Annotated in this window: 58 protein-coding genes, 1 tRNA gene and 1 pseudogene (1 of these 60 running past the window's edge); 33 read left to right on the forward strand and 27 right to left on the reverse strand. The window is 65.6% G+C overall.

Annotated elements, in window-relative coordinates:
- The 3 genes from C491_RS10535 to C491_RS10545 form a co-directional block, all read left to right on the forward strand.
- On the forward strand, window positions 1–1,550 hold a 1,550-nt coding region (locus tag C491_RS10535), incomplete at its 5' end, for an FAD-binding protein (protein WP_005556011.1).
- An 87-nt stretch (window positions 1,551–1,637) separates the two neighbouring features.
- A complete protein-coding gene (locus C491_RS10540) occupies window positions 1,638–2,231 on the forward strand; it encodes a DNA-3-methyladenine glycosylase family protein (RefSeq protein WP_049891754.1) in 594 nt (197 codons plus the stop codon).
- A 47-nt stretch (window positions 2,232–2,278) separates the two neighbouring features.
- Entirely contained in the window at window positions 2,279–3,460 is a 1,182-nt protein-coding gene (locus tag C491_RS10545) for a hypothetical protein (protein ID WP_005556015.1), read from the forward strand.
- Window positions 3,461–3,514: 54 nt separating this feature from the next.
- Here C491_RS10545 and katG read toward each other — a convergent pair whose 3' ends face one another.
- The 4 genes from katG to C491_RS10570 form a co-directional block, all read right to left on the reverse strand.
- Window positions 3,515–5,698 carry a catalase/peroxidase HPI gene (katG, locus tag C491_RS10550; RefSeq protein WP_005556017.1) on the reverse strand — a complete coding sequence of 728 codons (2,184 nt, stop codon included), beginning with the start codon at window positions 5,696–5,698 and terminating at the stop codon, window positions 3,515–3,517.
- 342 nt (window positions 5,699–6,040) lie between these two features.
- Window positions 6,041–7,384 (reverse strand): ATP-grasp domain-containing protein, encoded by a 1,344-nt coding sequence (locus tag C491_RS10560; protein WP_005556020.1) that lies wholly within the window; start codon window positions 7,382–7,384, stop codon window positions 6,041–6,043.
- A gap of 71 nt (window positions 7,385–7,455) precedes the next feature.
- Window positions 7,456–8,925, reverse strand: coding sequence for an oligosaccharide flippase family protein (locus C491_RS10565; RefSeq protein ID WP_005556022.1), 1,470 nt, complete (start codon window positions 8,923–8,925; stop codon window positions 7,456–7,458).
- Window positions 8,926–9,195: 270 nt separating this feature from the next.
- Complete coding sequence (locus C491_RS10570; RefSeq protein WP_005556023.1) at window positions 9,196–9,948, reverse strand: GNAT family N-acetyltransferase; 753 nt, start codon at window positions 9,946–9,948, stop codon at window positions 9,196–9,198.
- Between the two features lie 160 nt (window positions 9,949–10,108).
- Between C491_RS10570 and C491_RS10575 the strand changes: the two genes are divergently transcribed.
- The 7 genes from C491_RS10575 to C491_RS10605 all read left to right on the forward strand — a co-directional run bounded on the left by C491_RS10575 (window position 10,109) and on the right by C491_RS10605 (window position 16,461).
- Entirely contained in the window at window positions 10,109–11,206 is a 1,098-nt protein-coding gene (locus tag C491_RS10575) for a succinylglutamate desuccinylase/aspartoacylase family protein (protein WP_005556025.1), read from the forward strand.
- A 101-nt stretch (window positions 11,207–11,307) separates the two neighbouring features.
- Entirely contained in the window at window positions 11,308–11,736 is a 429-nt protein-coding gene (gene sdhC / locus C491_RS10580; protein WP_005556027.1) for a succinate dehydrogenase, cytochrome b556 subunit, read from the forward strand.
- Window positions 11,736–12,101: a succinate dehydrogenase subunit D gene (locus C491_RS10585; RefSeq protein ID WP_005556029.1), complete on the forward strand. Its 366-nt coding sequence runs from the start codon at window positions 11,736–11,738 to the stop codon at window positions 12,099–12,101. Before sdhC ends, C491_RS10585 begins: the two co-directional genes overlap by 1 nt.
- A gap of 1 nt (window position 12,102) precedes the next feature.
- Window positions 12,103–12,987: a succinate dehydrogenase/fumarate reductase iron-sulfur subunit gene (locus tag C491_RS10590; protein WP_049891755.1), complete on the forward strand. Its 885-nt coding sequence runs from the start codon at window positions 12,103–12,105 to the stop codon at window positions 12,985–12,987.
- A 1-nt stretch (window position 12,988) separates the two neighbouring features.
- A complete protein-coding gene (locus tag C491_RS10595) occupies window positions 12,989–14,824 on the forward strand; it encodes an FAD-binding protein (RefSeq protein ID WP_005556032.1) in 1,836 nt (611 codons plus the stop codon).
- An 85-nt stretch (window positions 14,825–14,909) separates the two neighbouring features.
- Window positions 14,910–15,095: a hypothetical protein gene (locus C491_RS10600; protein WP_005556033.1), complete on the forward strand. Its 186-nt coding sequence runs from the start codon at window positions 14,910–14,912 to the stop codon at window positions 15,093–15,095.
- Between the two features lie 61 nt (window positions 15,096–15,156).
- Entirely contained in the window at window positions 15,157–16,461 is a 1,305-nt protein-coding gene (locus tag C491_RS10605; protein WP_005556034.1) for a 5'-deoxyadenosine deaminase, read from the forward strand.
- Between the two features lie 14 nt (window positions 16,462–16,475).
- Here the strand turns inward: C491_RS10605 and C491_RS10610 are convergent, their stop codons facing one another.
- The gene (locus C491_RS10610) at window positions 16,476–16,670 is read right to left on the reverse strand and encodes a XapX domain-containing protein (protein WP_005556035.1); all 195 of its coding nucleotides are present in this window, start codon (window positions 16,668–16,670) and stop codon (window positions 16,476–16,478) included.
- A 131-nt stretch (window positions 16,671–16,801) separates the two neighbouring features.
- On the opposite strand from C491_RS10610, the gene C491_RS10615 reads away from it, so the two are divergent.
- Window positions 16,802–17,020, forward strand: a complete 219-nt coding sequence (locus C491_RS10615) for a hypothetical protein (protein ID WP_005556036.1) — start codon at window positions 16,802–16,804, stop codon at window positions 17,018–17,020.
- On the opposite strand, the gene C491_RS10620 is transcribed toward C491_RS10615, so the two are convergent.
- From C491_RS10620 to C491_RS10630, 3 genes are all read right to left on the reverse strand, one after another.
- A complete protein-coding gene (locus tag C491_RS10620; protein ID WP_005556037.1) occupies window positions 17,021–17,836 on the reverse strand; it encodes an HD domain-containing protein in 816 nt (271 codons plus the stop codon). It abuts the gene before it with no gap.
- 41 nt (window positions 17,837–17,877) lie between these two features.
- Window positions 17,878–18,357: a redoxin domain-containing protein gene (locus C491_RS10625; protein ID WP_005556038.1), complete on the reverse strand. Its 480-nt coding sequence runs from the start codon at window positions 18,355–18,357 to the stop codon at window positions 17,878–17,880.
- Between the two features lie 123 nt (window positions 18,358–18,480).
- The gene (locus tag C491_RS10630) at window positions 18,481–18,696 is read right to left on the reverse strand and encodes a hypothetical protein (protein ID WP_241431304.1); all 216 of its coding nucleotides are present in this window, start codon (window positions 18,694–18,696) and stop codon (window positions 18,481–18,483) included.
- Between the two features lie 528 nt (window positions 18,697–19,224).
- On the opposite strand from C491_RS10630, the gene tatA reads away from it, so the two are divergent.
- A complete protein-coding gene (tatA, locus tag C491_RS10635) occupies window positions 19,225–19,557 on the forward strand; it encodes a twin-arginine translocase TatA/TatE family subunit (RefSeq protein WP_049891756.1) in 333 nt (110 codons plus the stop codon).
- A gap of 13 nt (window positions 19,558–19,570) precedes the next feature.
- Window positions 19,571–19,643 (forward strand) — tRNA-Arg (locus tag C491_RS10640).
- Window positions 19,644–19,981: 338 nt separating this feature from the next.
- On the opposite strand, the gene C491_RS10645 is transcribed toward C491_RS10640, so the two are convergent.
- On the reverse strand, window positions 19,982–21,262 hold the full coding sequence (locus C491_RS10645; RefSeq protein WP_005556043.1) for an acyl-CoA dehydrogenase family protein: 1,281 nt from the start codon (window positions 21,260–21,262) through the stop codon (window positions 19,982–19,984).
- Between the two features lie 212 nt (window positions 21,263–21,474).
- Complete coding sequence (locus C491_RS10650) at window positions 21,475–22,239, reverse strand: SDR family NAD(P)-dependent oxidoreductase (RefSeq protein WP_005556044.1); 765 nt, start codon at window positions 22,237–22,239, stop codon at window positions 21,475–21,477.
- 89 nt (window positions 22,240–22,328) lie between these two features.
- On the opposite strand from C491_RS10650, the gene C491_RS10655 reads away from it, so the two are divergent.
- From C491_RS10655 to C491_RS10685, 7 genes are read left to right on the forward strand one after another with little or no spacing between them, the layout of a single operon-like run.
- Entirely contained in the window at window positions 22,329–24,386 is a 2,058-nt protein-coding gene (locus tag C491_RS10655; protein ID WP_005556046.1) for a type II/IV secretion system ATPase subunit, read from the forward strand.
- Window positions 24,383–26,401, forward strand: coding sequence for a type II secretion system F family protein (locus tag C491_RS10660; protein ID WP_005556047.1), 2,019 nt, complete (start codon window positions 24,383–24,385; stop codon window positions 26,399–26,401). Before C491_RS10655 ends, C491_RS10660 begins: the two co-directional genes overlap by 4 nt.
- 1 nt (window position 26,402) lies before the next feature.
- Complete coding sequence (locus tag C491_RS10665; protein ID WP_005556048.1) at window positions 26,403–26,894, forward strand: DUF7287 family protein; 492 nt, start codon at window positions 26,403–26,405, stop codon at window positions 26,892–26,894.
- Complete coding sequence (locus C491_RS10670) at window positions 26,891–27,538, forward strand: DUF7288 family protein (RefSeq protein WP_005556049.1); 648 nt, start codon at window positions 26,891–26,893, stop codon at window positions 27,536–27,538. Before C491_RS10665 ends, C491_RS10670 begins: the two co-directional genes overlap by 4 nt.
- Complete coding sequence (locus C491_RS10675) at window positions 27,532–28,011, forward strand: hypothetical protein (protein ID WP_049891759.1); 480 nt, start codon at window positions 27,532–27,534, stop codon at window positions 28,009–28,011. Before C491_RS10670 ends, C491_RS10675 begins: the two co-directional genes overlap by 7 nt.
- Window positions 28,008–28,478 (forward strand): DUF7266 family protein, encoded by a 471-nt coding sequence (locus tag C491_RS10680; RefSeq protein WP_005556052.1) that lies wholly within the window; start codon window positions 28,008–28,010, stop codon window positions 28,476–28,478. The genes C491_RS10675 and C491_RS10680 overlap by 4 nt, the downstream gene beginning before the upstream one ends.
- A complete protein-coding gene (locus C491_RS10685) occupies window positions 28,475–29,191 on the forward strand; it encodes a DUF7289 family protein (RefSeq protein WP_005556054.1) in 717 nt (238 codons plus the stop codon). The genes C491_RS10680 and C491_RS10685 overlap by 4 nt, the downstream gene beginning before the upstream one ends.
- A gap of 41 nt (window positions 29,192–29,232) precedes the next feature.
- Here the strand turns inward: C491_RS10685 and C491_RS10690 are convergent, their stop codons facing one another.
- From C491_RS10690 to C491_RS10700, 3 genes are read right to left on the reverse strand one after another with little or no spacing between them, the layout of a single operon-like run.
- On the reverse strand, window positions 29,233–30,006 hold the full coding sequence (locus C491_RS10690; protein WP_005556056.1) for a DUF5803 family protein: 774 nt from the start codon (window positions 30,004–30,006) through the stop codon (window positions 29,233–29,235).
- Window position 30,007: 1 nt separating this feature from the next.
- On the reverse strand, window positions 30,008–30,697 hold the full coding sequence (locus C491_RS10695; RefSeq protein WP_005556058.1) for a DUF2110 family protein: 690 nt from the start codon (window positions 30,695–30,697) through the stop codon (window positions 30,008–30,010).
- Entirely contained in the window at window positions 30,697–31,221 is a 525-nt protein-coding gene (locus C491_RS10700; protein WP_005556060.1) for a transcription factor TFIIE subunit alpha, read from the reverse strand. The genes C491_RS10695 and C491_RS10700 overlap by 1 nt, the downstream gene beginning before the upstream one ends.
- A 116-nt stretch (window positions 31,222–31,337) precedes the next feature.
- On the opposite strand from C491_RS10700, the gene C491_RS10705 reads away from it, so the two are divergent.
- Window positions 31,338–31,988: a hypothetical protein gene (locus C491_RS10705; RefSeq protein WP_152421303.1), complete on the forward strand. Its 651-nt coding sequence runs from the start codon at window positions 31,338–31,340 to the stop codon at window positions 31,986–31,988.
- Between the two features lie 266 nt (window positions 31,989–32,254).
- Here C491_RS10705 and C491_RS10710 read toward each other — a convergent pair whose 3' ends face one another.
- The gene (locus C491_RS10710; protein ID WP_005556063.1) at window positions 32,255–32,800 is read right to left on the reverse strand and encodes a tRNA (cytidine(56)-2'-O)-methyltransferase; all 546 of its coding nucleotides are present in this window, start codon (window positions 32,798–32,800) and stop codon (window positions 32,255–32,257) included.
- 102 nt (window positions 32,801–32,902) lie between these two features.
- On the opposite strand from C491_RS10710, the gene C491_RS10715 reads away from it, so the two are divergent.
- Window positions 32,903–33,118, forward strand: a complete 216-nt coding sequence (locus C491_RS10715; protein ID WP_005556065.1) for a hypothetical protein — start codon at window positions 32,903–32,905, stop codon at window positions 33,116–33,118.
- Window positions 33,119–33,154: 36 nt separating this feature from the next.
- Here the strand turns inward: C491_RS10715 and C491_RS10720 are convergent, their stop codons facing one another.
- The 10 genes from C491_RS10720 to C491_RS10765 form a co-directional block, all read right to left on the reverse strand.
- Window positions 33,155–33,610, reverse strand: a complete 456-nt coding sequence (locus C491_RS10720) for a universal stress protein (RefSeq protein WP_005556066.1) — start codon at window positions 33,608–33,610, stop codon at window positions 33,155–33,157.
- Window positions 33,611–33,612: 2 nt separating this feature from the next.
- Window positions 33,613–35,277, reverse strand: coding sequence for a solute symporter family protein (locus tag C491_RS10725; protein WP_005556069.1), 1,665 nt, complete (start codon window positions 35,275–35,277; stop codon window positions 33,613–33,615).
- Complete coding sequence (locus tag C491_RS10730; protein ID WP_005556071.1) at window positions 35,274–35,681, reverse strand: DUF4212 domain-containing protein; 408 nt, start codon at window positions 35,679–35,681, stop codon at window positions 35,274–35,276. The genes C491_RS10725 and C491_RS10730 overlap by 4 nt, the downstream gene beginning before the upstream one ends.
- A 56-nt stretch (window positions 35,682–35,737) precedes the next feature.
- Complete coding sequence (acs, locus tag C491_RS10735; protein ID WP_005556072.1) at window positions 35,738–37,708, reverse strand: acetate--CoA ligase; 1,971 nt, start codon at window positions 37,706–37,708, stop codon at window positions 35,738–35,740.
- A gap of 260 nt (window positions 37,709–37,968) precedes the next feature.
- Entirely contained in the window at window positions 37,969–40,227 is a 2,259-nt protein-coding gene (locus C491_RS10740) for a bacterio-opsin activator domain-containing protein (RefSeq protein WP_005556074.1), read from the reverse strand.
- A 129-nt stretch (window positions 40,228–40,356) separates the two neighbouring features.
- Window positions 40,357–42,333: an acetate--CoA ligase gene (gene acs / locus C491_RS10745; protein WP_005556075.1), complete on the reverse strand. Its 1,977-nt coding sequence runs from the start codon at window positions 42,331–42,333 to the stop codon at window positions 40,357–40,359.
- Window positions 42,334–42,431: 98 nt separating this feature from the next.
- Window positions 42,432–42,920, reverse strand: coding sequence for a universal stress protein (locus tag C491_RS10750; protein ID WP_005556077.1), 489 nt, complete (start codon window positions 42,918–42,920; stop codon window positions 42,432–42,434).
- 468 nt (window positions 42,921–43,388) lie between these two features.
- A complete protein-coding gene (locus tag C491_RS10755; RefSeq protein WP_005556078.1) occupies window positions 43,389–43,583 on the reverse strand; it encodes an FAS1-like dehydratase domain-containing protein in 195 nt (64 codons plus the stop codon).
- 26 nt (window positions 43,584–43,609) lie between these two features.
- A complete protein-coding gene (locus tag C491_RS10760; protein WP_005556079.1) occupies window positions 43,610–44,206 on the reverse strand; it encodes a GNAT family N-acetyltransferase in 597 nt (198 codons plus the stop codon).
- Window positions 44,207–44,290: 84 nt separating this feature from the next.
- A complete protein-coding gene (locus tag C491_RS10765; protein WP_005556080.1) occupies window positions 44,291–44,686 on the reverse strand; it encodes a universal stress protein in 396 nt (131 codons plus the stop codon).
- Window positions 44,687–44,938: 252 nt separating this feature from the next.
- Between C491_RS10765 and C491_RS10770 the strand changes: the two genes are divergently transcribed.
- The 4 genes from C491_RS10770 to C491_RS10785 are packed head-to-tail and all read left to right on the forward strand — an operon-like array spanning window position 44,939 to window position 49,756.
- Complete coding sequence (locus tag C491_RS10770) at window positions 44,939–46,195, forward strand: ABC transporter substrate-binding protein (RefSeq protein ID WP_049891762.1); 1,257 nt, start codon at window positions 44,939–44,941, stop codon at window positions 46,193–46,195.
- Window positions 46,196–46,248: 53 nt separating this feature from the next.
- Complete coding sequence (locus tag C491_RS10775; protein ID WP_005556082.1) at window positions 46,249–48,237, forward strand: ABC transporter permease; 1,989 nt, start codon at window positions 46,249–46,251, stop codon at window positions 48,235–48,237.
- Complete coding sequence (locus C491_RS10780) at window positions 48,237–49,037, forward strand: ABC transporter ATP-binding protein (RefSeq protein WP_005556083.1); 801 nt, start codon at window positions 48,237–48,239, stop codon at window positions 49,035–49,037. The genes C491_RS10775 and C491_RS10780 overlap by 1 nt, the downstream gene beginning before the upstream one ends.
- A complete protein-coding gene (locus tag C491_RS10785) occupies window positions 49,034–49,756 on the forward strand; it encodes an ABC transporter ATP-binding protein (RefSeq protein ID WP_005556084.1) in 723 nt (240 codons plus the stop codon). The genes C491_RS10780 and C491_RS10785 overlap by 4 nt, the downstream gene beginning before the upstream one ends.
- 97 nt (window positions 49,757–49,853) lie before the next feature.
- Here C491_RS10785 and C491_RS24185 read toward each other — a convergent pair.
- Window positions 49,854–49,991: pseudogene (locus C491_RS24185) on the reverse strand (DUF4442 domain-containing protein); the annotation flags it as partial.
- Between the two features lie 69 nt (window positions 49,992–50,060).
- Window positions 50,061–50,699 carry a helix-turn-helix domain-containing protein gene (locus C491_RS10790; RefSeq protein ID WP_005556088.1) on the reverse strand — a complete coding sequence of 213 codons (639 nt, stop codon included), beginning with the start codon at window positions 50,697–50,699 and terminating at the stop codon, window positions 50,061–50,063.
- A gap of 98 nt (window positions 50,700–50,797) precedes the next feature.
- On the opposite strand from C491_RS10790, the gene paaA reads away from it, so the two are divergent.
- From paaA to C491_RS10820, 7 genes are all read left to right on the forward strand, one after another.
- Window positions 50,798–51,739: a 1,2-phenylacetyl-CoA epoxidase subunit PaaA gene (gene paaA, locus C491_RS10795; RefSeq protein ID WP_005556090.1), complete on the forward strand. Its 942-nt coding sequence runs from the start codon at window positions 50,798–50,800 to the stop codon at window positions 51,737–51,739.
- Between the two features lie 2 nt (window positions 51,740–51,741).
- The gene (gene paaB / locus C491_RS10800) at window positions 51,742–52,059 is read left to right on the forward strand and encodes a 1,2-phenylacetyl-CoA epoxidase subunit PaaB (RefSeq protein WP_005556091.1); all 318 of its coding nucleotides are present in this window, start codon (window positions 51,742–51,744) and stop codon (window positions 52,057–52,059) included.
- Complete coding sequence (paaC, locus tag C491_RS10805; protein ID WP_005556092.1) at window positions 52,059–52,916, forward strand: 1,2-phenylacetyl-CoA epoxidase subunit PaaC; 858 nt, start codon at window positions 52,059–52,061, stop codon at window positions 52,914–52,916. Before paaB ends, paaC begins: the two co-directional genes overlap by 1 nt.
- Entirely contained in the window at window positions 52,913–53,332 is a 420-nt protein-coding gene (paaD, locus tag C491_RS10810; protein ID WP_005556093.1) for a 1,2-phenylacetyl-CoA epoxidase subunit PaaD, read from the forward strand. The genes paaC and paaD overlap by 4 nt, the downstream gene beginning before the upstream one ends.
- Window positions 53,329–53,499: a 1,2-phenylacetyl-CoA epoxidase subunit PaaE gene (paaE, locus tag C491_RS23240; protein WP_005556097.1), complete on the forward strand. Its 171-nt coding sequence runs from the start codon at window positions 53,329–53,331 to the stop codon at window positions 53,497–53,499. Before paaD ends, paaE begins: the two co-directional genes overlap by 4 nt.
- Window positions 53,500–53,603: 104 nt before the next feature.
- Window positions 53,604–54,887 (forward strand): phenylacetate--CoA ligase PaaK, encoded by a 1,284-nt coding sequence (gene paaK / locus C491_RS10815; RefSeq protein ID WP_005556099.1) that lies wholly within the window; start codon window positions 53,604–53,606, stop codon window positions 54,885–54,887.
- A gap of 68 nt (window positions 54,888–54,955) precedes the next feature.
- Complete coding sequence (locus tag C491_RS10820) at window positions 54,956–55,342, forward strand: PaaI family thioesterase (protein WP_005556101.1); 387 nt, start codon at window positions 54,956–54,958, stop codon at window positions 55,340–55,342.
- Window positions 55,343–55,355: 13 nt separating this feature from the next.
- On the opposite strand, the gene C491_RS10825 is transcribed toward C491_RS10820, so the two are convergent.
- A protein-coding gene (locus C491_RS10825) for a penicillin acylase family protein (RefSeq protein ID WP_241431305.1) crosses the window boundary here: on the reverse strand, window positions 55,356–55,835 show its 3' end. The gene runs 2,115 nt beyond the window's last position; 480 of the gene's 2,595 nt are visible here — the last part of the coding sequence; its start codon lies off the right edge, out of view — the gene reads right to left on this strand; the stop codon is at window positions 55,356–55,358.

Below are 55,835 nucleotides of genomic sequence, written 5' to 3' on the forward strand. Positions count from 1 at the left end.
AGATGTGTATAAGAGACAGGAACGAGGGCCATCACCTGAACGATCCCGAGGCCGTCGAACTCACCGCTCGAGAGATGCCCGATCGGATCCGCGAACTCGAGGAGTGGGGAATGCCGTTCGACCGCACCGACGACGGGGAGATCAACCAGCGCTACTTCGGCGCCCAGTCGTACCGGCGCACCTGTTTCGTCGGCGACCGCACCGGTGAGGCGATGCTCGGGACGCTGATCGACCGAGCACAGGAACTCGAGATACCCTACCGGGAGAACGTGATGATCACGCGGCTGCTCTCGGACGGCCGGCGGGTATCGGGAGCCGTCGGCTTCGATATGGAGACCGGTCGCGGTCTGCTCTTCCGGAGCGAGCACGTCGTGGTCGCCGCGGGCGGCTTTTCAGCCCTGTACAACCGTCACTCCTCGCGGGACGACGAGAACAACGGCGATGCCCAGGCGCTTGCGCTCGAGGCCGGCGCGCGGCTGCTCGATGCCGAGTTCGTCCAGTTCCACCCGACCGGGATGGTCGGCGAGCGCTACGGTGAGGAGTGGGACGGCCGCCTGGTGACCGAGGCGGTTCGCGGTGAGGGCGGTCGGCTCTACAATTCGAAGGGCGAGCGCTTTATGAAACGGTACTCGCCCGACCAGATGGAGCTCGACGCCCGCGACGTCGTCGCCAGGGCGATCGCTCGGGAGGTCCGTGAGGGACGGGGAACCGAGAACGGCGGCGTCTATCTCGACATCTCTCATCGAGACGACGACTACGTTCGCGACCGACTCCCGTCGATGGTCGAGCGCTTCGAGTCACTGGGCGTCGACATCACCGAGGAGCCGATGGAGGTCGCGCCGACGGCCCACTACACGATGGGCGGCGTCGACATCGACTTCCAGACCGGCGAGACCGGCGTCGGGGGGCTGTACGCCGTCGGCGAGGCCGTCGCGGGGGTCCACGGCGCGAACCGCCTCGGCGGAAACTCGCTGGCCGAAACCGTCGCGATCGGGAAGCTCGTCGGCGAACACGTCGCGAACGCGGTGACGCCGGACGACCGCGAGCCGACCGTCGAGGACGGACAGCGCGCACTCGCCGAGCGCGAGTTCCGCGCGCTCGAGACGCTCTCGGCCGCCGACGGCGAGCACACGCCGGAGGCGCTGCTCGAGGAACTCGGCGAGCTCCTGTGGGAGCACGCGGGGATCCTGCGCGACGAGGCGGGGCTCCGAGAGGGACTCGAACGGCTCGGCGAGCTGCGGGCGCGGACGGCCGACCTCCGGGTCGACGGCGACCGGACCTCGCGGTCGTTCGAGTACGCCGTCGACCTTTCAGTCAGTCTCACCGCCGCTGAGGTGTTGCTCCGGACGGCGCTCGAGCGAACCGAGTCCCGCGGTGCTCACTACCGAACCGACTACCCGGGGGCGGCGTCGGACTGGCAGGCGAACCTCGTCGTGTCGGTCGACGACGGCGGGTTCTCGATTGGTCGTCGCGGCGTCGGCGAGCCGAGCGAGTCGGTCCGGGAGGCACTCGAGGAGGGGTACGAACTCGACTACCACCACCTCGAGTGAGCCTCCGTTGCCGTGAGGCCCGTGTCGACCTCGCGCAAGCGCGATACATATCGGTTTAGGGTCCTGTACCTTCGCTGGACACACCACATGAGAGAAGAGGCTGAATCCGTCCTCCGTCAGGATCCCGTGATGGCGGAGATCGTCGAGCGACACGATCCCTACGAGGAGCCGGACTGGACCGAGTACGAGCGACTCTGCATCTCGATCATCAACCAGCAGGTGTCGACCGCCAGCGCGGCGGCGATCCGCGAACGCGTGTTCGACGTGCTCGGCGGCGAGGTGACACCGGAGACCGTCCTGGCCGCCGACGAGGACGCGCTGTACGAGGCCGGGCTCTCACGAAGCAAGATCGAGTACGTCCGCAACGCGGCCGAGGCCTTTCGGGCGAACGACTACACGCGATCCGGTCTGGCCGACCACACCAACGAGGAGGTGATCGACGTGCTCACCGAGATCAAGGGCATCGGCGACTGGACTGCTCGGATGTACCTCCTGTTCGTCCTCGAGCGCCCCGACATCCTCCCACTCGGCGATCTTGCGGTTCGCCGCGGGATCGAGAACCTGTACGCCGACGACGGCGAGGAACTCACCCGCGCGGAGATGCGCGAGATCGCCGAGACGTGGCGTCCACACCGTAGCGTCGCGACGCGGTACATCTGGGCGGAGTACGAGGCGGAGTAGCAGGCGCCGGCAACGGTCTGAAGCGGTAGCCGGTCGCGAACGTCGGTATGAGAGACGATACGCCCCCCAGCGAGTCCGATCGACGCCGAATAACGACCGACCCCGAGCGGATCCGGGAGTGGGCCGAGGCCCGCAACGCCGTTCCCGTAACGGTTCACGCCGACGAGGGGAGCGGCTACTCGTTCGCCCGTCGAGACGACCTCGGCGCGGACCGCGAAACCTACACCTGGGAGGAGTTCCTCGAGCGGTTCGGAGACGAGGATCTGGTCTTCGTCTACCGCGGCGACGAGCCGACGGGCGAGGGGCTGGGCGAGTTCGATCTCGTCGACCGCGAGACGGCGCTCGAGCGGGCCGCACGCGATCGGAGCGACCTCGAGGACGAACTTCGGCGAGAGGGGACGGTGACGACCGAAGTCCGCGCTCGCGAAGGTGCCGAGACGCGGAGCGTCGAGCGCGACGCGCTCGAGAGCGAGGTCGTCGACACCGAGATCGTCGACCGGGAGCTCGTCGGCTCCGAGCTGTTGGATCGAACGGTCGTCGACACCGAGTTCGTCGGCGACGACGTCGTCGAGGTGACGGCAGATGAATCCCGGCTCGAGACGATCGAGGAGGTCGAACGGTACACCGTCGAGAGCCGCGTGGCCGACGGTGACGGCGAGCGCGACGACGCACAGATTGACGGGACCGTCCTACTCGAGGCCGTCCGCCGAGCGATCCTCGACGGCGACGTCCTGAGTTCGGAGGCTAGCGTCGACGAGATCGTCGACCGAAAGCTTCTCCGAAGCGAGCACATGGCGGGTCCCCTCGTTCGGAGCGAGCTGTTCGAGCATCGAACTGCCGAGGAACGGGTCGACGAGCGGATCCGACGGCGCTTTGCGCTCGAGGACACCGAGCTACTCGACTCCGCAGTCGTCGACAGCGACGTCCTCGAGGGGGAGTTTGTCGACGCCGCAGAGTACGAGGCGACGGCTGCCGACGGCGTGGCCGAACTCTCCGAGGACGACCGGGGGAAGGATGTCGTCGACGAGCGCGGCGAGCAGGTCGGGATCGTCACCGACGTCGAAGGTGGGGTCGCGTACGTCGATCCCGAGCCAGGACTGACCGATCGGCTCAAGGCGAAACTGAACTGGCTCGAGCGCGACGACGACGACCGCCCGCTCGAGCGGGGGCAGCTCGACGAAATTACCGACGACGAACTGGTCGTTCGCCGCGGGCTCGAGAACGAGTAGTCGAGCGGTTCGTTGGGTCGGCAAAAAAGGCGAATCGAGTCGGTTGTCGGGTGACTACTCGAGGTCGAAGCGGTCGAGGTGCATGACCTTGCTCCACGTCTCGACGAAGTCCTGGACGAACTTCTCCTCGTTTTCGTCGGAAGCGTACACCTCCGCGATGGCGCGGAGCCGGGCGTTCGAACCGAAGACGAGGTCCGCACGGGTCGCCGTCCACTCGACCTCACCCGTCTCGCGGTCGCGCAGGTCGTAGATCTCCTGGGCGTTCGAGGAGGTTTCCTGTTCCATGATGTCCTTGGACTCCTCGGACGACTCCCACTCGTAGTCCATGTCGAGCAGGGTTACGAAGAAGTCGTTCGTTAGCGTCTCCGGCTCGTCGGTGAAGACGCCGAGATCGGTATCGTTGTAGTTGGCCTTCAGCGCGCGCATGCCGCCGACCAGCGCCGTCATCTCGTGGGCGGTCAGGTCCAGCAGATCGGCTTTGTCGACCAGCAGCTCCTCTACCGAACGGTCGTCGTCGCCGGTGTCTCCGAGGTAGTTACGGAAGCCGTCCGCCTGCGGCTTGAGCGCCTCGAAGGACTCGACATCGGTCTGTTCTTGCGAGGCGTCGGTTCGACCCGGCTCGAACGGTACCTCGACGTCGTAGCCGGCGTCGGCGGCGGCCTGCTCGACGGCCGCGTTGCCGCCCAGCACGATCAGGTCGGCCAGCGAGACCCGAACGTCGTCGGACCGCGAGCCGTTGAACTCTTCCTGAATCTCCTCGATGGTATCGAGGGCCGTCGACAGCTGGTCGGGCTCGTTGACCTCCCAGTCTCGCTGTGGCCGGAGACGGATGCGGGCGCCGTTCGCGCCCCCGCGCATGTCGCTGTCGCGGTACGTCGACGCAGCCGCCCAGGAGGTTTTGGCCAGCTGGGAGACGGACAGGTCGGAGTCGAGAAGCTCCTGCTTGAGCTCGTCGACCTCCGCCTCGCCGATCAGTTCGTAGTCGGCGTCGGGGATCGGATCCTGCCAGAGCATCTCCTCCTCGGGAACCTCCGGACCGACGAGCCGGGTCGGTGGGCCCATGTCGCGGTGGATCAGCTTGTACCAGGCCTTCGCGAACGCCTCCTGGAACTCCATCGGGTTCTCCCGGAAGCGCTCGATGATCTCCCGGTACTCGGGATCCTTCTTCAGGGCGACGTCCGTCGTCAGCATCATCACGTCCTCCTTCTCCGAGGAGTCCTCTGCACCCGGTGCGACGCCGTCGAGTTCGCCGTCAGTCGTTGTCCACTGCCACGCGCCGCCGGGACCCTTCTCGGCTTCCCACTCGTGGTCGAGCAGGTTGTCGAGGTAGCTCGTGTCCCACATCGTCGGCGTGGCGTTCCAGGGACCCTCGATCCCGCTGGTGATCGTGTCGGCACCCTTCCCGGAGCCGTGGCTGCTCTCCCAGCCCAGCCCCTGCTGTTCGATGGGGGCAGCTTCGGGTTCGGGACCCATGTGTTCGTCGGGGTCGTCGGCGCCGTGGACCTTCCCGAAGGTGTGCCCGCCCGCGATGAGCGCCGCCGTTTCCTCGTCGTTCATCGCCATCTGACCGAACGACTGGCGGATCCGCTCGGCGGACCACTCCGGATCCGGATTCCCTTCCGGACCCTCAGGGTTGACGTAGATGAGGCCCATCACGGTCGCCGCAAGCGGGTGCTCGAGGTCGTCGTCCTCGTCGAAGCGGTCGGCCGTTTCCCACTCGTCCTCTGGGCCCCAGTCGACGGCCTCGTCGGGCTCGAAGTCGTCCTCGCGGCCGCCGCCGAAGCCGAACGTCTCGAATCCCATCGACTCCAGAGCGACGTTACCCGCCAGGACGATTAGGTCAGCCCACGAGAGCTGGTCGCCGTACTTCTGTTTGACCGGCCAGAGCACGCGACGTGCCTTGTCGAGGTTCGCGTTGTCCGGCCAGCTGTTGAGCGGCGCGAAGCGCTGCGTGCCGCCGGTCGCGCCGCCGCGGCCGTCGCTGATGCGGTACGTCCCGGCACTGTGCCACGCCATTCGGATGAACAGCGGCCCGTAGTTGCCGTAGTCCGCCGGCCACCACTCCTGGGAGTCCGTCATTACGTCCTCGATGTCCGACTTCAGCTCGTCGAAATCGAGTTTCTGGAACTCCTCGGCGTAGTCGAACTCTTCGTCCATCGGACCAGCACGCCGAGCGTTCTGGTCGAGGATCTGCAGGTTCAACTGATTCGGCCACCAGTCTTGGTTGGACCTCGTCATGATTGAGCAGTTGCGGCTTTCGCGTATTAAGATTACCTACTTGGATAAGGAACTCTTCGCTACCGCCCAACCGATCTTTCGAATTTGCGAAGTTTTCTGGCCGATAGGATTACGCCACGTCCACCTTACGGTCACAGCGCCTGTCGCTGACGAGGGTTTCAGACGGGGCGAAGTCCTCCCCTCGAGGACGTGAGAGCGAGGGATCGGCAGCTGCTCGCGGTCGGATTCCTGGGGGAGGTAATTCGCCCCAACACGAACCCGAAGTTCGAAGAGGACACAACGGTGGCTGCGTTCCGCGACGAAAAGGGCCGAGTTTCACGAACTACCCGATCCCGCGGGAGCCTACTCCTCTTCTTCCGGCTTGTCGGCCGCGTCACGGTCGATCCGCCGGCTGACGTCGACCTGGTAGTTCTCGAGGATGTCCCGGCCCAGCAGGACGGGGTAGTCCATGTGGCTGCGGTCCTCGACGCTCGCGGTGACGGTGTGCTGATTGCCGCCGACGCCGACGACAACGTCGACGACGGGTCGGCTCTTGGACGTCTTGCTGCTACCGGACTTGACCCGTGTGATCGACTTGATCGGCCCGGCGCCGATGTCGGCCGCGAGCGAGGTGTCGATGCTGGTTCGGGTCGCGCCGGTGTCGGACTTCGCGAGCACCGTCTTCGAGCCGCTGGTTCCCGACAGGACGACCTCCTCGGTGTAGCCGATCACCGCGGACTCCCTGCCGAACGTCGACGCCTCGGGCGGCTTGGCCGAGGGCTGGGAGTCGTCGAGCACCGCCGAGAGCTCCCTGACCCGTCCGTCGTCGACCTCGCCGCCGGCGCGTTCGATCGCGAGCTTGGCGATGTAGGGTGCGGGACTGACCTGGGTCGCCTCGTACAGCCCCTTGAACCCGGCCGTCGGGTTGACCTCGAGGACGAACCAGCCCTCGTCGCCCTCGACGAGGTCGACGCCGGCGTAGTCGAGGCCGATAGCGTCGCTGGCACGTCTGGCCATGTCGCGGGCCTCCTCGGGGAGGTCGTCGGTCGCGTTCTCGACGGCGCCGCCGAGGGCGACGTTCGTACGCCAGTCGTTGTCGGGAGCGTAGCGGTACATCGCGCCGATGATCTCGCCGCCGACGACGTAGACCCGGACGTCGCGGTGGCGTTCGTCCTCGCGATCGATGAGTTCCTGCAGGAAGGCGTAGCGGTTGCCGACCTTCGCGTTGATCGGGTCGTCGCGGCCGACCTTCCAGGTCCCGCCGCCGTGGGTGCCGATCGCCGTCTTGTAGACGGCTTCCTCGCCGTACCGGGATCGGACCTCGTTGAGCTTTTCGTTGCCCAGCGCGAGGGTCACGTCCGGAACTCGGACGTCGTCGGCCGCGAGCGTCGTCGCGGTCGACATCTTGTGGATCGCCGTCAGCACCGACTGGGGACCGTTGAGCATCGGAACCAGTCCCGAGAGGGCGCTCGCCAACCCGAGTTCCTCGCAGGGCTGTTCGGTGTTCGACAGCAGCATCCGGTTGGCGATCACGTCGACCGACGGCTCGAGCGTGGCGCTCCCGTCGGCGACGCTGATCGCGGTGTTCTCCGTGCGAAGCCACTCGGTGTCGTGGCCCAGCTCCTCGGTCGCGTTGAGTATCGCTTTGGTCTCCTTGCTGGTGTGCAGGCTCAGTACGCCGACAGTGACGGGATCGGAAACGGTCATACAGTATAGAGACGAACGGTATTGATAAGCGTTCATGAGCGATGGCAAGCCATCGAACGATGCTCGTTCCGCTACGTGATAACCGATCGAACTTCCTGGACGTCGATCATCCCCGCCGTCACTGCGAGCACCCACCAGATGGCGACGCCGAGTCCGATCGCGACGAACAGCATGATGAGGTTCGAGATCAGCGGCGTCACGAGCAATACGGCAATGGCCATCACGCCCGTGATCGCACAGATCCGACCAAGGGTCCGTGCGAGGGACTCGAGCCGCAGTGAGAGCTCGCTGTGGACGATATAGAGGTTGACCGCGACGTAGACGGTGTGAGTCGCGACGGTCGCCGCGGCGGCGCCGACGACCCCGAAGGTGGGGATGAGGACGAGGTTGAGCCCAAAGTTCGCCACCGACGTCGTCCCCTTGGCAATCGCGCGCGAGCGGGCCCGGCCGAGGTAATCCAGGCTGTCGCTGGTCAGGTTCGTGATCGCCTGTAGGATGATGAAGCCCGCGAGGATCTGCAGGACCGGGACCGCACCGGCGTAGTCGGCGCCAAACACCATCGTCACGAACGGGTCCGCGACGATGACGAGCCCGACCGTCGCCGGAACGTACAACAGGAGGACGTTCGTCAGCGACGTCTCGTAGATCCGACGCGCGCTCTCGAGCTGGCCGGTCGCCTTCTGTTCGCCGAAGTTCGGCGAGATCGTGAACCCGAGCGACTCGGCCGGTGCGAGCAGGAAGTCGGCGATCTGCTTGCCCAGCTGGTAGAACGCGACGGCGGCGGGCGTCAGGAAGATCCCGACGAGGACGACGTCGATACGCTTGTCGATCACGTTCGCGCTCCGGGTCGCGGTCAGCGGAACGCTGTACTCGGCGAGGCGACGAGCGAGCCCGGGCTCGTACTCCTCGGCGGGCTCGTACCGGGTGTAGTACTCGAGGTACAGGATCGTCAGCCCGACCGCGGCCGAGAGCGCGTAGCCGACGATGTAGCCGAACAGCGCGCCGAGCGCGCCCATTCCGAGCACGACGAACGCGACCGCGAAGAGCAGTCGCGCGGCGCCGCTGATCGCCTGGATCGCGGCGCTGTAGCCGAGGCGGTTGAACCCCTGTAAGGCGATCTGGGAGCTGGTACTGAACGAGAAGGCGACGATGTACAGCGCTCCGGCGGCGAGGAAGGGGGCGGCACCGGGATCCCCGAGCGCGGCCGCGAGCCACTCGTGGCCGACCAGCAGGGCGGTCGTGACGACCGCGAGCAGACCGAGCTTCAGCGCCAGCGTCGTCCGGATCAGGTGCGGGATCTGCCCCGGATCACGCTCGCTGTACTCCGAGAAGTACCGCGCGGCCGACTTCCCGAGCCCGAGATCCGCGACCAGCTGGATCACTGCCAGCACGCCGATCGCCCAGTACAGCGCCCCGTAGCCGTCGGGGTCGAGGAGAAAGCGCGCCAGCACGAGCATCAGCAGCGCGCTCGAGATCATGTATATCGCCCGCGCGACCAGCGTCGCCTTGAACCCGCGAACGATGTGGTCCTGCCTGTTCATGCGTCGTGACCGTCGCGATCGCCGAACGCCGGGCTACGGCGTCGGGAGCGGAACCGCGACTCGTCGGATACGTCCAGCGAGGAAGGGATTGTAATGCAGGGACAACTTCCGGAAGGCGGCGACAACTTCGCGAGCGGAATCGACGCCGACAATCCATGACCGTGGCTCCGGCAGGTAGGGACGGCCTACTCGAGTGTATGTGGCTCTCTCGGTGTTCGAACGGATCGAAACCGGGTCGAATCGACGCTCCAAAAGAACCGCGTCGGTTCGTTACAGGTACGAGGAGTCCCAGCGAGTCGGCTTGCGACGGTTGCCACAGGCGTTACACTCGATGCGGCCCATCGTGTCCATCGCGTTGTCGATCGAATCGCAGTTGCCACAGAGCCAGCCGTATCGGTCGGACTGGTCCTCGCTCTCGTAGGCGCCGTAGAACGGCGCCTTCGAACCCCGATCGGCGTCGCCGTAGCTGACGTACACCGTCTTGTCGTCGACCTCGAGTTCGTCGATGGCGGTCCACTCGTCGCCGCTCTCGATCTCGTTTTCGACGTAGATGTTCTCGGTGAACGTCTCCTCGCCGATCTCGACCTCGCGCTGGTCGGCCTGTTCGAAGCCGTGGTCCGCGTAGAACGTGTTGCCGCCCTCGTTGTCTTCGAGGACGAAACACTGGACCTGGTCGGCGCCGTCATCGAGGAGCTTCTCGCGGGTGCGAACGAGCAGCCGAACGCCGATCCCGTCGCCGCGGGCGTCGGGGTCGATGTGGAGCCACAGTAGCTGACCGTTGCTGTACTGCTGGCCGACCAGTTCGCTGTGGGAGAAGCCGATGACCTCGCCGTCGCGTTCGATAACCAGGATCAGCGAGTGATCGTCGGCGATATCGTCGGCGAATCCCTCGCCGTACCACTGCTCGATGGCGCTGTCGATCGTCTCCTCTCCGAGAAAGTCCGTGTAGGTCGACGAGAGCGAGTCGTGGGCGATCGAACGGATCGTGTCGGCGTCGGCGTCGGTCGCTTCGCGAATCTCCATGCGCGTACCGTACAAGTCGGGGATACAAAATCTATGCCCTGAATTTCAACTGCCTTACGCTACCTGGACGGCCGGGCCGGACGAGTGACTCCGAGCACGCCGTGGCGCGGTCCCGGGACGGCAAACAAAGATTCAGGAGGGTTCCGGCCCAGGGGCAACTATGAGCGGTAACGACGCGGCCGACGACTCGAGCGGGTCGTCTGACTCGCCGCCGATCGACGACGACGTCTTCACCTACGACGGCGGTCGGGTCGATCCCGGCGAGTCGGCGAACATCCGGTACGGCATCAGCGAAACCTACCTCGGCGATCCCGTTCGGATCCCCGTCACGATCATCAACGGGGAGCGGTCGGGGCCGACGATGTTTCTCTCGGCGGCCGCACACGGGGACGAACTCAACGGGATCGAGGTCGTCCGCGAGGTGGCCCACGACTGGGACCACTCCGACCTCCACGGAACGCTGGTCTGTCTCCCCGTGATGAACGTGCCCGGATTCCTGGCCCAGGAGCGGTACCTGCCGATCTACGATCGGGACCTCAACCGATCGTTCCCCGGGCGGGAGGGGTCGACCAGCGCGAGGCGGATGGCCCACCGGATCTTCACGAACTTCATCGAACCCTGTGACCTGGGGATCGACTTTCACACCTCGACGCGGGGGCGGACGAACATGCTCCACGCCCGGGCGAACATGGGCGACTCCGGCGCCGCCCGGGTCGCGAGCGCGTTCAGCTCCCACGTCATCATCGCGGGTCAGGGGCCGTCCGGGACCCTGCGCCGCGAGGCGACCGACGCCGGCGTTCCGACCGTCACGATCGAGATGGGCGAGGCCCACCGGTTCCAGCGACGGTTGATCGACCGCGCGCTCACCGGCGTCGCCAGCGTGTTCGCGGAGTTCGGTCTCCATCCGGGTGCGGCCGTCCACTGGCCGGGCTGGCGCACCGTCATCGACAGCGACGACGAAAAGACCTGGCTCCGGGCCGACGCCGGCGGGATCGTCGACATGAAACACGGCCGGGGCTCGCTCGTCGAGGAGGGCGACGTGATCTGTACCATCACGAACCCGTTCAAGGAAAAAGAGGACATCGTCACCGTCGAGGCCCCGTTTACGGGGTTGATCGTCGGCGTCCTCGAGAACCCCGTCGTCTACCCGGGGAACCCGCTCTGTCACCTGGTCGGCCTCGAGTCCGACACCCGAACGGCCCTGGAGAACGACCGGACAGGATCCAGAACCGGCCCGCAGTCCCAGCTCCCGATGTGAGCCGTCGCTGACCACGGTTCGGGACCGGAGTATGGAACCCGGTAAACCAGCCGATAAAGGTAACTTCTATACGCACACGGTCAAACGGTCCACACGAGCGTATGAGTCAGTCTTACAATCGCGGTCTCATCGAGGACTTCGGTCGCTGGAAGGAGTTCTCGGCCGGAATGTGGGCGTGGATCTTCCACAAGTTCACCGGGTGGATGCTGATCGGCTACCTGTTTACCCACATCGCCGTGCTGAGTACGGCCATCGGTGCGGCGGCCGGCGACCCGGCGGCGATCCAACAGGAAACGGACGTGTACACGACGACGATTCAGGGTCTCGAGTCGCTGTTCATCATCCGCGTACTCGAGGTCGGACTGCTGGCGGTCGCCGTCTTTCACATCCTGAACGGGCTTCGGCTGTTGATGGTCGACCTCGGCGTCGGCCTCTCGGCCCAGGACAAGAGTTTCTACGCCTCGCTGGTGCTGACCGGTATCATCACCATCGCGAGCGTGCCGACGTTCATGGACGGGGTGACGATCTGATGGCGGAGCACTACTCCTCGTTCAGTCGTGGCGGCACCGGGTGGCTCCTCCAGCGCATCACCGCGGCGTTTCTGATCGTCGTGCTGGCGTTTCACTTCTTCCAGCTCCACTTCGTCAACCACGCTGCGGACGTAACATTTGCAGGGACGCAGGCCCGAATGGAGAACGTCGGGTACTTCCTGACGATGGTGCTGTTCCTGATCACGGGGACGTTCCACGGCGTCAACGGCGTCTACAACGCCCTGGTCAACCAGGGCCTCGAAGGCACGCAAAAGAAGGTCGTGCTCGCCGTGTTGTCGCTTGCCGGGATCGCACTCATCGCCCAGGGTATCTGGGTCGCAGTCGCTATGGCGGGGTGGACCTAACATGAGTACGCAACAAGAACAACCGCAAGAACCCGAATCGCAGGAAGCACCGGAAGACCCCGAGATGCGGGGCACCGAGTCGCCACAGCAGGAGCGACTCAAGGAGAAAGAGCAGGGACTCGCTCAGGAGGAAGCCGTCGACGAGTCCGACCTCGAGGGGGAGACGGTCCACCTCAAGGTGTTCCGATACGACCCCGAGGTCGAGGGCAAACAGGAGCCCCGCTTCGATGACTTCTACGTCCCCTTCGAGAAGGGGATGACCGTCCTCGACGCGGTGATGTACGCCCGCGACGAGTTCGACTCCTCGCTTACGTTCCGTCACTCCTGTCGGCAGGCCGTCTGTGGCTCCGACGCCTTCTTCGTCAACGGGAAACAGCAACTGGGCTGCAAGACCCAGATCTCGGAGCTCAAACAGCCGGTTCGAATCGAACCCCTCCCCCACCAGGAGGTCGTCAAGGACCTGGTCGTCGACATGGACCACTTCTACGACCAGATGCACGCCGTCGAGCCCTACTTCCAGCAGGAAGAGCTCCCGGACGGCGACCTAGAGGAGCAACGCCAGTCCCGCGAGAACCGCGAGAAGGTCAAGATGTCGACGCGGTGTATCTGGTGTGCGGCGTGTATGTCCTCGTGTAACATCGCGGCCGGCGACAACGAGTATCTGGGCCCCGCGGCGATCAACAAGGCCTACCGGTTCGCGATGGACGAACGCGAGGACGACGAGATCAAGGAGCATCGCCTCCGCATCGTCGAACAGGAACACGGCGTCTGGCGCTGCCAGACCCAGTTCTCCTGTACCGACGTGTGTCCGAAGGACATCCCCCTGACCGAGCACATTCAGGAGCTCAAACGGGAAGCGGTGAAGAAAAACCTGAAGTTCTGGTAACATGTACGAACACGACGTTATCGTGGTCGGCGCCGGCGGCGCCGGCCTCCGGGCCGCAATCGCAGCGCACGAGGCGGGCGCCGACACGGCGATCGTCTCGAAACTCCACCCGGTCCGCAGCCACACCGGCGCGGCCGAGGGCGGAATCAACGCCGCCCTCCGTGAGGGCGACGACTGGGAGCTCCACGCCTACGACACGATGAAGGGGTCGGACTACCTGGCCGACGCCCCCGCGGCCGAGACACTGGCCCAGGACGCCCCCGAGGAGACGATCCAGCTCGAGCACTGGGGGATGCCGTTCTCGCGCGAGGAGGACGGTCGGGTCTCCCAGCGGCCGTTCGGCGGCCTCTCGTTCCCGCGAACGACCTACGCCGGCGCGGAGACCGGCCACCACCTGCTGCACGTGATGTACGAGCAGGTCGTCAAACGAGGCATCCAGGTGTACGACGAGTGGTACGTGATGAACCTCGCCACCGACGACGCGGCCGACCCGAACGATCGGGAGTGTCACGGCGTCGTCGCCTACGACGTTCAGTCGGGCAACGTCGAGGGGTTCAAGGCTAACGGCGGGGTCATCCTCGCGACCGGCGGTCCGGGGCAGGCGTTCGACCACACGACCAACGCCGTCTCCTGTACCGGCGACGGCCACGCGATGGCCTACCGCGCGGGCGCGCCGCTCGAGGACATGGAGTTCATCCAGTTCCACCCGACGTCGCTGCCCTCGACGGGCGTCCTCATCAGTGAGGGTGTCCGCGGGGAGGGTGGGATCCTCTACAACGCGAAGGGCGAACGGTTCATGTTCGAGTACGGGTACGCGAACAACTCCGGTGAGCTCGCCTCGCGGGACGTCGTCGCCCGCGCCGAACTCACCGAGGTCAACGAGGGCCGGGGCGTCAACGACGAGTACGTTCACCTCGACATGCGCCACCTCGGCGAGGAGCGCATCCTCGACCGCCTCGAGAACATTCTGCACCTCGCGGAGGACTTCGAGGGGGTCGACGGCCTCGTCGAGCCGATGCCGGTCAAGCCCGGCCAGCACTACGCGATGGGCGGTATCGACGTCGACGAGAACGGACAGACCTGCATCAACGGACTGTACGCGGCCGGCGAGTCCGCCTGTGTCTCCGTCCACGGCGGGAACCGACTCGGCGGGAACGCACTGCCCGAACTGATCGTCTTCGGCAAGCGCGCGGGTCGCCACGCCGCCGGCGACGACCTCGGGACTGCCGAGATCAAGACCGGCTACGGCGACGACGTCGAGGACGAGACCGAGACGGAGCTCCCGGTCCAGCCCGGTTCGGCCGGCCTGGACACCCCGGGCGGCGTCGCCGCGGACGGGGGAGTTACGGCGGAGGCCGACGGTCTCCTCGAGCGCGCTGTCGAGGCCGAGCGCGCCCGTGTCGATCACCTGATGGAGAAAGACGACGGCGTCCAGCACGCCCAGATCCGTGCGAAGCTCCAGAAAGCGATGACCGACTACGTCAACGTCTTCCGCACTGACGAGGGTATCAGGAAGGCGCTGCGGGTCATCCGGGAGTGTCGCGAGGAGTACCAGGACGTCTACGTCGACGACCCCTCCCGCACCTTCAACACCGACCTCCAGCAGACCTACGAGACGCGCAACCTGATCGACGTCGCCGAGACGATCGCGCTGGGTGCGCTCGTGCGAAACGAGTTCCGGGGCGCTCACTGGCGCCAGGAGAACCAGGAGCGCGACGACGAGAACTGGCTCAAGCACACGCTGATCTCCTGGGAGGACGGCGATCCGAACATCTTCTACCGGCCCGTCATCCTCGAGGGCGAGAAGACCTACGAGCCGAAGGTGCGCAGCTACTGACTCGCGGCCGAAATTTTCATTCGCCGACACGAGCGCCGACCGAGACCAGCAGCGCTATGTGTCCGCTCGCGTTTCTGCCGGATAGATGGGACTCGAACGATTCGTCCGAGTGAACGCCGTTCTCGTTCCGATACTCGTCGTCGCCGGCTATCTGCTACTCGATTACATCCCGTTGCTCATCTGGTTTTTCGGCGTCGCCTACGTGACGTTTGCAGCCTTCATCTGTCTCCTGTGGGGGCTCTCGGTGGCGTCGCTGAAGATCCGGCCCTGACGCCCGGTGAACGCACGGAATCCACAGAGCTAAACCGCTTCGTCGGCTACCGGAAGAGGGTATGTTGCTGTCGGGAACCGTCGTCGCCGACGCCGATACCGTGATCGAGGACGGCGCGGTCGTCGTCGAGGACGACGAAATCGTCGCCGTCGGGAAACGGTCGGACTGTCTCGAGACGTATCCGGATCATGAACGACTCACTTACGACGTGCTCGCGCCGGGAACGGTCAGCGCCCACGTCCACTCCGTCCAGAGCCTCGGTCGAGGCATCGCCGACGACACCGAGTTACTCGACTGGCTCTTCGAGTACGTCCTTCCGATGGAGGCCGAACTCTCGGCCGAGGGAATGCGCGTCGCAGCCGAGTTGGGCTACCTCGAGCTGATCGAGAGCGGGACGACGACCTGCATCGACCATCTATCGGTCGCTCACGCCGGGGAGGCGTTCGAGGCCGCCCGGGAGCTGGGGATCCGCGGTCGGCTCGGCAAGGTCATGATGGATCAGGAGGCGCCAGAGGGGTTGCTCGAGGACACCGACGAGGCCTTAGCCGAGAGCAAGCGACTCATCGAGCGGTACCACGGAGCTGCGAACGGGCGTATCCGCTACGCCGTCACGCCGCGCTTTGCCGTAAGCTGTACCGAGGCGTGTCTCCGTGGGAGTCGGGAGCTCGCCGACGCCTACGACGGGGTGCGGATCCACACCCACGCGAGCGAGAACCGCGGCGAGATCGAGACCGTCGAGAAAGAGACGGGAATGCGGAACATCCACTGGCTCGACGAGGTCGGGCTCACGGGCGAGGACGTCGTGTTAGCCCACTGCGTCTGGACCGACGAGAGCGAGCGCGAGGTGCTCGCCGAGACCGGCACCAACGTCACTTACTGCCCGTCCTCGAACATGAAACTGGCCAGCGGCGTCGCCCCGGTGCTCGACTACCTCGACCGAGGGATCACCGTCGCGCTCGGCAACGACGGCCCGCCGTGTAACAACACGCTCGATCCGTTCACCGAGATGCGTCAGGCCTCGCTGCTCCAGAAGGTCGACCGCCTCGAGCCCCAGGCACTCCCGGCGAGAACGGTGTTCGAGATGGCGACGACGAACGGCGCCGAGGCCGCCGGCTTCGAGCGCGTCGGGAAGCTTCGCGAGGGATGGACGGCCGACATCATCGGTCTCGAGACCGACGTCACGCGCGGAACGCCGATCCACGACGTGCTCTCACACCTGGTTTTCGCCGCCCACGGCGACGACGTCCGGTTCACGATGGTCGACGGCGAGATCCTTCAGCGCGATGACGAGGTCGTCGTCGCCGACGCCGCGGCGATTCGGGAGCGAGCCCGCGAGTTCGCCGCGGGGCTGGACGTCGCTCCCTGAGGTGGGTGGCTGTCTCAGAGGCCGATCGACTCGAGGACGTCGAGCGTGATGCCCGAGGCTTCGACGAGCTTGTACCCGAGATAGATACCGACGATCCCCATCAGTCCCGGCAGCTCCGGCGGCGCCGGGATCGGCACGTCGACGAGTGCGAAGAACGCACCGGTGAGTGCACCCGTTAGTAGACCGACGACGATAAGCTGGATATTCATACCCGCCCGGAGGGCCAGCGGCGACAAAAGCGTCCTGACTCGCTCGTGACCCTCGAGGATCGCGGGTTCGTCCGTGTTTCGACAGCTGACGATGGTCAGTTTTACTATCGTCGAACAACGGAGGAACGAGTATGCAACTGGACACGAAGCCGAACGTTTCGGTCCCCGACGGCATCGAATCGGCACAGGCGAAGCTGGTCTATCTCTCCCTCCAGCAGTGGCCGGACGCAAGCGCCGACGAACTCTGTGCGGCGCTAGGCGTCGAGAAGGGAGCGATACTCTCGATCGCGCGAACGCTGCGAGAACGAGGGTACGTCGAACGGGACGACGGGCGGTACCGACTCACCTGATTACAGTTCGATCCGCTCGACCAGCTGTTCGTGGTTCTCGTTGGTGTTGACGGCGACGATCCGGATCTCGTTTTCGAGTCCCGAATCCCGCAGCTTCGCCTTCAGTAGGTTGTCGACCTGGTAGACGCCAGCGGCGTTGGTCATCGCAATCTCGACCATCACGGGCCGGGACTTGCCCTCATGCAAGGTGACGTGGCTGATCGCCTGGCTCGAGAGCGTGTTGATGCCGCGGCCGCCCTGCTCGTAGGGAATCCGGGAGCGACCGCGTTCCATGTCCAGCGCGTCGGCGACGCGGATGACCCCTGCCTCGGTCGTCAGCGGTGTTTCGGCGGTGTGGTGACAGAGGATCGCGTGGAGCACCTCGCCTTTCATTCGGACGGTGTCGGCGACGTCGTAGAACTCCGGCAGCACTCGCTCTAAGATGTCCGCGGCGAGTGGAATCGAGTAGTAGGCGTGCTGGTCGCGGTGAACGACGTGACCGACGTCGTGCAGCACCGCCGCGAGCGCGACGATGACCGCCTCGTCGGCCTCCTCGAGACCCTGGTCTGCGGCGCCGTTGAACTCGACGTCGCCCGCCTTCAGCAGGTCGTACAGACAGAGCGCGCGGTTGCGAACGATCTCGATGTGTTTCGCGCCGTGGTCGTTGTACCGCATCCGGTCGACGGCGTTGATGTTCTGGGCCTCGAGGTAGGTCTGGATCTCCTCGTCCTCGTCGATGAACTCGAGGACCTCGTTTAGCTTCCCGTCGGGAAAGTGATGATCTGCAGAAGGGACGTAGACGCGGCCCGCCTGCTCGTCGGTCGTAGAGTCGCTCATATCCGCACGAGGCCGCCCGGCTAAAAAAGGGCTGCGGGTAGTTACGCTGCGTCGGCGGCGGCGTCCTCGACCTCGGCGTACTCCGGCTCGACGCCGGGATCGTCGCTGACCCACGCGTAGGTGACCTCGCCGTCCGCGTCGACGACGAACACCGAGCGCTTGGCGACGCCGTAGACGCCCATGTCGTCGAAGTCCATCTCGACGCCGTAGTCGGCGATGACTTCCTTGTTCAGGTCGCTGAGCAGTCCGAACTCGAGGTCGTTCTGGTCGCGGAACTCGTTCTGGGTGAACGGCGTGTCACGGCTGATTCCGTACACCGTCGCATCGACGTCGTCGAACGCCGAGAGCCGATCCTGGAACGTACACATCTCGTCGGTACAGACGCCAGTGAACGCGCCCGGGAAGAAGGCGAGGACGATCGGAGCCTCCGCCTCGAGGCGCTCCGAGAGCGTGAAGGAATCGACGTCGCCGTTCGCGAGCGGTACGGTAAAGTCGGGTGCGGCGTCTCCGGTATCTACCATCGCTCTCGAGTTACGGGTAGACAGGAAAGACAGTTTCGCTCCCGGACCGATCTCGAGCGCGCCGGTTCGCCGGGACGGCGACCGCCGCTTCGAACGACTCCCGTACCGTGCGAAGGAGTGGGTTCACGGTCCACGGTACGTCGTTACGCCGGAGGGCCCGTCGGGAGCCGAGCAATCGAGTTCAACGTGGGTAACGACCTCGTGATCGACGACGTGCCACTCCTCGTTCCGGCGCTCCTCCTCGGTCCGATTCCATCCGCCGAGCTCCCGGGGCTCGAAGATCAGCCGGCGTCGACACGCGTTCAGTGGAGTCCACTCGAGAACGATCGGATCACTCACCCGTACCACCCGACGCTCTCGGTCGCCCCGGACGCAACCGTCGGCGTCCGGCCGATCTTCCCGACCGTCGAACGCCGTCGAGCGACGCAGCATATCCAATCATATGTGAGTAACAGTTTTTCTTACATAATATACTTACTGGCAGCGAAAGGAGACCGGGCGGCGTCGATCAGTGATTCCGAGCGGTCTGGTCTGTTGATCCCCGCACAACTCGGATCTCTCGAGATCGTTTCATAACGACCCGAAGGCGGCCGAGTTCGCCCGTTCGGTGAACGACCTTACGGTAGGGCTCGCCCGTTCGGGCGGTATCGGTTCGTGGTTCCCGCTGATTCGAACGGACTGTGGATCAGCGGAGCCGCTGATGGCGGATTCGCGCGATTGGTGAGTCGCGAGGCCGGGAGAAAGCGGGCGCGCGATGGACAGCCGTTGACCACTGAGGGCAGTTTCGGGGCGCTGACTGTCCGGAGCGCTGATTTACCGTCCGGTCCAAAAAGGTTATAATTGCCAGCCCGTAAGCCACGCATAGAGATGGTAGAAATCGCACCGCTGTTTGCCCCTATTCCAGGGGGTCCGGAACTACTGATCATCCTTTTCATCGCCATCTTACTCTTCGGGGCGAACAAGATCCCGAAACTGGCTCGGTCGACGGGTGAGGCGATGGGCGAATTCCAGAAGGGGCGTGAAAAGGTCGAAACGGAACTCGAGGAAATGCGCGACGGATTCGAGGAGGGCGACGAGGAGTTCGGTGAAACCGACGACTTCGGCGAGACCGACGAGTTCGACGACGGCGACGACGAGTTCGTCGACACGGAACCGGTCACCTCTGAGGAGGAGACCGAACCCGACACGGAACCGAACTAACACTTTTCTGACGGGGCGTGTGGCCTAGCGGAGAGGGCAGGAGGTTCCTAACCTTCTGATCGTGGGTTCGAATCCCGCCACGCCCGCTCGACTCGCTTTGCTCGTCTCGCGAGCGTGACGTAGCTCGCGAACGCGAAGCGTTCGCTCACTCCCGCCACGCCCGTCCGCAACGAACGGACGTGAGGAGCGGACGGGCACGGGATTCGAATCAGGGAGTGAAGCGAAGCGGAACGACCGTGGTTCGAATTCCGTCACGCCTGCTCGACTCGCTTCGCTCGTCTCGCGAGCGTGACGTAGATCGCGAACGCGGGGCGTTCGCTCACTCCCGCCACGCCCGTTCGACTTGTTTCGCTCGTCTCGCAAGCGTGACGTAGCTCGCGAACGCGAAGCGTTCGCTCACTCCCCCACGCCAGTCCGGAGCGTTTCACTCAGCCACGAATTCCGCCTCGTTCACTTCATTCGGATCACCGCTCTCACCTCGCATCCCGACCGGATCGCCGAATCGGGTGAGGGGCTCGAGTTCGGCCTCCTCGAGGTCCTCGAACGCGTGGCGAGCGATCACGCGTCGGTGCACCTCGTCGGCGCCGTCGACAATCCGGAACTGACGGACCGTCCCGTAGAACTCCGACAGTGGGAGGTCCCTCCCGATGCCGTTGGCGCCGCAACACTGCACCGCGAGATCGATCGCGTCCTGGACGGCCGAGGCGGCGAACACCTTGCACATCGACACCGGAACCCGCGCCTGCTCGCCCGCGCTGATCCGATCCGCGGCGTCCCGGATCGCGGTTCGAGCGACGTGGAGCCGCGTCTCGGCGTCGGCGATTCGGTGGCGCAGCGACTGCTTGGCCGACAGCCTCGAGCCGAATCCGTCTCGGGCGTTCAGGTACACCTTCGCGATTTCGAGCGCGCGCCGGGCCATCCCCGAGTAGCGCATGCAATGGGTGAGCCGGGCAGGACCGAGGCGCTCTTGGGCGTAGACGAACCCGCGGTCGCGCTCGCCGAGCAGATGCTCCTCGGGGACTCGAACGCCGTCGTAGAGGATCTCTGCGTGGGAGACGCCCCGCGTAATCCCCCCGATGTGGGGCACGTTCCGGACGATTTCGACGCCGTCCGCCTCGGTCGGGACGACGAAGATCGAACAGCCCTCGTAGGGGTGGACGTCCTCGTTCGTGCGAGCGAGCACGAACAGCACGTCGGCTTCGATCCCCTGCGTCGTCCACCACTTGTGGCCGTCAATCACCCACTCGTCGCCCTCCTTTCGGGCCGTGGTCTCGATCAGCTTCGGATCCGATCCCGCACCCTGCATCGGCTCGGTCATCGAGAACCCCGAGCGCAGCCCCCCGGCGACCAGCGGCTCGAGGTAGGTTTCCTTCTGCAGTTCGTTACCCGCCAGCTCGAGGAGGTGCATGTTCCCCTCGTCGGGTGCGTCGACCCGCATCGCGACGGGACCGAGCGGGCTTCGGCCCGCCTCTTCGAACACCGGAAGCGCGTCCCGGAAGTCGACGCCCATTCCGCCGTACTTCGCCGGAAGCTGTGGCGCGTACACGTCGCGGTCGCGCGCTGCGGCGCGCAGCTCGGCGACGGTTCCCTCGGAGACGCTCACGCCTCCGGCCAGCTCCCGCTCGAGCGGCAGAACGACCTCGTCCATCAGCGTCCGGGCGCGCCTGGCGAGCTCCCGAGCGCGTTCCGAATCGTCGTATCGCATGCGAACCACTCGAGGCGCGCCTGCCGTAGAGAGCGAGGTTAATTCTCAGCCGGTAAGAATTAATGCCACTATGTTTCCGATGGTTTCTATTATCGTATGTTACCTTACAGCGTTGTCTTCAGCTCGGGCGTCGGAACCACAGTTGGCCTCGTTCTCGGAGCCTGGAGTTTGACGACCGTACCAGAATCCCGTGACGATCGACCACGTGACCGCTACCGGGCCGTCCACCCGCCGTCGGCCGCGAGCACCTCGCCGGTGACGTAGCTCGCGGCGTCGCTCGCGAGAAAGACCACTGGTCCGGCGATCTCGGCTGGTTCGGCGAACCGCTCGAGGGGCGTCCGCTCGAGAATCGACTGGCGGAGCTCCGGGTTGGCCTCGAGCTCCTCGGTCAGGTCGGTCGAGACGTAGCCGGGTGCGACCGCGTTGACGCGGACGTCGGGCGCCCAGTCCAGCGAGAGGCTCCTCGTGAGTCCGACCAGCCCGTGTTTCGAGGCGACGTAGGGGTGCTGGCGAGGGAGCCCGACGAGCCCGCCGACGCTGGCGACGTTGACGACCGTGCCGCCGGTCTCCCGCAGCGACCCGGCCGCCGCCCGCGTCACCTCGTAGGCGCCGTTGAGGTTGACCTCGAGCACGCGGTCGAAGCTCTCGCTCGAGACGTCCTCCGGACGGCCGAGCGCGTCGTCGGGGTTGAGCCCCGCGTTGTTGACGACGACGTCGACGGGCCCGAACTCCGCCTCGGTTCGATCGATCGCGTCGGCAACGGCGTCGGGGTCGGTCACGTCGGCTGGAGCCGCGACTGCGTCGCCGCCGGACGCGCGAATCTCCTCGGCGACCGCCTCGATCTCGTCGGTCGACCGCGCCGACGGGACGACCGCCGCGCCGGCGTTCGCGAGTTCGACGGCGATCGCACGGCCGATACCGCGGCCGCCGCCGGTGACCAGTGCGACTCGGTCCGAGAGATCGAAGATGTCCTGCATCGTCCCGTAGTAGGGGAGCCAGACCCGGTAGTTCTTTCCCGACCACCCGACCTCGAGTTTTTGTACGATTGGGCGGCCAGGCCCGGACGATGTACACCGACGACATCGGGGCCGCCGGTCGACGTCGGCGTCCGAGCGACGAGCCCGAGGACGGCGCCGTCCTCGAGCGACGGCTCTCGAGCGGCTCCCGGGCCGGAGCCGAACTCGAGACCCTCGTCAACAATCGGACCCTGGCCGTCAGAGCGGGCCTCGAGGAGGACGCGTTCTTCACGAGGCCGGACGGAACGTCGACGGTCGCGACCCGGTACGATCTCGAGCGGGCCGTCCCCGAAAGCGAGAAACCCCACCTCGAGGAACTCGAGCGGTACTGGGTGAACGAACCCTACGCTTTCGTCGTCGTCTTCCGCTCGGAACGAGAGAACGAGCGGAAGTACTACCTCGTCGAGCCGTTCCTAACCGAGATCGAGCGCGAGTTACGGGCGTTTCTCGCCGACAAGCTCCGGACCACTATCAGCTACGCCGACGAGGGCGGTCCCGGTGACGACGGGACCGATCGACGCGCAGTCGTCGAGGCACAGCTACGGACGCTGCTCGAGCGATACGACCTCGTTCGGAAACCGACCCGCGGGAGCGACGGACTGCTCGGGACAGTCACGAGTCTGTTCGGAGCGAGCGAGGACGACGGCGACGGCGGTGCCGACGAAGCCGGAAGCGACGGCGTCCGTCCCGAACGAGCGATCCTCGCGTCGGACCCGGAGACGCTGAACGACCGACAGGTCGAACGGCTGCGGTACTACCTCACGCGCGACTTCGTCGGCTACGAGCGCATCGACGGCATCAAACGCGACAGCGCGGTCGAGGACATCTCGTGTAACGGCTACGACTCTCCGGCGTTCGTCTATCACGCCGACCACGGACAGCTGGTCACGAACGTCCGCCACGGGACGGACGAGCTCGACGAGTTCGTCGTCACGCTCGCCCAGCGATCCGGGGCCGGGATCAGCAAGCGGCGCCCACAGGTCGACGCGACCCTGCCCGACGGCTCGCGGGCCCAGCTTACACTCGGCCGGGAGGTCGCCGACCGCGGCACCAACTACACGATCCGGCAGTTCACGGACGTTCCGTTCACACCGATCGACCTCGTCAACTGGCACACCTTCTCGCTCGAGCAGATGGCGCTGCTCTGGCTCGCCATCGAGAACCACAAGAGCCTGCTGGTTGCCGGCGGGACGGCCTCTGGGAAGACGACGACCCTCAACGCCGCCTCGCTGTTCATCCCCTCGAGCACGAAGGTCGTCTCGATCGAGGACACCCGCGAACTCGAGTTGCCACAGCGCAACTGGATCGCAAGCGTCACCCGGCCGTCGTTCGCCGACGGCGGAAATGAAGTCGACGAGTTCGACCTACTCGAGGCGACGCTGCGCCAGCGACCGGATCACCTTCTGATGGGAGAGGTCCGCGGCGAGGAAGGGCGGACGCTGTTTCAGATGATGTCGACGGGCCACACTACCCATACGACGTTTCACGCGGACTCGGTGGACGAGGTGTTGCGGCGGTTCACGACGGCGCCGATCGACGTCTCGAAGACGATGTTTACGGCCCTGGATCTGGTCGCGATCCAGACCCAGACCAGCGTCGACGGGCGGACGGTCCGCCGGAACCGAACGCTGACCGAGATCAACCGATACGACGCCGAGCGCGACGAGATCAACATTAGCGACGTCTACCGGTGGCGGGCCGAAACTGACGCGTTCCGCCGGGTCGGCGCCTCGAGCGTGCTCGAGGAGATCGCGTTCGACCGGGGCTGGAGCGAGGAGCGCCTCGAGCGGGCACTGTTCGAACGGCAGGTCGTGCTCGCGTACCTCGTCGCAAACGGGGTCGACGGCTACGCCGACGTCGCCGCGGCGGTGCAGGCGTTTATGAACGATCCGCCGAGAGTCCTCTCGCTCGTCGCAAACGGCGAGCTGGAATCCCGTTTGCCGGCGCTCCGGAACCTCGAGAGCGTCTCGATCGATGTCGATCCGGAGACCGAGGCGCACGCCGCCCGGCCGGAGCCGTCGGCTCGAACGGAGCGGACGGCAGCGAACGTACTCGAGCGAGCCGAGGAGTCGCTGTTCGAGCGGTATCGAGCCGGAGCGTCAGAATGAGTTTCGGGGCCGAACGCCTCCCGAGAACGACCGCGCTCGGCGACCGCTTCTACCCGGTGTACGCGCGTATTTTCGGCGAGGACGATCGGTTCGTCACCCGCCTCGAGCGGACGCTCGCGCAGGCCCGGATCGACGACACCGTCGAACTCTACCTCTCGCGGGCGATCGGAACCGGCGCCGTCGCCGGCGTGTGCCTCACGATTCTGGGTTCGATCGTCGGATACGGGCTGTTCGGGACCGGGTTCGTCGACGTCGGCGGACCGTTCGGTATCCCCGTTTCGAACCCGACCATCCTCGCGCTGCTCGAGGCGCTCAGGGTTCCGACGCTCGTCGCGGCTACCGGTCTCGCGTTCGGCACGCTGGGGTTTCTGGGCGGGTTCGGCTCGCTCGTCGCGATCCCCCACGCGCGCGCCTCGGCGCGGCGGCGCGAGATCGACGCGCTGCTTCCCGACGCCGTCTCGTTCATGTACGCCCTGTCGATCGGCGGGCTCGACCGCCTCGAGATCATCGAGGCGATGGCCCGAGCGGACGACGCCTACGGGGAGGTCGCCCGGGAGTTTCGAACCGTCCACGCCGAGGCGACGGCTCTCGATATCGACTACCGGACGGCGATCGGACGGCGAGCCCGAGAGACGCCCAGCGACGAGCTGAGCCAGTTCCTGACGGACCTGCTTTCGGTCGTCGACAGCGGGGGCGACACGGAGCGGTTCCTCGAGGAGAAACGGCGAAAACACGCGCGTACCGCGAGACAGGGACAGGAGCGCACCCTCGAGACGCTCGAGCTGTTCGGCGAGCTGTACATGACGCTCTCGTTGTTCCCGCTGTTGTTGCTCATCGTCACCGTCGTCGTGCAGCTGCTGCCGAACGCGACGGTTCCGCCCGAGATACTGTACCTGACCGTGTACGCGTTGCTTCCCCTGATCGGGGTCGCCTTCCTCGTCCTGATCTCGACCGTCAAACACGACGACCCCGGTGGCGGCACGCTCTCACTCGAGGCCGACGGCGACCGCGTTCGGAACCGCGGGAATCGGGGGGCGCTCGAGAGCGAACTCGTTGAGCGCTACGCCGGAGAACACGCCGTCTTCGACCGAATCGAGTCTCGAGAGGCAGCCCATCGAGTACTGAGGATACTGCGACGCCCTCACCGCTTCTTTCGGGACAACCCGTCGTACACGCTCGCGGTTACCGTTCCGACGGTGCTTGCCGTCGTTGCGGTCGCGGTAGCGACCGGTTCGGTACCGACCGACCGGGCTGGCGTACTCGAGCACCCGCTTCGGACGACGGTCGTCTACGCGTACGTCCCGCTGTACGTCGTCGGCGGTCCCCTCGCCGTCGCCTCCGAGTGGAACCGACGCCGCCGCGCGGCCATCACTGAGACCCTCTCGGAGGAGCTGTGGAAGCTCTCGAGTGCGAACGAGACAGGGCTGACACCGCTCGAGTCGATCGAATCGGTCGCGGAGACGGGTACCGGGAAGCTGAGTCGAGAGCTCGAACGGATCCGAGCGAAGGTCCGATACGGAACGAGCCTGCGGCGCGCGCTCGTCGAGTTCGCGAACGCCTACCGGATCCCGCGTTTGACCCGGACGGTGCGACTGATCGCCGAGAGCCAGGCGGCGTCGAACCGGATCTCGGCCGTCCTCCGAACCGCCGCTCGAACGAGCGAGGTCCACGACGAGCTCGAACGCGAGCGACGATCCCGGACCCGGATGCAGGTCGTCATCGTCATCATGACGTTCCTGACGGTGTTCGCCGTGATCGCGATCCTCGAGACGCAGTTCCTCGACGCGATGGCCGGCGGCGGGATCGCGACGCCGGGAGCGCCCACCGACTCGGGATCCGGCGGCGCAGTCTCGCCCGATGCGCTGAGCGTCCTGCTGTTTCACGCGGTGGTCCTGCAGGCGGTCATCTCCGGCATGCTCTGTGGGTACATCCGGAACGCCGACCTCCCGAGTGGACTGAAGTACGCCCTCGCGCTGGCAACGGTCGCGCTCGTCGGCTGGGCGGTGGTGATATAGCGTGGGTCACGCATCTCTACCGGGCGCACGCGGCCAGACGACCCAGGACTTCGTCGTCGGGATCGGCGTCTTTCTGTTGGCGGTCGCGCTCGTCTTCGCCGCGATCCCGTCGGTCGCGACGCCGGCCGATCCCGTCGGGGACGCCGAACGCGGGCAGGCCGACCGGATCGCGGATCGACTCGTCGCGGAGTTCGCCACCCACAACGAACTCGATGGGGATCGGCTCGTCGATGAACTCGGAGCCGACGGGATCGGCCACCGGTCCGAACTCGAGGGTGGCCCGGCCGACGAGGTCGGCGTTCGCCTCGAGCGACTCGACGGAACGACCCTCGAGCGCACGGACGGCTCGCCCGTTCTCGAGGCGGAAGCGACGCCGTACGAGGGCCAGCCTGCGGCGAGTTCGGCCCGGATCGTCGCGCTCGAGGGGCCGTTCGAACTCGAGTCGGGAGCGGACGAAGCTGCCTATCGACTCGTCGTGAGGGTGTGGAAATGATCGGAAGCGACAGTTCCAGAGGCCAGGCGTACGCCCTCGAGGGAACGATCGCGGCGACGATCCTGCTGGTCGCGTTCCTCGTTGCGGCGCAGTCGGCGGTCGTCGCACCAGTGACGGAGGATCCGGACCGAGCGACCCAGTCTCAGCTTCAGCAGGAAACCCGGGACGCGCTCGTCGTCGCCGCCGGCGAGGGTGATCTCTCCGCGACGGTTCGGAGCTGGCACGACGACGCGTCGACGTGGGCCGACGACGCCGAGCCCGGCGAGAGCGCGTTCTACGGCGCGGATCGACCGCCCGCCGATGGGGACAGCGAGCGAACGTACAGCCCCGACGCCTTCGCCGAGCGATCGACGCTTGGCGCGATCCTCGAGGCGCGGTTCGGGGCCGAAGACCGTCGCTACAACGTCGAGATCGTCGCCGACGAGGGGAACGATGGGGCGACGCTGGTCGATCAGGGGACGCCGTCGGCCGAAGCCGTCACCGCGACCTACGTCGTGACGCTTCACGACGACGACCGTCTCACCGCGGAGGGGAACCGGATCGGACTCGAACGAGCCTACGAGGACCAGGGGTATCCGATCGCACCGGCAGATGACGCCAGGTCGGTCTACGCTCTCGTGGAGGTACGCGTGACCGTATGGTAGACGAGTCCAACCGTCCGAGCGAGCGAGCCCCGCGGGAACGAGGCCAGATGGTCGTCCTCGGTGCAATCGCGCTGGCGGTCGTCGTGTTCGGGATCGTCGCCGCAATCGGGGCGCTCGAGGCCGGATCGGCGACCGAGACGGGTGCCGACGCCGGCGAGCAGGCCGTCGTTGAAGCGGAGCTCGAGCGAGGCGTCGGCTGTCTGCTCGAGAGCGCGAACGAACGGACGAACGATGAGGGACTCGAGTCAGCCATCGACGACGACCTCAAGGCGTTCGCCGACCGGTACCAGGATGCTCGCGCTCACTCGAGTGCGACGGTGGTCGACGTCGAACTCGAGGGCGTCGGTCTCGACCGTGCTGACGACGTGGCCGAACTCGAGAACGCGACCGTCCGCGTGACTACGACGTCCGCGGATCACCGTGCCGAACGAACGCGAACGATCGAGGCGGGCTGTCGGGGGGACGAGCCGTGATCGACGACGGCACCGCGGACCGGGGTGTTACGATGGCCGTCACGCACGTCCTCGCGCTCGGGATCTCGGCTGCGCTGCTCGCGGTCCTGCTGGCGGGCGCCGGGGCCGTCCTCGAGGCCGAAACCGAACGGGCCGCCGAGCGCTCCCTCGAGACGGTGGGACAGGAGCTGGCCGGCGAGATCGAAGCCGCGGATCGGGTCGCCGCTGGCGAAGGCGCCGAAACGGTCACCCGTGTCGACGCACCACGAACGATCGCGAGAACCGGCTACGTCGTCGAAGCGCAAAGCGACTGTCCCGGAGCCGTGAGCGACGCAAACTGTCTCCGGCTGTCCGCACACGCCGTCGACGCGACCGTCCACGTTCAGGTTTCGACCGCGGCCGATCTCGAGCCGAACACCGTTCCGGGCGGATCGATCGAGATCGGCATTGAGGATGGGCGAGTAGCACTCGAGGGGAACGACCAATGAGCCGGGAGCGAACGGCTCGGGACGGCTCGACGGGCGAACGGGGGGTCTCGGCGGTGCTCTCGTTCGTGCTCGTCTTCGGGATCGTGCTGGGATCGGTCGCGGTCCTCTCGGTCGCGGGGTTCGGGTTGCTCGACGATCAGCGGGAGGTCGAGGAGCTTCGAGCGGCCGAACGAGGGGTGACCAACCTTGCAGCCGATCTCGACGAACTCGCCCGCTACGACGGGCTCGAGCGTCGAACAGCCGCGCTGCCGGCCGGCGACGGAACGCTCGTCGTCGATGAGGGAGGAACCGAACTCGAGGTCGCCGTCGACGGCGATCCCGTTACTGACGAGGGAACGATCGAACTCGGAACGCTCTCGTACCGATCGGGTTCGGAGACAGTTGCGTACGATGGCGGCGCCGTGGTTCGGAGCGGCGAGGCGGGGAGCCAGCTCCGCCGCCAGCCGGCGGCGAGCTGTCGCGAGGAGCGGGGGACCGTCTCGCTCGTCCGACTCGAGACGGACGGGCGGTCGATCCACGCCGGCGGACAGGTCGCGGTGACCGCACGGGTCGTCGAGCGCTCGAGTCGGACGATCGACGTCGAGGACAGCGTCACCGTAACGGCCGTCGAGACCGATCACGAGGAGGTCTGGGAACAACTGGAGAACGAGTGGGCGGACTGCGATCCCGATCAAGTGCGACTGACCGTCACGACCGTCTTGCTCGAGACCTGAGTTCGGCCGAAAGAAGTGGGCTCGGCGGAAGGCAGGGCGGGTTACTTCATCCCCGGCGGCGGCCCGTCGTCCGAGTCGTCGTCGATCTCGACGTCCAGTCCCATCTCCTCGCGCTGCTCTTTCAGCCGCTGGACCTTCCGGTAGTAGTAGGCCATCGCTCCACCGCCCAGCAGGACGACGGTCCCGACGAGGCCGGCGAACAGCGGAATGTCCCGGGTGAGGTAGTACCGCAACGAGATCGTGCTGTCGACCTCGTCCCAGGCCAACCGCTCGCGGTCGTCGACGACCTCGCGTTCGTAGCCGCCCGGGCTCACGTCGCCGAACAGGAAGTTCGAGGTCCGGTACCCCTCGGAGAGGGTCACTTCGTAGGAGCCGTGGACGTAGGCCGGGAGCTGGAACGTCCGGCTGCCGGCGCTACCCGAGAAGGCGAGGGTGCCGTTGCCGTCCGGCACCTCGACCTCGGTGCTCGAACGACCCTGATCGATCTCGAGATCCGAGCCCGTCACTTCCGTCCCGTTGGGGTACCAGTAGCGGACGCTGTGGATGTCGAGTGCGTCCTCGGTGTAGAGGCTCGAGCGGTACAGCGAGAGCTCCTCGGTCTCGTTGAGGTCGTACACCGCGCGGAACTCGCCGCTGGTGAGGACGGTGCCGCCCTCGATGTCGATGGCGACGTCGGCGTCGCTGTCCTGCAGGTCGTCGTACTCCTGCTCGCGGTCGAGCTCCTCGTCGGAGATGCCGCCGAAGATCGCCGAACAGCCGGCCGTCGTCGCCAGCAGCGCGACCGCGATCACCGCGAGAGCGAGCCGCCGATTCATGCTAGGGAACGACACATCGCAGCTCCGCGGGGAGGTACTCGCCGACGCTCGCGAGCAGGCCCGGGGGATCGGTGCCCTCGGTACAGATCACGCTCTGCTCGAGCAGGCCGAGGCGCTCGACGGTGACGTAGTCCTGAGCGTGGCCCGCGCGGTTGAGCGTGGCCCGGACCTCGGCTCGCGTGGCGCTGTTGACGTTTAGCCGGCCGTCGCCGCGAGTCCACTCGTAGAGGCGGTCCTGTTCCTCGTCGGCCAGCCGCGAGGGCTCGCCCTCGTCGTCGGATTGCTCGCCGCCGTAGACGAACCGCATCGGCAGGTGCTGGACGAGGCCGTAGCGCTCGCGGATCTGGGTCGGAGAGCCGGGGCCGAGCCCGAGCTCGTCGGTCGGGATCTCGACCGGTTGGCCGGCGTCGAGGACGAACCCCTCCTCGCTCCAGGAGTCGAGCGTGCCGACGTAGGTTTCGCCGGGCTCGAGCTCGGGAACGATCTCGCCGAACTCCTCGCGGAGAACGTTCTCGGCGACGACGGCGTCCTCGCCCTCGAGGGAGACCTCCGGAAAGTCGTCCTCTCGGATCGAGAGGTCGAACGCGACGTCGAGCTCGCCGATCTCGTTGCCGATCAGCGACCGCAACGAGTCAAGCGAACGTTCGCGGGCGTCGCCTTCGACGTAGAGTTTGGTTGCGAGTACGACCATCAGGCGTCCGCGTCGATGTTCAGTTCGTCCTCGAGGTCGTCGAGGCGGTCGTCCATCGCGTCGACCAGGCGGTTGTTGTCCATCGATTCGACCGGCGAGCCACACTCGGGACACTCGAATCCGAAGTCCATCGCCTCGCCGAACTCGAAGCGGATCGAGCAGATCTCACAGAGGTAGAACTCGTGGTTGCGCTCGTACTCCCGTCGATCCTCCAGGGCGTCGTGGAGCCGGTACATCTCTTCCTCCAAGTTCTCGGGGATGTTGTCGTACTCGAACGTCCAGAGGTAGGTGAGCCACCCCGAGTCCTCGTCGCGCAGCCGGCGGTAGCTGGCGAGGTCGTTCTCGTAGAGAATAAACAGCGCGCGCCGCACGTCGTTCAACTCGAGATCCAGCTCCTCGGCGAGCTCCTCGTCGGTCACTTCCCCGTCCGGCGGTGCCGCCGCGACGGGCATCCCCGTGGGACCGACCAGCTCGTGCAAGTACTTCTGGATGACCGGATCCTCGAGCAGGTCCTCAAAAGCCATTGCCTACACGTAGCGCGATGTGGCCATTAAGTCTTTTGAGCGACGACGTGGCGAGCCGACGGCCCCGGCTCGAAGAGCACAAAGGTATATAGGTTGATATGACGTTCGACCGAACGATGACGTCGTTTCGAGCGGCGCTGGGCGACGAACTCGATCCGATGGAGATCGCCGGAGTGACAGCCGTACTCGTCGTCTTCTACGCGCTGGCGGATCTCTCGGCCGGGTCGGTGGTCGCGATTCCGGCCGGACTCGTCGCCCTCGCCGCACTCAGGGCCGTCTGCACCGTACGCGGGTACCCCGATGCCGCCGCCGGAGCCGTCCTCGGCGCGGTCGGCGGAGTCGTGTTCGCGTTCCTGGCGGTCGACGACGGCTCCGTCGTCCTCGGCGTCCTCGCCGCCGTCGCCGCGTGGCTCTGTCTCGACTCGCTGTACGACCTCCGTCTCGGGATCGACCGCTCGAGCGAACCCGACGGCGATATTTCGCAAGACGAGTACTACCTCGTCTCGGCACATGGCTGGGCGGTCCTTCAGGAGCTTCGGGAGGCCGACGGGCCGCTGTCGCGTGCGGAACTGCAGGACCGAACGGGGCTCCCCGACGAGGACTTCGAGCGCGTCCTCGAGACCGTCGGCGACTCGGGGCCGATCGAGCGGGTCGGAACGGGGTACGCCCTCGACGAGTCCGAGACCGGTGTCGGTGCGGTAGTACGGCTGGTCGGTGGTCGGCTGCTTCGTCCCCTTCGCCTGTTCCGGCCGGCCGTTCCCCGTTGAGATCCTCCGCGGCTCGGAGGCGTTGTATTGCGCGTCGTAAGCGTAGAATTACTGCATCTCCCCTGTGAGTCCAGGTGACCGCCTCGGGCGGCAGTGTCGTTCCGTGGCCGTGCCACAGTGGATTATATTCCGATACGTCTCGGAGAAAACATATGCCGTTCCGGTAGCGATGCCGATCGTATGGACGACGCTCGGAAGGGACGTATCGCCGGACTGCTCGGAATTCTCGGCTCCGTACTGACGATTCTCTGGGGATCGGGACTGCTCTAATCCTCGAGCGACTCGACGCGCTTGCCCGTCTCCATCGGGATCACCTCGCGATCCGCGTCCTCCCACTCGCGCTCGAGTTCGCGGCCCTCGAACAGGCGGTCGAGAAACACGGCAAGCCCCGCTACCTCGGAGTGGGGCTGGTTGGTGACGCCGACGTTCCAGTCGGCGGCCTCGTAGACGTCGAACGGAACCTTCTCGGAGCCGACGACGACCAGCAGCGGCTCCCGGTCGTCCTCTCGGGCCGAACGGATCTCGCTTTCGACGTCCTGGATCCGCTCGCCGTACATCGTGAGGTGGACGACCCGCCCCTCCCAGTCGCGAATGAGCGCCTGGGGCGAGTCGGTCAGTGCGGCCTCGAAGGGACCGCCGAAGCGGTCGGTGATGTCGGCGACGGTCTCGAGGGACTGGCCGGCGTTGTCGGGGATCCAGACGCGGTCGGCCCCGAGCGCGCGCGCCGTCAGCCCGACGTGGGTCGTCATCCGCTCGTCCCGACCGGGGCGGTGGCCGAGCCGGAGGACGGCGACCTCGGGTGTCTCGTTCATACCACGGTTCAGTCCCGGCCGGGGTTAGGGGGTTTCGCTTCGCTGGCGAAACTCGAGGGACAGCGGCAGGCTTTTCGACGCGCCGACGGAACCGTCTACCCGATGACGAACTTCGGCGAGTGGCTCGAGAACGCGCGCGAACAGCGGTGGGGGATCTTCGTCGACCTGGTCTTCGCCGTCAGCTGGGTGACGATGGTCGAGATCATCTTTCGGGTCCTCGAGGGACCGACCTGGGCGTACTACATGTTCATGCTCGCGGGAATCGTCGCGTACTTCGGGTTCGTCACGAGCCTCGAGGTGGCGTCGAACGAACAGTGAAAGCGGAAAACGGAACGTGGCGGAGCCGCCGGCGGGTCAGTCCTCTCTGTCGACGACCAACACCGGAACCGTCGTCGAGCGCAGCGTCCGCTCGGCGACGCTGCCGAGCAGTGCTCGCCGGACGCCGCTGCGACCGGCCGACCCCATTACGATCAGGTCGACATCGTTGTCCGCCGCGTAGTTGCTGATCTGCTTGTGTGGCTGTCCGGCGACGACCGCCTCCGTGACGTCGATGTCGTGGGCCTCGGCTTTCGCCGCGACGACGCCCGTCGCCTCGTTGGCTCGCTGCTCGAGTTCGGGCATGTCGCCGAACTTGCCCTGCTGGATGCGATCGACCTGCTCGGTGCCGAGGCTAACGTCGATTGCGCTCGTGTCGACGACGTACAGCGCGTGGACGTCGGCGCCGTACTTTTCGGCGAGGTCGATCGCGTGTTCGACCGCGTATTCGGCGGTGTCGCTTCCGTCGGTCGGGACGAGTATCGTATCGTACATGGTTAGTCGTCTGCGGGGGTACCGCCGTCGGCGGCGGCGTCTTCGGCCGATTCCATCTTGCTCATCGGTTCGGGACTGTGACACTGTCGAACGAGGCGCTTGACGTCCTGTGGCGGCTCGTCGGTGACCAGCGAGACGACGATGATCACGGCGAACACCACCGGAACGCCAACGAGAGCCGACGAGGTTCCCGGCAGCCACGTCGCGACTGCGGGAATGACCGCCTCTTCGACGCCGGTGTACATCGGGATCGCAGTGTCGTTGAGGATCGCACCGAACGAGAGCGCGATGCCGGTGAGCATCCCGGCCAGCGCGCCCTCCCGGGTCGTGTTCTCCCACCAGAGTCCGAGGAAGAACACGGGGAAGAACACGGTTCCGGCGATGGCGAACGACATCGCGACGAGTTCGCCGATCAGCGCCGGCGGGTTGAGTCCGATCAGCGCCACGAGGACGCCGATCCCGACGATCGTCAAGCGACCGACGAGCATCTGTTCGCGCTGGGTCGCGTTCTCTTTGTAGAGGTTCGTGTAGATGTCGTGTGCGGCCGCCGAGGAGGCGGTGATGAACAGGCCAGCGGTGGTCGCAAGCGCCGCCGCGACGGCGCCCGCGGCGACCAGTCCGACCAGCCACTCGGGGAGGCCGGCGAGCTGCGTCGTAAGGACGACGAGCGCGTCGGCCTCGACGCCGAGCATCTGTGCGAACCCGTCACCGCCGGTCACCTCGCGGTCGTACAGCAGGCCGCCGAACGCCGCGTAGGTGGCCGTGCCCCAGTACAGCAGGCAGATGAAGAACAGGCCCCAGACGGTCGACCAGCGGGCCGTCCGCTCGTTGTCGACCGTGTAGAACCGAACCAGCACGTGCGGGAGTCCGCAGGTACCGACGATCAGGCTGAACGCGAGCGCGATCCAGCCGTAGTAGCCTGCCGCCGCGAACGGCTCGACGAACTGTGCCTCGATGCTCGCCGCCTCGGCGACCTGGGGTCCGGCCTCGAGGTAGGGCAGCACCGTCGACCATCCCTCGGTCCAGCCGACGGCGTACAGGCCGAGCGTGAAGGCGATGATCAGGATAGTGTACTGGATCGCCATATTCTTCGTCGTTCCGAGCATCCCTGAGAGGGCGACGTAGGCGATGGTGACGGCCATCAGCCCGATGACACCGGCCTCGTAGGAGATGCCGAAGATGTACTGGGCCATCAGCCCCATCCCGCTGGCCTGGCCGATCGCGTAGGTAAACGCGATGGCGAGCGTGGTAAACGCCGCGATACCGCGTGCCCAGTCGGAGTAGAACCGGTCGCCGACGAAGTCGGGTGCGGTGTACTTCCCGAACCGGCGGAACTGCGCGGCCAGGAAGATCAGCAGGATGAAATACCCCGTCGTCCAGCCGACGACGTACGCTAGCCCGAAGTAACCCGAGAGGGCGATCAGGGAGGCGACGCCGAGGTAGGAGGCGGCGCTCATCCAGTTGGCGCCGATCGCCATCCCGTTCTCGATCGAGCCGATCGAGCGGCCGGCGACCCACAGCTCGTCGACCGCGGCGACGCGGAACAAGTAGCCGACGGCAAGGAACAACACCAGCATCGCGACGACGGTCAGCGCCGGAATCAGCTTGAAGTCGCCGACGTCCAGCGCCGTCTCCTGCATGACGATCGGGTCGATCGCTTCGATCATTCGTTACCTCCGTCGGCAGCGACGGTGCCGGAGTCGGTCTCCTCTTCGGTCTCGTGAGAGATGCCGTACTTCGTGTCGAGCCGGTCGCGCTGCATCGCGTAGCCGACGGACAGCAAGAGTGCCGCCAGCGGCGTAAAGATCGCCGTCAGGACGAAGTGCAGCGGGAAGCCGTTGAGGATCGTCGTCTCGGTCATCAGATCCGGTGCGAGGAAGGTTGCAGTCGTTGGGCCAAAGACGACGAGGATCCAGGCGAGAAACGACAGCCAGATCACCTTCAGGTGATCCCGCATGAACGGTGTCGCTGGTTTGAAGATGTTTATCTCCTTATCGAGGTACTCCTCGGTTTTGACCCCACCGTCGGTTTCGACGGCGTCGTCCGTGTCTTGAGTGGTATTCTCTGTCATATTAACGCGTTCACGTGTCGTGGTTTGTGAGTTGTTTCGAAAGGAAGACAGGACGCTTAGTCCTGCACCTGCTCCGCAATCTCGTCGACGACCTCGGGGTTGCGAAGCGTCGACGTGTTACCGAGTTCGTTTCCGCTGGCGATATCCTCGAGCAGGCGGCGCATGATCTTGCCCGAACGGGTCTTCGGGAGTTCGGGCGTGAAGACGACCTCCTCTGGTTTCGCGATCGGGCCGATCGCGTCGACGACGCCCTCGACGATCTGCTCGGAGAGTTCGTCGTCGCCCTCGTACCCGTCTTCGGTGATGACGTAGGCGTAGACGGCCTCGCCCTTTACGTCGTGGTCGCCGCCGACGACCGCGGCCTCGGCGACGCCCTCGACGCCGACGATCGCGCTCTCGATCTCCATCGTCCCCAGCCGGTGGCCGGAGACGTTGATCACGTCGTCGACCCGACCGAGGACGGTGATGTAATCGTCCTCGTCGATCTTCGCGCCGTCCTCGGGGAAGTACACCCATTCGTCGGCATCGGGGTCGGAATACTCCTCCCAGTACTCCTCGATGAACCGATCGTCGTTCTGATACAGCGTCCGGAGCATACCGGGCCAGGGCTTCTGAACCGTGAGATAGCCGGCCTCGCCGGCACTGACTTCGTCACCCTGTGCGTCGACGATTCGCGTGTCGACGCCGGGGAGTCCCGGACCGGCGGAGCCGGGTTTCATGTCGTTGACGCCCGGCAGCGTGGTGATCATGTGACCGCCGGTTTCGGTCTGCCACCAGGTGTCGACGATCGGACACTCCTCGTTGCCGATGTGCGTGTAGTACCACTTCCAGGCCCGCGGGTTGATCGGCTCGCCGACCGTCCCCAGCAGGCGCAGCGAGGAGAGATCGTGTTTCTCCGGGTACTCCTTGCCCCACTTCATGAACGCTCGAATGGCCGTCGGTGCCGTGTAGAAGACGTCGACCTCGTTCTTCTCGACGATCTCCCAGAACCGGTCTTTCTCCGGGTAATCGGGGGTCCCCTCGTACATCACCGTCGTCGTCCCCAGCGCGAGGGGGCCGTAGACGATGTAGGAGTGGCCCGTAATCCAGCCGATGTCGGCCGAACACCAGTAGGTGTCGCCGGGCTCCAGGTCGAGCACCGCCTCGGAGGTCCAGGCCGTGTACGCCAGGTAGCCCGCGGTCGTGTGTTTGACGCCCTTGGGCTGGCCCGTCGTCCCCGAGGTGTACATCAGGAACAGCATGTCCTCGGCATCTCGGGTGACCGGCTCGACGGTCTCGCCGCGGTTCTCGTCGACGAGTTCCTCGTAGTCGTGCTGGCCGTCCTCGAGCGAGTGGTCCAGATCGTCGCCGAGGCGGTCGACGACGACGGTCGTCGTCTCGTGGTCGACGTCCTCGAGGCCCTCGTTCGTCTTCGAGATGTGATCGAGTGCGTCGCCCCGGCGGTAGTAGCCGTCGGCCGTGACGAGGTACTCGCTGTCCGCGGAGTTCATCCGCGTCGCGAGCGCGTCGGCGGAGAAGCCGGCGAAGACGACCGAGTGGGGCGCGCCGATCCGCGCACAGGCAAGCATCGCGACCGTCAGCTCCGGAATCATCGGCATGTACAGCGTGACGACATCGTCCTCCTCGACGCCGAGGTCGCGGAACGTCGCGGCGACAGCCTGAACCTCCTCTAAGAGTTCCTCGTAGCTGTACGAACGGGTCTCGCCGAGTTCGCCCTCCCACTCGACGGCGGTTCGATCGCCGTCACCCGACTCGACGTGCCGGTCGATGCAGTTGTAGGAGGCGTTGAGTTTACCGCCACCGAACCACTCGTAGAACGGTGCGTCACCCTCGTCGAGAACGGTGTCGTACTCCTGCTCCCAGGAGAGCAGGTCTGCTGCCCCCTCCCAACACTCCGGCCAGTTCTCCTCGAACTCCTCGTAGATCCCCTCGTCCGTTACGTTCGCCTGTTCGACGAACGATTCGGGCGGCTCGAAGGTATCCTGCTCCTCGAGCCGCGCCTCCAGACTGACGTCGTCCTGTGACATGGTACAACCACTCAGTATACAACAGCCATAGTAAAGCCTGCCTCTAGTTGTACAAAACGAGCCCCGAATTCCGGGGGAACCAGTGACAGCCGTCTAACCAGTCGAGACGATATCGGCCGGAAATCGTGACCGTCATCGATCCGATTCGGTCGCGCGACGACGAACACCGAGGCGCGCCGTCGGCAGGTGGGCGACGAACGGCGGCCGACGCTAAGGACCTAGGTTCGTGCCGTGAGCCCGTTCGTCGTTCGTCGATCGGACTACTCCTCGCCCGACGGGTCGTCAAAGAACGTCCGCAACAGCTCGTGTTGGCCCTTCCGGAGGTGGCTGTGCAGCGTCGGCGAGGAGACGCCCATCGCGTCGGCGATCTCCTCGGCCGTGCTCTCGCGAGGCCAGTCGTAGTACCCCCCGGAGTAGGCAGCCCGCAGCGCGGCCTCCTGGCGGTCGGTCAGTCGCTCCTCTAACCCCTCCCGGAACTCCCGGCCGGTCTGAACCGGCCGTTCGGTCTCGCGCTTTCCGGCCAGTTCGGAGTCGGGAAACGCCGACCGGAGTCCGGCGACGATCGTCCGGATATCGGCGTCGGCCGCACACTCGGCCGTGATCGTCGCGGTGCCCCCCTCGAAGCGCGCCTCGCAGACGGTGACGCCGTACTCGGTCAGCGTCAGCGTCGGCGAGGAGCCCTCGACCACGAACTCGAGCCGGCAAGCATCCTCGTAGGTCTCGATAAGTCGGCAGTCGCTGATCCCCGGATCGGCCTCGGCGCGCTCGAAGACCTCGGCCGGCGACGCGCCCTCGAGGCGGACGTAGTACAGCTGCGTCGAGTCCGAGAGCGGGACCAGCGAGTCCAGCTGGAACCGACAGTCGAGCCGCCGCGTCGTCTCGACGAAGAACGAACCCTCGTCCCGGCAGACGAACTCGAGTTCGACTACGCGATCCGACAGCAGGAGGTTTCGCCGGCGAATCGCGGCGATCGCGTACCCGACCTGGCGGCCGATCGTCTCGAGCCACGCCCGTTCGGCCTCGCCGAACGCTTCCGGCCGTTCGGTCGCGACCGATAGTCGTCCGTACACCGTGTCACCGTACCACAGCGGAACGGCCGCGACGCGGCCCTCGAAGCCTCCGGCGTCGTCCCCGAGCGTCGCCTCGACGTTCGTTACGACCGAAACCGACCGCGCGTCGGCCGTCTCCGCGATGCCGACGGCCGGCTCGTCGCTCCCCGAGAGCCCGGTTCCGGAATCCGCCCCGTCACCGCGGGGGCGGGGCTCTCGATCCGGGACCGAGGGATGCGGCTCGCTCCAGTCCTCGGGAACGAGCCGATCGACACGCTCGGCCTCGAGACCGCTGGCCGTTCGCCAGTTTCCGTGGCGGTCCGAGTGGGTCGTCCGATCGATCCAGGCGACGTCGTAGGTGCGTCCCTCGGTAAGGGCCTGACAGGTGGCGGCTTCGACCGCCTCGTGGCTCGTGGCCTCGAGCAACGCATCCGTCAGCGCCCGGTGGCGGGTAGCGACGTCGTACACCTGCTCGAGCGTCTCGCGGTCCGAGCGAACCTCCTCGAGGCGGTCGTGATACTCCGAGACATCGTAAACCAGCAGCGCGAACCCCTGCAGCCGGTGTCGATCGTCGCGCAGCGGCGTGACGATCTCGGTCGCACGAAACCGGCTTCCGTCCCTGCGGACGCGCCAGCCCTCAGCCTCGTAGCCCGACTCCTCGAGGGCCCGGGTCAGTGTCTGGTCGGGCCGACCCCGCTCGACTGCCTCCTCGGCGTACAGCGTCGAGACGTGGGTGCCGACGATCTCGCCCGCGCGGTAGCCAAAGACCGACTCCGCGCTCCGGTTCCAGCGGTCGACGTAGCCGTCGGCGTCGAGACGAACCAGCGCGCAGCGCTCGCTCGCCCCGAGCAGCGATCGAACGACGCTACCGTCGCTTACCGAAGCTCTGTTGCCGGAGCGGTCGGTCGAGCCCGTTTCGACCGCGGCGAACTCGTCGACGATCTCCATATCGGTCGGGCTCGACAGGTAGGATTCGAGGGCCTCGAAGCTCCCCCAGCCGCCGACGCGCTTGACGACCAGCGGGTTGATCTCGTGGTCGGTCAGCGCGGTCTCGAGGAAGTACCGCCGGAGTCCGTCCGTCGAAACGTCCTCGAGCGCAGGCTCGTCGAACCGCTCGCTTGCCCGCGCTGCGATCTCGGTTACGAGCATCTGCAGCCGCCGCGTCGAGACCGAGAACACCGGATCGTCGCTCGAGAGCCCGTTGCTCCGCGCGTACCGTCGTAGCTCCCGCTCGATACCGGTCGGCAGGTACGCGACTCGCGACTCGGGGAGGCGGAGCAGATACCGGGGGGGATCGGTCCGCACCTGGTCGATGGCGCCGATCGTCACCCGCGTCAGTTCGGCCGGACGGAGACCGACCTCCCCGCAACAGCGAACGATCAGCGCCTCGCGGTAGGTCTCGGCGGCGTCGAGAAGCGACTCGTACTGCTCGCGAGAGACGGCGGCGGGCTCGGGCTCCTCGAGACTCACGCTTCGGGTATTTTGATCCCGCGAAAATAACTGTATCGGCATGGTCCGAGTAGGGTCCGGTTACTCGCCGAGATGATGGCTGGGAAAGGGGAGATCCACGTTTCGCAATCGTTGTGTTCGCGTAGCTCGCTACTCGGTCTGGACCTCGGTCTGGATCTCTCCAACGATCTCGGGGTTGCGAAGCGCGCTCGTATCGCCTAACTGATTGCCGTTCGCGACGTCCTCGAGCAGGCGGCGCATGATCTTCCCCGAACGGGTCTTGGGGAGTTCGGGCGTGAAGACGACCGATTCGGGTTTCGCGATCGGACCGATCGAGGACTCGATGTTCGCGACGATCCGCTCGCGGAGGTCGCCGTCGGGATCGCAGTCGGCCTCCGTGCTGACGTAGGCACAGACCGCCGTTCCGTCGGCTTCGCTCGAGCGGCCGACGACGGCGGCCTCGACGACCCCGTCGACGCCGGTGATCGCCCCCTCGATCTCCATCGTGCTCAGCCGCCGTCCGGCGACGTTGATGACGTCGTCGACCCGACCCATGACGGTGATGTAGCCGTCCTCGTCGACCGTCGCCGCGTCGCCGCTGAAGTACCACCACCGATCGTTCTCGGGCTCAGCGAACTGGCTCCAGTACTCCGAGCGGTACCGCTCGTCGCCGTCGTACAGCGTGCGGGCCATCCCGGGCCACGGACGGGCGATGATCAGGTAGCCCGTCTCGCCGGGATCAACGCGGTCGCCCTCGGCGTCGACGACGCGCGCGTCGATCCCCGGCAGGGAGGGGCCGGCCGAGCCGGGTTTCATCTCGTCGACGCCGGGTAGCGTCGAGACGGTGATCGCACCGGTCTCGGTCTGCCACCAGGTGTCGACGATCGGCGTCTCGCCGCCGCCGATGTGGTCCCGGTACCAGTTCCACGGACGGGCGCTGATCGCCTCGCCGACCGTTCCCAGCAGGCGCAGCGAGGACAGATCGTGTTTGGAAGGGTACTCCTCGCCCCACTTCATGAACGCCCGGATCGCGGTCGGTGCGGTGTAGAAGACGTCGACCGCGTTCCGGTCGACGATCTCCCACAGGCGGTCCCGGTCGGGGTAGTCGGGGGTGCCCTCGTACATGATCGTCGTCGTCCCCAGCGCGAGGGGGCCGTAGACGATGTAGGAGTGGCCCGTGATCCAGCCGATGTCGGCCGCACACCAGTAGGTGTCCTCGGGTTTGACGTCGAGCACCGCCTGCGAGGTCCAGGCGACGTGGGCGAGGTAGCCGCCCGTCGTGTGAACGACGCCCTTGGGTTCGCCCGTCGTGCCGGAGGTGTACATCAGAAACAGCATGTCCTCGGCATCTCGGGTGACCGGCTCGACGGTCTCGCCGGCGTGGGCCGCGACCAGCTCGTCGTAGTCGTGCTCCCGCTCCCCGAGCACGTGGGGAAGGTCGTCGCCGAGGCGGTCGACGACGACGGTCTCGACGTCCTGGTCGAGGGAAATCAGGGCGTTGTCGGCCTTGCTCTTCTGGTTGAACGCGTCCCCGCGGCGGTAGTAGCCGTCACAGGTCACCAGGAACTCGCTGTCGGCGGCGTCCATCCGGGTCGCGAGCGCGTCGGCAGACAGTCCCGCAAAGACGACCGAGTGGGGCGCGCCGATCCGCGCGCAGGCAAGCATCGCGATCGGCAACTCGGGGATCATCGGCAGGTACAGCGTGACGATGTCGTCCTCCTCGACCCCGAGATCCAGCAGCGTCGCCGCGAACTCGTTGACCGCCGTCGCCAGATCCTGGTAGGTGTAGGTCTCGCGCTCGCCGCGCTTGCCCTCCCATCGGATCGCCGCGTGAGTCTTCCGTCCGGCCTCGAGGTGACGATCCAGACAGTTGTACGAGGCGTTGAGCCGACCACCCGAGAACCACTCGTAGAAGGGGGCGTCGTCGGCCTCGAGGACGGTGTCGTACTCCCGCTCCCAGGAGAGCAGATCGGCTGCTCGCTCCCAGCAGTCGGGCCACTCCGTCTCGAACGCCTCGTAGACGGCCTCGTCGGTCACGTTCGCCTGCTCGACGAACGACGCGGGCGGGTCGTGGGATGGTCCCGCCGACACCGACGCGTCGGCGTCCCACCCGTTGCGGTCGACCATGTCTTAGTTGACCCGAGGTTGCTCAGTCGAATAAACGTTCCTCCGATCGACAGCCTCGAGCGGATTCCGCTCGCAGCTCGAGGCGGTCGGCGCGAGCGCTACGAGCGCACGGAGTCGACGTCCTCGACGTCGCCGACCTCGGACTCGGAGTGGCGGACGACGTAGACGTCGTACCGATGGTCGTTTGCGACGGGGCTCCCGACGCTCGACTGCGGAGAGATCACCGACCCCGCGTTCTCCGAGCCGATGAAGACGACGCTAGCGCCGACCTCGGCGGCGATGCGCTTGATCTCGCGGACGACGTTCGTCGTCGCCGTCGCGGTCGGTTCGTCGGAGCTGACGCGCTCGACGCGGAACGTCGCCTCCGGTGCGATGTCCCCGACGCGTCGCTGCATTCCCGAAGCGATCGTCTCGGGATCGAACGGCTCACCCTCTCCGATCCAGCCCCGATCCCGCGCGTACTCCTCGTCGTCGGGAACGACCGTCAGGGCGACCACGTCTTCCTCGAGGAGGTCTCCGAACGCCGAAGCGCGCTCGAGCGCCTTCCTCGCAAGCACCGAACCGTCGAACGGAACGAGCAGTGACATTACGCCTACCCACACTGACGGTGGAGGTAAATGTTCGGTCTCGAGCAGTCCTCCCGGTGTCGAACGAAGGTGTTCGGCGGCCGGTGTCCACGGGAACGAATCGATACAGAATCGAACGCACGCTCGAGGATGGACGCAGATTATATCACTTTTATATTTATATCAGGTGTAATATGTGGTCCATATTCTCGGTTCAGTGGCGTTATAGCGTATAAGTGGGCTATAGGGCTCGAGGATACAACTAAGAGCAAAACCAGGAAAGTTACAGCGGACAGCCGTTGATACAGCTATTCGGCGGTAATAATGGTCTCCGTAACGGTTCTGAGTATGTCGGGCTGATACGCCTAATAGACAGTTTTCTTATGCTACGTATGCTCGGTCGTATATCTTATACTCTCGAGTCGCCGGAAGCGGTACCCCATAATAGTCACCTCGACAGTGATGGCGCTCGAGTCGACCGCCCTCACCTCACTCCCTGGCTTTGATCAGGAACTTCATGTCGCCCTGAAAAACCACGGTGCCGTCCTGATTGGTCATCTCGGTGTCGAGGACGACCAATCCGGCGTCGTCACGGCTGCCAGCGTCCTTGACGTCGGTGACCTCGATCTCGAGCGAGAGCGTGTCATTGATCGAAATAATCCTACTAAAGTGGATGGTCGTCAAGTCGACTCGGTACCAGGTGACGAGTACTACGCGCTCACGGGTCGTTCCGCCGGCGGGAGTCGAACCGTCTCGACGATCGGTTCGTCAAACGGGAGGCGCATCCGGATCTCACCCCCATCTTGTGCAATCGCCTCGAACCCCATCCGTCGGTAGACGTGGCACGCACGCTCGTTTTCGGCGTCGACGTCCAGAACGAGCGCCTCGTGGCCGGCGTCGGCGGCGTACGCGATCACGTGTCGGCAACACTCGCTCCCAATCCCCCGGTCGTGGTAGGCGGGATCAACGAAGACGACGAACTGGGGCTCGACGCTCGAGCGTGGGGCGTGGGTCGCGTGACCGACTACGTTCCCGTCGTGGACCGCGATGATCGCGAATCCTCGCTCGAGCAGCCGCTCGAGCCAGTCCTCGATCCGGTCGCGGCCGACCGGCGGCAGGCCCATCGAGCGATGCGTGTCGGGATACCCCTCGTACATCGAGACCAGGTCCTCGAAGCGCGACGGGGTGTACGGCTCGACCAGAACCGGTTCTCCGCGCTTATCGACGAACCGCGGACACCGCGGCGGGCACTCGGCGGTTCCCTCGCAGTTTCCGGGGTCCCACGCGCTGCAGGTATCGGGTGTCATCGGCGTTCGCGTGTAACTTGTTGCCACAGACACCTCACTCCTCACCCGTACATATGGCTCATTTAAGTCTATTCCGGCCTGTAGTTACTGCTCCGGACTGACGGTGATGACCGGACGGTCGGTACCGAAGATGACCGACTGGGTGACACTGCCGAAGAGGACCTTTCCCGTCGGCGTTCGTTTTCGGCCCGACAGACAGATCAGATCGACGTCCAGTTCATCGGCAGCTGCGATAATCTCGGACGCCGGATCGCCGCTCGTCTCGTAGTACTCGTAGTCGACGCCGCTCTCGTCGAACGTGTCGGCCGCGTTGCGAACGCCCTTGAGCTGTGGGATCGATTCTCCTTCGGGGTTCTCCTGAAAGACGTGAACGAGGGTTGCCGACACCTTCTCGGCCGCCGTCGGGAGCGATTCGATCGTAGATGCCTGTGCGAGTGCGCGGTGCTCGTCGGTATCGAGCGCGACCAGTACGCGATACATACTCGAACGAATCGCATTCGATGATCATAATTTCTAGGGGTCACGGACCGAGGGACCGCTAGGCGGCCCTACCCGGTAATGACTCCTCTTTCCCGGCGGCAATTAACAAAGGGAATTATTTCAATAAAACAGCGGTATATCGATCACACCTGCCGATTTCGCCCCTTCGTTACCCCTCACCTAGATGTTTATAATATAAAACCCCTACAAATAGCGGTCGATATTTATGACCCACTGTATTCAACTGAGCGTATGGGTCGAGATGACAAATGCCATGGAAGTAGGCGGCAGGTTCTCCGAGCCGTCACCGCAGGGAGCGTCGCTGGGCTGACCGGTCTGGCGGGCTGTGTTGGGGATCCCGAAGAGGCGGCCAACGGGGACGAAGCACTCGATACGATCGAACTCGCCGTGCTCGAACCGTTTACCGGTCCGTTCGCGGATCTTGGAGAGGAACGAACGCAGGGGACCGAGCTCGCGATCGAAGAGGTAAACGAGAGTGACGAGTTCGATTTCGAGATCGAGTACGAGACGTACGATACCCAGTCCGACCCCGAGGATGCGCTCTCGGAGGCCAGCGAAGCGGTTCAGTCCCAGGGGGCACAGTTTCTCACCGGCTGTATCTCCAGCGACGTCGCGCTGTCGATGAACGATTTCGCACTCGACAACGAGGTGCTGTACACGCCGGGGGCGGCGGACGTCGCGATCACGGGCGAACGGTGCAACGAGTACGTGTTCCGCTTCGAAACTAGTACCGCCCAGATCGCCGAGGCGATGGCCCAGTGGACCTACGAGGAACAGGGAGATCAGATTTTTTACCACCTGGCAGACTACGCCTACGGCGAGTCCGTTCGAAACGAGTTCGAGAGCCGGATGGAGGAACTGAGTGACGACTACGAGGCGGTCGGCGAAACCCGCGCTGAATTCGGTGCGGGCGACTTCGAGGCCTACATCACCCAGATCGAGGGCGCGGCCGACGAGGCCGACGCGGTCGTCATCGGGAGTACCGGCGAGGATCTCACGACCTTCCTTTCGCAGGCCGCTGACCGGGGTCTCCCCGACGAGATACCCATCGTCACGACCACCGCTTCGTTTACCCCGGTGCGAGCGGGTGCGGGCGACGCAGCGACCGGCGTGTTCAGCGGCGTTCGATACTATCCCGACCTCGAGATGGGCGACAACCAGGAGTTCGTCGAGGCCTACGAGGCCGAGTACGACGAACCGCCGGACAACTTCTCGCGGGTCGGCTACGACTCGATTCGGATGATGGTACGGGGAATCCAGGAAGCCGGATCGGACGATCCGACCGAGGTCGCCGACGTCCTCGGCGGGCTCGAACAGGAGACGATCTTCGGACCGAACGAGTTCCGCGAGTGCGACGGCCAAGCCGTGAACCCGGTCTGGATGGGCGAGCTCGTCGAGGGTGACGATCTGCCGGACGTCGAGATCCTGATGGAGCTCGACGGTGAGGAGGCGATTCCAGCCTGTGAAGAAACCGGCTGTGAACGATAGGGATCGCAGAGAGATATTTCGACAATGCACGGAACGACTCGCCGACCGAAGTTATGCTAGGAACAGCCATTCAGCAACTGTTAGACGGGATCACCCTCGGGCTCGTGTACGTGCTGCTTGCCGCCGGCCTGTCGGTCATCTTCGGCGTGATGAACGTCATCAACTTCGCCCACGGCGAACTGGCCGTCTTGGGCGCGTACCTGGCGGTCGCGCTCACCATTCAGACCGGTATCGGAAGCACGGCATTCGTCGCCGCGCTCGTGATTGCGCCGTTTCTGGTCGGGATCATCGGCGTCGCACTCGAGCGCTACACCGTCCAGCCGCTGTACGGTCGGAACCCGCTCTATCACATTCTCTTGACGTTCGGTCTCGTGCTGGTGATCAACGACCTCGTCTACCTCATCTGGGGGACGGGATCGTTCAGGCTTCCCCGACCGGGGGTTCTCACCGGAACGATCGGTGCGTTCGGGCTCGGCATCAGTTCCTACAACGTTTTCATGATCGTCAGCGGCACCCTGATGGCGTTCGCCGTCTGGGCGCTGCTTGAGTACACCAAGTACGGGCTGATCATCCGGGCGGGCTCACAGGACCGCCAGATGGTCCGGAACCTCGGGATCGAGATCGATCGCTACTACTCGCTGGTCTTCGGTGTCGGCGCCGGGCTCGCGGCGTTCGCGGGAATCATCCTCGCCGGCAACCGACAGGCGAACCCCGAACTCGGGATGTCGATCATCATCCCCGCGTTCGTCATCGTCGTCCTCGGCGGCCTCGGTAGCTTCAAGGGCGCGGTCGTCGGCGGGCTCCTCGTGGGAATCCTCCAGGAGTCGATCCTGCGACCGTGGGTCCCCTGGCTCGAGGGGATGGTGATCTTCGTGCTAATGATCGCTATCCTCCTGATCCGGCCCCACGGCCTGTTCGGCACCGAACTCGCCGAAGAGGGCGGCAGCGAACGACTGCTCGCCGGTCGAGCCGGCGGCCTACTCGAGCGGGAAACCCGGCTCAAACTTGGACTCGTGATGATCGGTGTCCTCGCGCTGGTGCCGATCGTCGCCGGGTTGCTCGGCAACCAGTTCTGGGTCACGTTCGGCTCCCGAGTCCTCGTGTGGGCGCTGTTCGCGCTCTCGCTTGACTTCGTAATGGGCTACACCGGGCTAGTGTCGCTCGGACACGCGCTGTTCCTCGGCCTCGGCGCGTACGCGGTCGTGCTCGGGCTGATCCACGTGACGAGTTCCGTGTTCGTCGCGCTCGCGCTGGCGATCGCCCTCTCGGCGGCGATCGCGTGGATCGTCGGCTTCCTCTCGATCCGCGTCGCCGGCGTCTACTTCGCGATGATCACGCTGGCGTTCGCCGAACTCTACTACAACCTGCTCTACCGACTCGAGATCACCGGTGGCTCCGAGGGACTCGGGCTGATCGGCCACGACTACTATTACGGCATCGCCGGCGTCGGCGCGTCGCTTGACGACGTCGCGTTCTTTGTCGGCCCGGTCGTGTTGACCGGTCACTCACTGTTCTACTACGTCGTGCTGGGCGCACTCGTCGCCTCGTACTTCGTTACCCGGCGGATGCTCCAGTCGCCGTTCGGCTCGGTGCTGAAATCCATCCGGGAAAACGAGGAACGAGCGACGTTCCTCGGCTACAATACGATCGTCTACAAGCGCCGCGCGTTCGTCGTCAGCGGCGCGTTCGCGGGCCTCGCGGGGGGACTCTTCGCACTCAACAACGCGTTCGTCTCTCCCTCGGCAGCGGAGTGGCTGAAGTCCGGGGAAGTAATCGTGATGGTGATCCTCGGCGGGATGGGGACGCTCTACGGCCCGATTATCGGTGCCGGCGCGTTCTTCGGGCTGGAACAGTTGTTAACTCACTACACTGGCCGATGGCGGCTGGTACTGGGGACGATCTTCGTCCTGTTCGTGATCTTCCTCCCGCGTGGGCTGGTCTCGGTGCCGACGATGCTCGCGCCGTACCTGCCCGGCGGGCCGGGTCCTGCGGCGGATCCCGGTCAGTTGCCCGAGGAAGCCAAAACGGAGGGTGATGACTGATGGCGACGGAGACTCGAGCCCGGAACCAGCGAACCGACGGCGAAGCGATACTGGAACTCGACGGGCTGACCAAGACGTTCGGTGCCTTCGCGGCGATCGACGACGTCTCAATGACGGTCGAACGCGGCGAGTTCCGCAGCGTCATCGGGCCGAACGGCGCCGGCAAGACGACGCTGTTCAACCTCATCTCCGGAGCGTTGCCCGTCACCGAAGGGACCGTTTACTTCGACGGCGAGGAGATTACTGACCGCTCCCCGCCCGAGCGCGTCGCCCGCGGCATTGGCCGCTCGTTCCAGATCTCCAACGTCTTCGGCGGACTCTCCGTCCGTGAGAACATCAGACTCGCGGCCCAGGCTGACCGCCGTAGCGAGTACAACCTGCTCGAATCGTTCTTCAAACCGACGAATCGCTACGAGGAGATCAACGCGGAGACCGGCCGCATCCTCGAGCGTATCGACCTCACACACGTCGCCGAGGAGGAGGCAGACGCGCTCGCGTACGGCGACCGACGGCGTCTCGAGATCGGTGTCGTCCTCGCGACGGATCCGGACCTTGTCCTGTTCGACGAGCCGACGGCCGGAATGAGCGTCGAGGAGACCCGGGAGACGATCGACCTGATCGAGGAGGTTCTGGTCGACCAGACGCTGCTGCTGATCGAACACGACATCGAACTCGTTATGGAACTTTCAGACCGAATCACCGTGTTGAACAGAGGCGAGATCCTCGCGGAAGGAACGCCAGAGGAGATCGCCGAGAACCGCGACGTACAGGACGCCTACCTCGGAGGAATGACAGAATGAGCACCGAGCCATTACTCGATATCGAGAACGTCGAGGCGGGATACGGCGAGACGAAGGTGCTTCGGGAGCTGTCGCTGTCGGTCCAGGAAGGCGAAATCGTCTCACTGGTCGGCCGCAACGGCGCCGGCAAGACGACGACCCTGCGTTCGATCGTCGGTATCATCTCCCCGACGAGCGGAACCATCACCTACCGCGGAGCCGATATCACCGACCTCGACGCGACAGAAACGGTCCAGCAGGGACTGGCGTTCGTTCCGGAGGAGCGTCAGATCTTCCCGGAGCTCACCGTCAAGGAGAACCTCGAACTCGCCGACTACGGCGGCGCTCCGGACGTCGACTCGTTTTCGATCGGCGAGGCGCTCGAGATGTTCGAGAACCTGAAAGAGCGCGCGTCGAATCCCGGTTCGTCGCTCTCGGGTGGCGAACAGCAGATGCTCGCGATCGCGCGCGCACTGGTCGGCGGCGCTGACCTCATCTTACTCGACGAGCCGACAGAGGGACTGGCCCCCTACATCGTCCAGGACGTGATGGACATCGTCGAAGAGCTCAACGAACGGGGGATCACGATCCTGTTGGTCGAACAGAACGTTCACGTCTGTCTCGAACTCGCCGACCGAAACTACCTCATCGACCAGGGGGAGATCGTCTACGAGGGGACGTCCGCGGAGCTCGAGGCCAACGAGGAGATCCTCGACAAGTATCTGGGCGTGACGGCCTGATCGCGGCCGTTCCGGGCTCGCTCGGGTCAGCGCTCGTAGACGCGCCCGCGAAACTCGTGACTCGCTCGTCGTCTCCGTCGGTGACGAGGGCCTCGTACGCCGCAGCGAAGGCCGCGTCGGCGAGAGAGTAGATCGCTCCGCCGTGGGGGCTCCCGTGGAAGTTCGTGAGGTCCTCGGTGGTCTCGAGGGTTGTTCGTGTGTTCCCCGGTTCCAGCGAGCGGAGTCGGATACCCAGCGCCTGACAGTACGCGTCGTCGAACCTCTTCCGTCATATCGTGCTACAGCGACTCGCAACGAAAAGGATCTAGCGGAACATCTGCTGGAACAGCGCCGCCTCGGCGCGACGGAGCCGCTCGAGAAACGCCGACTTGCTGATCCCGAGCTCGTCGGCGACCGCCTCGGAGCTGGCTCCGCGGGGGATCTCGAAGTACCCAAGCTCGAGGGCCGCCCGGAGACACTCCTCCTGGGCGGGCGTGAGGTTCCAGCGCCGGCTGGGAGATTCCCTGGCCTCCGACTCGAGGGGATAGACGCGTTCGAGTTTGACGCCCACGGTCTCGCCGGCTGCCTCCATCACGCCCTTGAGGACGTCGCGACCCACGACCGCCCCGGCGATCCGGGCCGCGCCGTCGCGGTACCGCAGCGTCTCGACGATGAGCCCGCTGTCGATCAGTCGGTGGACGACACACGGGTGTTTCGACAGACACCGGTACCGCGAGCGACCGTCGGTTCGCGAGGCGTGGAGATAGGAAATCCGATCGTCCTCCTCGAGGACCCGCGTGAGTCGGTCACTTGTCGGCGCGCTGAACTGCAGCAGGTCGTTCCCGTCGCTGCGTCGCTGTGGCGGTCGGGCGTCGATTTCGACCTCGACGTCTCGCGTCGCTTCCGCGAGCGGGCAGTCGTCGTTGCGGACCGTAAACTCCACGACGAGACACTCGTCGATCATGAGATGTGTAGTCGTAGTTCGCACGCGATAGTATTTAAACCCCCGTTATGTGGCGGTCAACTGCTAAGGATGTAACCATCGTAGTTTATAATGAGATCATGGACCTAAACACAGTCAAAGAACGCGCGGGGCCACGGGAGTTCAGCCCCGCAGACGACCTGCCGCGGGAGTATCGGGAGGCCGCGACGCGGATGATCGAATTCCACGCCAACAGCGAGATCATGGGCGCCTACCTGGAACGACCGTTCATCCGGCAGGCGCCCAGCATCGACCGGAAGCTGGCGTTCTCGGCGAAGGTCCAGGACGAGATCGGCCACGGCCAGTTGCTGTACCGTGCCGCCGAGTCGCTGGGCGTCAAGACTCGCGAGGAGATGCTCGACGACCTTGCGAACGGCGACGGCAAGTTCCTCAACTGTTTTCACTACCCGCTGAAGAGCTGGGTCGAGATTCCGATGATCTCGTTTTTCGTCGACGGTGCCGCGATGCGCCGGCAGGCGACGCTGCGACGGACGAGCTGGGAGCCCTACGCCCACGCGATGGATAAGGTCTGCTTCGAGGAGGGGTTCCACGTCAAACACGGCGAGGACATCCTCAAGGAGCTGATGACCGGCTCGCGCGCCGAACAGCAACGGACCCAGGAGGCCTTCGAGGAGTGGTGGCCCCGCATCATCCAGTTCTTCGGGCCGACCGACGACAAGAGTACCCACCACGACTTCGCCGCTTCGGTCGGACTCAAACAGCAGTCCAACGACGAACTCCGGGACGCCTTCCTCGACCAGTACATCCCCAAAGCTCGCAAGCACGGCCTCGAGATCCCCGACGAGCCCCGCATCCGGGAACGCGACGACGGCACCTACGCCGTCGAAGAAGGTGACCTCGACTGGGACGAGTTCTTCACGATCGCCAAAAACGACTACGAGCCCGGTCTCGGACAGATCAACGGCCGGAAGCAGGCCCAGGAGGCCGTCCAGTGGGTTCGTGAGACGATCGAGGACGACGCCACAACCGCCGGCGGCCACGCGCCGCAGGCGGCCGACTGACCATGATCTGGGAAGTGTTCCGCCAGGAGAAAACCGGTGGGTACCACACCCACTGTGGCAACGTTCACGCACCCGACCGCGAGATGGCCAAGCAGTTCGCCGCGATCCAGCACGGCCGACGCAAACCGACCAACAGCCTCTGGGTCGTCCCCCGCGAGGAGGTCGGCGAGATCGACAGCGAGGACGTCGTCTTCGGTGGCGCCACCGACAGGAGCTACCGGTGGGCGACCGCCTACAACACCACCGGCGAGGACGCCCGCGAGGTCGTCGAAAGCGAGGACGAACAGGCCACCGCCGAGCGACAGCGGGGTGACGACTGATGGCGGCCCTCGAGAACCCGGCCGACCTCGACGAACGCGAGCGTGAGGCCCTCGAGACGCTGCTGAAACGGCTCGCGGACGACGAGTTCGTGCTCGCCGAGCGCTACACCGAGTGGCAGGTTCGGGCACCCAGCCTCGAGTCGGATCTCGCGCTGGCGAACAACGCTCAGGACGAGCTGGGTCACGCCCGGCTGTGGTACGACGTCCTCGAGGACCTCGGCTTCGAGGAGCAGGAGCTGGTCTACGAGCGCGACCCGGCGGACTTCCGCCACGCCACGCTCGTCGAACTCCCCTTCGAGGAGGGCGACTGGGCCGACGCCGTCCTCCGGTCGTACCTCTACGACGCCGCCGAGGAGCTCCGACTCGAGGCCCTCGAGGACTCCTCGTACCCGAAGATCGCCGATCGCGTCGGCAAGATCCAGAGCGAGGAGGCCTACCACCTTGAACACGCCCAGAACTGGGTCGAGCGCCTGGCCGACGGGGAGGAGGGCCACCAGCGCCTGCAGGACGCGCTCGATCGGCTGTTCCCCCACGCGTTGACGCTGTTCGAGCCGGTCGATCCCGACGTTGAGACCGACATCGTCGACCTCGGACTCCGCGACGCGACCCTCGAGGAACTGGGCGAGGAGTGGCTCTCGATCGTGGTGCCGTACCTCGAGTCCCTCGAGCTCGAATTGCCGGTCAGCTCGCAGGTCGACGACGACACCTTCGAGATCACCGAGGAGATGCTTCCCGAGAAGCGCGGCCGGGACGGGAGCCACACCGACGCGTGGGCCGACCTCCACGACGAGCTGACCCACACCTATCGCGACCTCGGGCGCAGCGAGACCACCAAAATCATGGAGAAACCAGAATGAGCAGCGAGATTCCGGATCCGGACGCGGACGCGACGCCGTGTGCGTACACCGACTACCGCGAGGGCGAGGGTGCCGAAGAGCTGCCGGCGACCGGCGAGGACGCCACGGGCGTCGAGGCCGACGTCTGGGACGCCCTCTACGGGATCGAAGATCCCGAGATGCCGATCAGCATCGTCGATCTCGGGCTGATCTACGGTGTGACCCTCGAGGACGGACACGCGATCGTCGACATGACGCTGACCTACTCGGGCTGTCCGGCCAGGGACATGCTCACCGAGCAGGTCCAGGAGACGGCGGCCGACGTCGAGGGCGTCGACGGCGCAGAGCTGCGCCTCGTCTGGAGCCCCGAGTGGACGATCGAGATGGTGACCGAGCAAGGGAAGGAGGACCTCCGGGAGTTCGGGCTGAGCATATGAGACGCAGCCGAGACCCGAGCGTCACGACCAGCGGCGAGGACGCGGGCGCGGAGTGTCCGTACTGCGAGTCGACCGACACCGTCCGCGAACACCCGAAGGGACCGTCGCTCTGTCGGTCGATGCACTACTGCAACGCCTGCGAGCAGCCGTTCGAGAAGTTCGAGTAGTGGACGCCGGTCGTTTTCCGAGCCGTCAGCGCGCGAGCGAACGCGCCTGCTGACGATCGGGGATCAAAACTTTGGGACTCGGTGTCGTGGACTCGGGACGAGCCATGGCAGGCACTACCGAGCGAGTCGGCCTCGAGGAGCGCCGGGAGCTGCAGTCCGAGCGGCTCCGCGACACCGTCGTTCACGCCTACAAGAACGTCCGGTTCTATCGCGATCGACTGGACGAGGCCGGTATTTCGCCCGAAGACGTACAGTCAGTCGACGATCTCGAGCGGTTGCCGTTCACGACGAAAGAGGACTTCCGCGACGAGTATCCCGACGGCCTCTTCGCCGTCGACGACGACGAGCTCCTGCGTATCCACGCCTCGTCGGGCACGACGGGCAAACCCAAGATCGTCGGCTACACCGAGCGCGACCTCGAGCTGTGGGACGAGGTGATGGCCCGGTCGCTGGAAGCCGCGGGGATCGAACCGGGAGACACCGTTCAGAACGCCTACGGCTACGGCCTGTTTACGGGCGGACTGGGGTTCCACGGCGGCGCCGAGGCCCTCGGCGCGACGGTGATCCCGACGGGAAGCGGGAACACCCAGCGGCAGGTCGAACTCGCCCGCGACCTCGAGAGCGACGCCATCGCCTGCACGCCATCGTACGCGCTGTACTTCGCCGAGACTGTCCGCGAGATGGGCGTCGATCCCCGCGAGCTGCCGCTCTCGACGGTGCTCTACGGCGCCGAACCCTGTACGGAGCCGATGCGCGAGGCGATCGAGGAGCGCCTCGGTGCGGTCGGGATCGAGAACTACGGCCTCTCGGAGCTGATCGGGCCGGGCGTCGCCGTCGAGTGTCGCGAGGCCCAGAACGGGATGCACGTCTGGGAGGATCACTTCTACCCCGAGGTCGTCGATCCGAAGACGGGCGAGACCCTCCCCGAGGGCGAGGAGGGCGAGCTGGTGTTGACCTCACTGTCGAAGGAAGCCCTGCCCGTCCTCCGGTATCGGACCGGTGATCTCACGTCGCTCACGTTCGACGAGTGTGCGTGCGGTCGGACGACTGTCCGGATGGGCAGCGTCACGGGCCGGGCCGACGACCGACTCATCGTCCGTGGGGCCAACCTGTACCCGAGCCAGATTGAGGACGTCGTCCTCGGGTTCGACGCGGTGGCGCCGTACTACCGGATCGACCTCTCCCGCGAGGACGAACTGGATCGGCTGGCGCTGACCGTCGAGCTGACGGAGGGGTTCGACGGCGACCGCGAGGCGCTCCGGGAGGCAGTCCTCGAGCGGCTTCGGAACGTCCTCTCCGTCCGGCCAGATTCGCTCGAGTTCGTCGAGTACGGAACGATCGAACGGACGGAGGTCGGGAAGGTCAAGCGGGTCTACGACCACCGCTGACGCACGGTCGAGACGGACCTTGCGGCTGACCTGCTACCTTTATTACGATTCGTTCGGCACCGTGTTGCATGGACACCGAAGCGTTCTTCGAGGGGATGCCCTTCGCGTCCCTGCTTGGAATCGAGGTTACCGAGTGTGCCGACGGACACGCCGAGGGTCGCCTCGAGATGCGCGAGGAGCTCTCCTGGAACGAGGACGAGCTAATGGCCCACGGCGGCGTCACGTTCACGCTGGCCGACACCGTCGGCGGCGCGGCGCTGGTCTCGCTGGTCGACCAGCCCGTTCCGACGATCGATATGCGCATCGACTACCTCAGCGCGGGGACGGGCGATCTCTACGCCGAGGCCGACGTCGTGCGCTGTGGCAGCGACGTCGGAACCGTCGACGTCGAGGTCTACACGGTGGAGGACGAGACACTGATCGCCGACGCTCGAGGCGTCTACAAAACCGGGTAGCGGAGCGTCCGCGTCAGTCGGTCCCCGAGGCCGACTCGCTCGGGTCGGCCGCCCGATCGCAGCCTTCGGTGTCAGGTTGCAACACTCGCTGGTCGACCGTTGCGGCGGCGACCTCGCCGTCCTCGAACAGCAGGTCCTTGTACTCGAACGCGAGGAAGGAGTCGAGCTGGTCGTCGTAGTGGGGCCCGGGCTCCCCGTCGGGCGAGACGTACCCGGAGTTGCCCGGCGGCAACACGTTCTCGGCACAGACGACCTCGTCGCCGATTCGGACGAAGTGGTTCTCCGTGCCGCGGTTCATGAACGGCAGCTCGCCCGCGTCGCCGACGCCGACGGGCATCCCGAACAGGACGACGTTCCCGAGATCGTCGACCGCGACGTCGGCGCGCCAGTCGGCGACGTCGCGGCCGTACTCCTCCTCGAGTTCGGCGACGGCCTCCTGGAACGCCTCGCGGAACACGCCGTCGCGGTCGCCGTCGAAGTAATCGACCGCGGT

Origin of the sequence: Natronococcus amylolyticus DSM 10524, assembly GCF_000337675.1 — an archaeon.
Lineage (GTDB): Archaea > Halobacteriota > Halobacteria > Halobacteriales > Natrialbaceae > Natronococcus > Natronococcus amylolyticus.

Excerpts from the sequence above, each read along its gene's own strand:
- C491_RS10540 (WP_049891754.1), top strand. The coding sequence starts at position 1,638 with ATGAGAGAAGAGGCTGAATCCGTCCTCCGTCAGGATCCCGTGATGGCG.
- C491_RS10545 (WP_005556015.1), top strand. The coding sequence starts at position 2,279 with ATGAGAGACGATACGCCCCCCAGCGAGTCCGATCGACGCCGAATAACG.
- katG (WP_005556017.1), bottom strand. The coding sequence starts at position 5,698 with ATGACGAGGTCCAACCAAGACTGGTGGCCGAATCAGTTGAACCTGCAG.
- C491_RS10560 (WP_005556020.1), bottom strand. The coding sequence starts at position 7,384 with ATGACCGTTTCCGATCCCGTCACTGTCGGCGTACTGAGCCTGCACACC.
- C491_RS10565 (WP_005556022.1), bottom strand. The coding sequence starts at position 8,925 with ATGAACAGGCAGGACCACATCGTTCGCGGGTTCAAGGCGACGCTGGTC.
- C491_RS10570 (WP_005556023.1), bottom strand. The coding sequence starts at position 9,948 with ATGGAGATTCGCGAAGCGACCGACGCCGACGCCGACACGATCCGTTCG.
- C491_RS10575 (WP_005556025.1), top strand. The coding sequence starts at position 10,109 with ATGAGCGGTAACGACGCGGCCGACGACTCGAGCGGGTCGTCTGACTCG.
- sdhC (WP_005556027.1), top strand. The coding sequence starts at position 11,308 with ATGAGTCAGTCTTACAATCGCGGTCTCATCGAGGACTTCGGTCGCTGG.
- C491_RS10585 (WP_005556029.1), top strand. The coding sequence starts at position 11,736 with ATGGCGGAGCACTACTCCTCGTTCAGTCGTGGCGGCACCGGGTGGCTC.
- C491_RS10590 (WP_049891755.1), top strand. The coding sequence starts at position 12,103 with ATGAGTACGCAACAAGAACAACCGCAAGAACCCGAATCGCAGGAAGCA.
- C491_RS10595 (WP_005556032.1), top strand. The coding sequence starts at position 12,989 with ATGTACGAACACGACGTTATCGTGGTCGGCGCCGGCGGCGCCGGCCTC.
- C491_RS10600 (WP_005556033.1), top strand. The coding sequence starts at position 14,910 with ATGGGACTCGAACGATTCGTCCGAGTGAACGCCGTTCTCGTTCCGATA.
- C491_RS10605 (WP_005556034.1), top strand. The coding sequence starts at position 15,157 with ATGTTGCTGTCGGGAACCGTCGTCGCCGACGCCGATACCGTGATCGAG.
- C491_RS10610 (WP_005556035.1), bottom strand. The coding sequence starts at position 16,670 with ATGAATATCCAGCTTATCGTCGTCGGTCTACTAACGGGTGCACTCACC.
- C491_RS10615 (WP_005556036.1), top strand. The coding sequence starts at position 16,802 with ATGCAACTGGACACGAAGCCGAACGTTTCGGTCCCCGACGGCATCGAA.
- C491_RS10620 (WP_005556037.1), bottom strand. The coding sequence starts at position 17,836 with ATGAGCGACTCTACGACCGACGAGCAGGCGGGCCGCGTCTACGTCCCT.
- C491_RS10625 (WP_005556038.1), bottom strand. The coding sequence starts at position 18,357 with ATGGTAGATACCGGAGACGCCGCACCCGACTTTACCGTACCGCTCGCG.
- tatA (WP_049891756.1), top strand. The coding sequence starts at position 19,225 with ATGGTAGAAATCGCACCGCTGTTTGCCCCTATTCCAGGGGGTCCGGAA.
- C491_RS10645 (WP_005556043.1), bottom strand. The coding sequence starts at position 21,262 with ATGCGATACGACGATTCGGAACGCGCTCGGGAGCTCGCCAGGCGCGCC.
- C491_RS10650 (WP_005556044.1), bottom strand. The coding sequence starts at position 22,239 with ATGCAGGACATCTTCGATCTCTCGGACCGAGTCGCACTGGTCACCGGC.
- C491_RS10655 (WP_005556046.1), top strand. The coding sequence starts at position 22,329 with ATGTACACCGACGACATCGGGGCCGCCGGTCGACGTCGGCGTCCGAGC.
- C491_RS10660 (WP_005556047.1), top strand. The coding sequence starts at position 24,383 with ATGAGTTTCGGGGCCGAACGCCTCCCGAGAACGACCGCGCTCGGCGAC.
- C491_RS10670 (WP_005556049.1), top strand. The coding sequence starts at position 26,891 with ATGATCGGAAGCGACAGTTCCAGAGGCCAGGCGTACGCCCTCGAGGGA.
- C491_RS10675 (WP_049891759.1), top strand. The coding sequence starts at position 27,532 with ATGGTAGACGAGTCCAACCGTCCGAGCGAGCGAGCCCCGCGGGAACGA.
- C491_RS10685 (WP_005556054.1), top strand. The coding sequence starts at position 28,475 with ATGAGCCGGGAGCGAACGGCTCGGGACGGCTCGACGGGCGAACGGGGG.
- C491_RS10690 (WP_005556056.1), bottom strand. The coding sequence starts at position 30,006 with ATGAATCGGCGGCTCGCTCTCGCGGTGATCGCGGTCGCGCTGCTGGCG.
- C491_RS10695 (WP_005556058.1), bottom strand. The coding sequence starts at position 30,697 with ATGGTCGTACTCGCAACCAAACTCTACGTCGAAGGCGACGCCCGCGAA.
- C491_RS10700 (WP_005556060.1), bottom strand. The coding sequence starts at position 31,221 with ATGGCTTTTGAGGACCTGCTCGAGGATCCGGTCATCCAGAAGTACTTG.
- C491_RS10705 (WP_152421303.1), top strand. The coding sequence starts at position 31,338 with ATGACGTCGTTTCGAGCGGCGCTGGGCGACGAACTCGATCCGATGGAG.
- C491_RS10710 (WP_005556063.1), bottom strand. The coding sequence starts at position 32,800 with ATGAACGAGACACCCGAGGTCGCCGTCCTCCGGCTCGGCCACCGCCCC.
- C491_RS10715 (WP_005556065.1), top strand. The coding sequence starts at position 32,903 with ATGACGAACTTCGGCGAGTGGCTCGAGAACGCGCGCGAACAGCGGTGG.
- C491_RS10720 (WP_005556066.1), bottom strand. The coding sequence starts at position 33,610 with ATGTACGATACGATACTCGTCCCGACCGACGGAAGCGACACCGCCGAA.
- C491_RS10725 (WP_005556069.1), bottom strand. The coding sequence starts at position 35,277 with ATGATCGAAGCGATCGACCCGATCGTCATGCAGGAGACGGCGCTGGAC.
- C491_RS10730 (WP_005556071.1), bottom strand. The coding sequence starts at position 35,681 with ATGACAGAGAATACCACTCAAGACACGGACGACGCCGTCGAAACCGAC.
- acs (WP_005556072.1), bottom strand. The coding sequence starts at position 37,708 with ATGTCACAGGACGACGTCAGTCTGGAGGCGCGGCTCGAGGAGCAGGAT.
- acs (WP_005556075.1), bottom strand. The coding sequence starts at position 42,333 with ATGGTCGACCGCAACGGGTGGGACGCCGACGCGTCGGTGTCGGCGGGA.
- C491_RS10750 (WP_005556077.1), bottom strand. The coding sequence starts at position 42,920 with ATGTCACTGCTCGTTCCGTTCGACGGTTCGGTGCTTGCGAGGAAGGCG.
- C491_RS10760 (WP_005556079.1), bottom strand. The coding sequence starts at position 44,206 with ATGACACCCGATACCTGCAGCGCGTGGGACCCCGGAAACTGCGAGGGA.
- C491_RS10765 (WP_005556080.1), bottom strand. The coding sequence starts at position 44,686 with ATGTATCGCGTACTGGTCGCGCTCGATACCGACGAGCACCGCGCACTC.
- C491_RS10770 (WP_049891762.1), top strand. The coding sequence starts at position 44,939 with ATGGGTCGAGATGACAAATGCCATGGAAGTAGGCGGCAGGTTCTCCGA.
- C491_RS10775 (WP_005556082.1), top strand. The coding sequence starts at position 46,249 with ATGCTAGGAACAGCCATTCAGCAACTGTTAGACGGGATCACCCTCGGG.
- C491_RS10780 (WP_005556083.1), top strand. The coding sequence starts at position 48,237 with ATGGCGACGGAGACTCGAGCCCGGAACCAGCGAACCGACGGCGAAGCG.
- C491_RS10785 (WP_005556084.1), top strand. The coding sequence starts at position 49,034 with ATGAGCACCGAGCCATTACTCGATATCGAGAACGTCGAGGCGGGATAC.
- C491_RS10790 (WP_005556088.1), bottom strand. The coding sequence starts at position 50,699 with ATGATCGACGAGTGTCTCGTCGTGGAGTTTACGGTCCGCAACGACGAC.
- paaA (WP_005556090.1), top strand. The coding sequence starts at position 50,798 with ATGGACCTAAACACAGTCAAAGAACGCGCGGGGCCACGGGAGTTCAGC.
- paaB (WP_005556091.1), top strand. The coding sequence starts at position 51,742 with ATGATCTGGGAAGTGTTCCGCCAGGAGAAAACCGGTGGGTACCACACC.
- paaC (WP_005556092.1), top strand. The coding sequence starts at position 52,059 with ATGGCGGCCCTCGAGAACCCGGCCGACCTCGACGAACGCGAGCGTGAG.
- paaD (WP_005556093.1), top strand. The coding sequence starts at position 52,913 with ATGAGCAGCGAGATTCCGGATCCGGACGCGGACGCGACGCCGTGTGCG.
- paaE (WP_005556097.1), top strand. The coding sequence starts at position 53,329 with ATGAGACGCAGCCGAGACCCGAGCGTCACGACCAGCGGCGAGGACGCG.
- paaK (WP_005556099.1), top strand. The coding sequence starts at position 53,604 with ATGGCAGGCACTACCGAGCGAGTCGGCCTCGAGGAGCGCCGGGAGCTG.
- C491_RS10820 (WP_005556101.1), top strand. The coding sequence starts at position 54,956 with ATGGACACCGAAGCGTTCTTCGAGGGGATGCCCTTCGCGTCCCTGCTT.